This is a genomic window from Acidobacteriota bacterium (assembly GCA_029861955.1).
Taxonomy (GTDB): Bacteria; Acidobacteriota; Polarisedimenticolia; order Polarisedimenticolales; family Polarisedimenticolaceae; genus JAOTYK01.
This window is the reverse complement of record JAOTYK010000002.1, coordinates 173,015-230,685: the sequence shown is the minus strand read 5'-3', so window position 1 is coordinate 230,685 and position 57,671 is coordinate 173,015. Positions and strand designations below refer to the sequence as shown.

Sequence of the window (57,671 nt, the reverse complement as noted above, 5' to 3'; positions counted from 1 at the left end):
GCGAGAACGCGATTGCCGTCCTCGCCGACGGCGGCGTGCCGGAGCTTCGCGCACTTCGTCGTCACAATGGGACCATCTATCGCTGGAATCGTCCTTGTTACGGCGTCTCCGAAGGCAAGCCCCATCTCCGAATCGAGTGTCGATACATTCCGTCGGGACCGACCATCGTCGACGAGGTGGCCAACGCCGCGTTGTGGCTTGGGCTCATGCGTGGGATGTCCGACGAGGTCGGCGACCCGTCGGGTCGGCTCCCGTTCACCGAAGCGCGAGGTAACTTTCTCGCCGCCGCTCGAACGGGTCTCGGCGCACAGTTTCAGTGGATCGACGGCAATTCCTACTCGGCACAGAAGCTGTTGCTGGATCAGCTGATTCCGATCGCACGGCAGGGATTGGCCGCCGGTGGCTGCGATGGCGACGATGTGACGCGCTACATCGACATCATCGAAAAGCGGGTGGAGAATCGCAGGACCGGCTCGTGGTGGTTGACGCAGTCCCACGCGGCACTCGGGTCGGCGGAGACTCCCGCGTCGCGATCGGCCACCCTGGTTCGGGAGTTGCACCGTCAGCAGGTGGACGGTGACCCCGTACATACGTGGGACCCGGTGGGGGCCGGTAGTCGCTCGACCCGCTATTGCGCCACGGTCGAGCAGCTCATGAGCACGGATCTGTTTACCGTGCGGCCGGACGAGTTGATCCACCTCGCGGCTCATGTGATGGACTGGAAGCATGTACGACACGTGCCGGTCGAGGACGAGACCCATTGTCTGGTGGGTCTGATCTCGCATCGTGTGTTGATGCGGACGCTGGCGGCCCAGGCGACCGCCGGCGAGTCACCCAGGACTCGTGCCGATGACGTGATGAATGTCGACGTTCTGACCGTGACCCCCGACACACCGACACTCGAGGCGTTCGAGATCATGCAGACCCGCGGGGTCAGTTGCCTCCCCGTCGTGGGCGACGGCAATCGATTGGTGGGCATCCTGTCCGAGAGCGACCTCATCCGGCTCGCGGCTCCGTTGCTTCGAGACTACCTGAAGCAGGACGACTGAAAACAAAAACGGGAAGGCTTGGCCTTCCCGTTTCGTCGCGATAGGTGATGTCTTGTGACCGACTCGGCCTGGCGGGGGTTCTCAGGGAACCAACCTCACCTTATGGACACACCGTCTTTCGCACGTTAGCCGCCCTCGATCGTGCCGAGGGCTTGATGTGGTCCGGTGGAGTCATGAAGCCTCCTTGCACCTCTATTGTACCACCATCTATCTCGACGGACCGTAGTTTTCTTACGGATCGACCGACGCTTCACCGATCCCAAAAACGTGCCCCAACGTCCGGACGACCATCACGCCGTCGGAAATTGCCGGAGTTGCCATGCATATTTCATTCATCTCGTTGCGCGCCAGTTCGGTGTACGTGGAGCCCGCAGTTGCCACGACGATGTCGCCCTCTTCCGACGTGAAATAGAGCTTGCCGTCGGCGGCGATCGGCGAGGCGGTGAAGCTGCCTCCACCGATGCGTTGGCGGTAGACGCGTTCCCCATCGGTGGCGTTGTACGCCGTGAGGCGACCATCGTTGGCGCAGGTGTAGAGATGCCCGTCGTAGGCGATCGGAGTCGGCATGTAGGTGCCACCACTGTCATGACTCCATGCAATGGCGTCGCTGCTACTTATCTCGTCCGCCAACGAGATGTCTCCGTTACCTCCCGGCCGAATCGCATAGATCGGTCGAACCGGCGGGTAGCCGGCCGTGACATAGAACAGGTCGTTGGCAATGATCGGTGTTGCGACCGTGACCTCGGAGTTGGGTGCCAGAGTCCAGAGGATCTTTCCGCTGGCGGGGTCGTAACCTCGAATCGATGTGCCGTTCGTAATCAACTCATCGCGGTCCTTCCCACGGTAGATCGTCGGAGATCCCCAGGTGGGAAGTTCATCCCGCGATGTGCGCCACGCCGGTGAGCCGTCCTTGAGATTCCATGCGCCGATGAACGAGTCCTTGTAGACATCGGCCTGCACGATGATGAGGTTCTTGTAGATGACCGGCGAACTGGCATGCCCCCACTGGTAGGTCTTGTCATAGAACCAGCCGGCATCGAGGATTCCGACGTCTGCGCCCCAGAGCGACTTGCCCTTCATGTCGTAGCAGGCCAGCTTTCCGATCGTTCCGAAGAGTGCGCAGACCCGCTTCCCGTCCGTGACGGGGGTGGAATTGGCCTGGGTCGACTTGAGATGTCTTTTGGCACCGGGCACCCGGGTGGCGACGGTCCGTTCCCACTCGATCTTGCCGGTCGTTCGCTGCAACGCGTAGAGTTTGAACGTGTGTTCCGACTCATCGTCCACCGAATCGACATCGCCGTAGAGTCCCGTACGGAACGTATCGTCGTTGGCACCGCTGATCGCCGTCGTGATGAAGACCTGATCGCCCCAGACGATCGGGCTGGCGTTGGCCAGACCCGGGATCGGAGTCTTCCAGAGGATGTTCTCTCCCGACGTGACATCCCACGTTGTCGGTGCCCCCTGGCCGTCGGCGATGCCCGAGGCCTGGACGCCTCGGAAGGTCGGCCAGTTCTGTTGTGGACCGCGAGCGATGGGTTCCGGAGCCGCAGCTGTCTCGGTCTTGAGCTCTTCGGCGGCGGGTGCAGTCTCCTGGGCCTCGGGGGCTTCGGCGGTCTCGGTCACACGGGGGAAGGGGAGATCCTGTCCACCCTGATGCACGGTGGCGGATTCGATGAGTCCGCCTCGCCCGCTGAACGAGATGCTGAGGTTGGGCACCTCCGTCGCGTCGAATCTGGCATCGGAGACGGCGGTTAGCCCCAAGGACGGTTGCCCGGTCGCCTGCGCGACGAGGTTGCCGTCCTCGAGGCGGATCTCCAGGGCAAGCCCGATCTGTTCGTTGTTGTAGTTGCCGACGTAGCTGGCCAGCAGCTCGGGAGCGACCGCAACGGCGGTTGTCTCCGGGACTTCGATCTCGACCGCCTCCAGCATCGCCGCGATTTCGGCCGAGTCGTCCACCGACTTCACCTGCTGGCGAGCTTGCAGGACCGCGGCAGAATCGAGACCCTCGACCTTCAAGGCTGCGGCGACCATCCGCGAGTTGTTGTTCCTTACACCCATCGAGAGGACCAGGTCGGCGCCCTCCGCACCCTTCTCCAGCAGCAATTCGATGATCTCGACGTGCTCGTTGAACGAAGCCCACCCAATGGGGGTGAATTCATAGAAGCTGTCCTTGGGGTTCAGGTCGGCGCCGTTCTCCACCAGGTACTTAACGACCTCCAGGTGTCCTTTGTCGCAGGCGAAGGACAGGGCGGTCGCCTGGTAGCGGGTTGGCGCGTTGACATCGACGCCCTCGGTGACCAGTTGCTTCATCTTATCGAGGTCGCCCGCTCTGGCCGCATCCCAGAAAGCCTCTTCCGGAGGACCGGCGGCGACGATGGCGAGAGAAGCCAGTAAGACAACGATCGTGAGAACCAGCCGTATCCGTAAACGCATCATGAGCCTCCTGACCTCCGAGGATACTCGAAGTCGCTTACCCTACGGTGGCAGAGGGTGAGAGTTTCCCTCTAGAATCACGAGATCTGAGACCCAATCTGCGCAACGACGAGGGGGATCGAGATGGGCAGTCCGAGCGACACCAAGAGTGCCAAGAGAAGTTCCGGCCCGTCGGCGAGTGACTTCTACGACGTTCGCGGCCTTCTCAGCGAAGACGAGCAGCAGATCCAGGACCTGGTGGCGCGTTTTGTCGACGATCGGGTGCTCCCGATCATCGCAGACGCCTTCGACCAACACCGCTTTCCGTCCGAGTTGGTTGGCGAGATCGGTGAGATGGGTCTGCTCGGTTGTGGCCTCGAAGGCTACGGCTGCGCCGGACTCAACCAGGTCAGCTACGGCGTGGTCTGTCAGGAACTGGAGCGCGGCGACAGCGGTCTTCGCAGCTTCGTCTCCGTTCAGGGCAGCCTCTGTATGTGGCCCATCCACACGTACGGTAGTGAGGAGCAGAAGCAACGTTGGCTGCCGGGAATGGCCGAAGGAAAACTGATCGGTTGTTTCGGTCTCACCGAGCCCGACGGCGGATCCGATCCCGGGACGATGCGCACGCACGCCAAACGGGATGGCGACGACTGGATCATCGACGGCGCGAAGATGTGGATCACCAACGGTAGCATCGCCGACATTGCGATCGTCTGGGCGGAGACCGAAGAGGGAGTCCGAGGATTCCTTGTCGAGAAGGGGACGACCGGCTACACGACGCGGGACATCATGAAAAAGTACTCGCTGCGCGCCTCGATCACTTCGGAGCTGTTCTTCGACTCTGTTCGCGTTCCCGATTCCAATCGTCTCCCCGGTGCACAAGGACTGGCGGCGCCGCTCGGTTGTCTCACACAGGCCCGTTACGGCATTACCTGGGGTGCCATCGGCGCGGCGATCGCGTGCTTCGAAGAGGCCCAGGAGTTCGCCAGTACACGCAAGGTGTTCGGCCGAACGTTAGCCGAGACCCAGACGATCCAGCGTCGATTGGCGGACATGGCCCGTCGCATCACTCTGGCTCGCCTGCTTTCTCTACAGCTCGGTCGCTTGAAGGATCAGGGCACGATGCACCACACCCAGGTGTCGATGGCGAAGTGGAGCAACGTGCGCATGGCACTGGACGTCGCGAGAGACGCACGGGACATCCTCGGTGCCGGCGGGATCAGTGTGGAGTTTGGTGCGATTCGACACATGCTCAACCTCGAAAGTGTAATCACATACGAGGGGACCGAGACGATTCACGAACTCATCGTCGGTCGGCAGATCACCGGTCACCACGCCTTCTGACGGACCGGGACTGCGGGTCTTTCGGGAATTCTTCCGAATAAGTTTGTCCATAACCCCGGCAAGCCATAGATTGGTAGTTGAGAGGTCACCGGCAAAAGGGCGCCGGCCCCTCTCCCATAAAGGGTTCTCAAATGCGCTACATGATCCTCGCGGTGGCGGTTCTCGTCACTCTTCCCCTCCTGGCCGGCACCGACGAAGGGCTGGCCGCCATGAAGGATCGTCGTTATGACGACGCTTTTCGTGAATTGGTACCTGCGGCCGAGGGTGGCGATACGAGAGCCCAGAACGGCCTCGGAATTCTCTATATCAACGGACACGGCGTGGAGAAGGATTTCGAGACGGCGTTTAGCTGGTTCGAGCGTTCCGCCCGTGCCGGTTTTCACGACGCCCAGTTTCAGGTCGGAATTGCGTACCTGAATGGGATCGGCGTCGAGCAGGACTACGTCCAGTCACTGGCCTGGTTCCTGGTGGCGAAGAACAGCGGTTCCGAGACCGCCGGCGAGGGTGTCGGTGCGTGCCAGTCCGCCATGAAATCAAAACAGATCGACCGCGCCAACAAGTTGGCCGTAACCCTGACGACGGAAATCGCTGCGAACAAGCGCTGACGACTCCCGTGAGAATCTGTCTCCTGACAACTCAGGATCTCGAGGTGGATCCGTTCCCGGATGACGACTGGCCGTGCGACCCCCGTCCATTTCTCAAAGACGCGCACTGGGAAATCGAGACGCTGCACTACAAGTCGGCGGTTGAGCAGGTCAAGAAACGGATCTCCGAGGAGTTCGACCTCTACTTCAATCTCTGCGACGGGGCTGCCGATCAGGAGATTCCCGGTATCGAGGTCGTCCAGACCCTCGAGGAGGCCGGCGTTGCCTTCGTCGGCTCTACGTCCGTGTTTTATGAACCGACTCGCGAGAGGATGAAAGAGGTCTGTGGCGAGCAAGGGATCTCGACACCGAAACACGTCTTCGCGGAGAACGACGCCGACGTGACACGCGCGGAAGAGACATTGCGGTTTCCGATGTTCGTCAAACATCCCAGTAGCTACGCAAGCGTCGATCTCAGTCGCGCATCGAGGGTTCAGTCACCGGCAGGGCTGCGACGCCAGACGAACAAGATCATGCGGCGACACAACGCGGCGTTGATCGAGGAGTTCATTGAGGGAACGGAGTGCACCGTCCTGGTCGTCGAGAATGCCGATGACGCTCAGAACCCGTTCACGTATCAGCCGCTCCAATATCGTTTTCCCAAAGGCGAGAGTTTCAAGCACGAAAAAATGAAATGGGTCGACTACGATCGGCTCAACTCGTTTCCCGTCGAGGATCCGGATCTGGAAGCACGGCTCCGGGACGTTTCAGCGCGGTTCTTCGTTGCACTCGAAGGCGCCAGCTTCGGTCGTTGCGACATCCGCGTCGACGCCGAGGGAACGCCCTACATGCTTGAGATCAATGCGAATTGCGGCGTCTACTATCCGGAGGCGGATGCAGGTGGCGCCGATCTCTGTCTGCTTCGCGATCCCGAGGGACACGAAGGGTTCACTCGGCGTCTGGTCGATGCCGCATTGCATCGCGTGGCACGCCGGATATGATTTCCAGGAGCCTCGTGCCGTAGCGCTCAATTCGTTTGGCCCCCAGTCCCTTGATCTGTCCGAGGGCTGCCGGGGTTTCGGGGCGTGCAACGGCCAGGCCATTCAGGGCCTGATTCGGAAAGACGCAGTAGGCAGGGACGTTTCTGGATCGAGCCTCGTCGCGGCGCCAGTCGGTGAGTGTCTGCAACAGACCCGGATCCGCGTCGCCGACCGGCGTGATCTTCTTGACGGTGACGGTGGCCAGTTCCACACGCAGCTCTTCAGGATTGTCCGTCTCGTCCTTCGACAGTGCGGCATGGAGGCGGCGAAACTCGATCGTCCGTCCATCCTTGTCGAAGCTGTCGCGGGTTTCTCGGAGCCAGCCACCTCGCAGGAGAATGGCAAGGAGCTGCTCGAGTTCTCGACGCTCCTTACGGCCACCGAACAGCGCCTTCTGGAGTTGGCCGGGTGTCGATCCGTCCCGTCGCCGGACCGCCTCCATCACGGTCAGCAGGTCGGCCCGCTCTTCTTTGTCGGGAGACCGAAACTGCAGAACGGTGGTGTCATCGGGGGAGCAGATGTCACAGATTCCGCAGGCGCCCCCCGAATCCTCCTGATCGCCAAAATGCCGAATGAGAGTCAGCATCCGGCAGGATCGACCCTCGGCCAGACGGGTCATCTCGTCGAGTTGTCCGGCGCGATGCTCGCGCTGCATCTCGTAGTTGGGTCGCCAGTCCCTCTCGCCGCGGCGCACGGTACACTCGTGGACGTCGTCAAACGATGTGATGACTCCGCCGTGAGACCGCAGGATCGCAAGGCAACGCTGGATTCGGTCCGGGTCCAGCGAAAGGTCCTGGCCAAGTTCCTCGACGGCCTGATCGGTCGAGTTCAGGGCCTGGAAAACCTTCTGTACCTCTTGAGACGGTGGGTAGTCCCGCTCGAAGAAGAACTCGTGTTGCTTGCGGTCTCCCCAACCGTGCAGGAGGATCGCTCGCGAGGGCATGCCATCTCGACCGGCGCGCCCGATCTCCTGGTAGTAACCCTCGACGGTCGATGGCAAGGCAAGATGGATGACCGTTCGTACGTTTGATTTGTCGATGCCCATCCCGAACGCGATGGTCGCGACGATGACGTCGATGCGGCCCGAGATGAAGTCGGCCTGAACCCGGTCTCGGTCTTCCCCGTCCATCCCTGCGTGGTAGGCCGCTGCCCCACCGACATCGGTCAGCGACTGGGCCACCTGTTCCGCGCGTTTCCGGCTGGGTGCGTAGACGATGGCCGGTCGACGGGCTGGGTCGGACAGATTGCGGGCCACGACCGCTTGCCTTTCAGATGGCTTCATCGAGGCAAACTCGACGGCGATATTGTTCCGGCGGAACCCGTGGATGAACAGTCCGGGGTCTTTCAACGCGAGCTGCGTGACGATATCCCGCCGGACCCGCGGCGTGGCGGTCGCCGTCAGGGCCAGGACCGGCGCCTCGCGAAGGGGTTGGAGTCGATCGCCGAGGAGACGGTAGTCCGGTCGGAAGTCATGACCCCACTGGGAGATGCAGTGGGCCTCGTCTACGGCGACCAGGGCAAGCGGACGACGGGTCAGGCACTCGACGAAGCCGGGGACCGCCAGACGCTCGGGGGCGACGAACAGGAAGTCCAGCCGGTCTTCCAGGTGGGCCTTCAGTGTCGAGCGCGACGCGTCTCTTGTCCGGCCGGAGTGGATGCGATCGGCCCGGACGCCGATCCGGTTCAGTTTCTCAACCTGATCTTCTATGAGTGCGATGAGGGGACTGATGACGAGGGTCGTCCCCGATCGCATCAGGCCGGGCAGCTGGTAGCACAGGGACTTGCCGGCGCCGGTCGGCATGACGAGCACGGCGTCGTCGCCGTCGAGGACCCTCTGACAGACCGCCTCCTGGTACGGGCGAAAATCGGAATGGCCGAATCGGTCGTGAAGTTCCTTGCGTAGGTGGGTCGTCGTCGCGTCGGGCATCGTGGATCCTGACCGAGCATCCTACCCGATCATGATCCGAAAGGGGTGCCCATCTCTCAGGCCCGCCGTTGATCATACGAGACCCCTCGGGGGGCCGGTTGGAGGCTTCCGCTAGTCGTCGAGCTTCTCCAGGATCTCGAGGATCCGGTCCGTCTCCTCGGCGTCGGGGTCGAGCCGCAGGGCCCGTCTGGCCGCGATTCGAGCCTCGTCCGGTTGCTCGGACTCCAGCAGCGCGTTGGCCAGGCGCCGGTAGCTGCTGGCGCTATCCCGGAACAGACGCGTGTTGACCCGCAGCAGCTGGACCGCGGCGTCACCCTCGCCACGGGACAGCAGGACGGCCGCGACCGCGGCCAGCTCACCCTCGGACACCACCGCACTCCGAAGCTGGTTGGCAAGACCCGAAGGGCTGACGTTGGGGTCGGATAGCAACCCGTCGTCCAGCCACTCTCTAATCTGGGGGTACGACCCGTAGTTTGCGATGTAGTCATCGCCGTTCAGGATCGCCAGGAGATCCCGTTCAAGCGATAGGACCGGATGCTCGACGATCCGAGCGATTTCGTGGCCGTCACGCCGAATGATCACGGTCGGGACGCGATAGACCTCGAGGCCTCGCTCTTCGCCTCCCGGGGAACGCTTGATCGCCTCGTCGGTGTTGTCGACGGCGATGAGTGTTCGCGATTCTGCGGGGAAGCCCACCGAGTCCAGAATCTTGGCCAGCCGAGGTACCTCCCGCCGGCTGTCGCCACACCATGTACCGAAGAACACGGTGACATCGAGGTCCTCGAACCCACCGCCGGCGAGCGCCTTGACCGTCCCCGCGTGGGGCTCGTAGGTCTCGTAGGTGTCGCTGTACCACTCGGAATACGGAGCCTCGCCGAGTTGGGAGGCCTGACACTCTCCGAGGATCTTCGGTTCTTCCTCGGTCTGCCCCAACATGGGTGACCCGGTCAGGAAGATGAAGAGCATGAGACCGGCCCATGCATGGGGTTTTTGCTTCAACATCAACGGCTCCCTCCGAGGGGCATTCTATCTGCGGAATGACCCACTTTCATGCAACCTGGAGGTGGGGTCACCCGTCATCCTAATGACAACCGCCGTTCGGCGGACTGGGAGGGGATTCATGCGCCTTATCGCCCGGAACATTCTTCGCGGGGTCACACTCATGACGGTCGTCGTCATGACCTGGGGCCTGAACGCCCATGCGGACGCCCTGTCTTTCTCTTTTGGTGAGATCCAGTTCGTCGACACCGAGCTCGACGACATCGATGTGGATGGCGACGGGTTTGCGCTGAAACTATCCGGTGAGTTCAGTCAGAGGATCTTCGGCTTTGCGGAGTATGCGGAGATCGGCCTCGACGGTGGTGCCGATCTCGACACGCTGGAGTTCGGAGTCGGCTATGGGCAGGAGTTGAATCTCAATACGGACCTGTTCGGGACCGTGGCCCGGGTCAAGGTCGACGTGGACACCGGTCCGGCCTCGTCGGACGAGAGCAGCTACGCCCTGGGTTTCGGGATCCGGTCCCTGTTGCTGAAACAGCGACTCGAACTTGGAGCAAGACTCGACTATCGGGACCTGGATGACGGCGACACCCGTGTTGTGCTATCCGCGCTTTTCAACATGACCCGTCGCTGGAGTCTCGGCCTCGAGGCCGATGCCGGGAACGACGAGACGACGGTGGGCGTCGGGCTGCGCTACTACTTCAATCAGTAGGAGTGTCGTCGTCGTGGAGGACCCGTATCGCAGGACTGTCCAGGTCATCCATCTGTCCGGAGCGGGTCGCCCAGATGAATGCACCTACCGCGGCAGCCGCCACCAGTAGGGCCAGGGGCAGGACGATGTAGATCACGGACACGTCGTCGCCTCGAAGTACATCCGGCGGTAGGAGAGACCGACCACCGTCAACGAACTGATCGGCATCAGGATAGCCGCAATCCTCGGATCGATCACACCGGTAACGGCGAGACCCGCCGCGATCAGGTTGTAAAGCAAGGACACGATGACGTTGGTGCGCAGCGCCGTCATCGTGCGACGGGATCCATCGATCAGTCGCACCAGCGGCGCCAATCCAGGACTGGTCAGGAACACGTCCGATGCCGCCAGGCTCGCCTCGGCACCGCCACGCACCGCAACCCCGACAGAAGCGGCCGCCAACGCCGCGGCGTCATTGACGCCGTCTCCGACCATGACGACGGATTCCCCGTTCTCGACGTTCTGGCGCACGATCCGGGCCTTCTCTTCCGGGCCCAGCCCGCCCCGCGCGTTCTTCGCCGGGACGCCGACCTCTGCAGCCACCCGTGCAACGATTTCCGGGTGATCCCCGGAGAGAATGCCGATCTTGAAACCGGCGGCGCGCAGCAGGTCGAGGGACCGGATGGCCTCGGGGCGGACGACATCGCCAATGCCGAGAACAGCCGCGACGGCCGCGTCGACGGCGACCCAGACCGGCGTTAGCCCCGCGGCCAGCATCCTTCGTTGCGCTTGATGCGCCCAGAGGGGTGTCTCGCGCACGGCATGCCGCACGAACGACGGTGAGCCGACATGAACACGTTGGCCGGCGACCGTGCCGTGAACTCCGCCGCCGGGCGTGAGGACGCGCTGAGTGACATGCCGCTCGTCGTCGGGCTCTACGAATCTGTCGACCAGGGCCGTCGCGATCGGATGCGAGACGCCCCGCTCGACGATTGCGGCGAGCGCGCACGCCTGGCGGTCGCCCTCACAGTCGGCAACTTCCATGCGGCCCCGGGTCAGCGTGCCGGTCTTGTCCAGCCATACACGCCCGCGTCCCGCCAGTTGCTCCAGTGCATCCCCACCCTTTACGAGGATGCCCCGGTGAGCGGCCTGGCCGATAGCGCACTGCATGGCGAGGGGTGTCGCAAGCCCGAGGGCGCATGGGCAGGTCACGATCAGCAGGGTGATCGCATGCTCGAGCGCCACGCCGACATCCGACATCGCCCAGAGCAGAGCGGTCGCGGCGGCAACGGACAACACGACCACGACAAAATACTCGGCCACGCGATCGGCGAGGCGGACCACCGAGGGCCTATCCCGCGCGAACGTCTCGACCATCTGCATCAGCTGTCCGACACGCGTCTCGTGTCCGGTCCGCAGGACCCGAACATCCAGGAACCCGGTCATGTTCACCGTGCCGGCGTGAACCTTCGCACCTACATCGACCGAAGCGGGCAACGATTCGCCCGTGAGAAGGGAGACGTCGATCTGCGAGCGCCCGGACTCCACGACGCCATCGACCGGAACCGCATCCCCCGGTCCGAGGCGAACGACTTGATTTACCCGCAGAGACTCCACGGCGACCTGTTCCGGGTTGCCGTGTGGGTCGAGTCGCCATGCGGCGGAGGGCGTCAGACTGTAGAGCAACGCGACCGCATCCTGGGCGTTGTGTTGCTGGCGAAACTGGAGATAGCGTCCAATCAACAAGAGAAAGATGACGGCCGTCAGCGATTCGAAGTAGATCTCGCCCGCAGAGCGAAACGTATTCCAACCACCCCAGACGGTACCCGCGACAAGCGCGGTGGCCACCGGGAGGTCCATGTGGGCTCGCCGCGTTCGAATCGCCGCTGCGGCGCCGCGGAGGAAAACACGGCCCGGGCCCAACAGAGCGATCAACATCAGCAGCAGGCTGGCGAATCGAAAGACGGTCTCGAACTCCGGGGCCATGCCATTGAACATCCCGCCATAGAGTGCGAACGCGATCAGCATCGCGTTTCCGGCGCATGCCGCCGCAACACCGATGCGTATTAGATGGGTCCGACTCTCCTGTCGTCGGATCTCGTCGACAGCGGCACCGCGATAGACGTGGGGTGTGTATCCCAGGGAATCGAGAGTGCGGGCGATTCTTGCCAGCCCCAGCTGCCCCGGTCGCCACACGACAACGGCCACGTGTCGGCGGAAATCCAGCCGCGCCTCGAGGACGCCCGGCAACACCTCAGGAAGACGCTCGATAAGCCAGAGACATGCAGAACAGTGGACACCCTCGACGTACAGCTCGATTCGACGGCTTCCGTCGGGAAGCTCCTGACTCTCGCGGGCGACAAATGAATCGTCGTCCCAGGTGGCAAATGCGCCGCCGTCGACCCTGGCGGCAATCCGTGTGTCACCGGACACTCGAGCATGTTCGTAGAATCGCTCTAACCCATGGCGATGGATCGCCGTGTAGACAAGCTCGCAGCCGGAGCAACAGAACTCCACGTCATTCGACTCGGATCGTCGGTTCCGTGGGACGTCGAGGCCGCAGTGGGTGCAGAGCGTCGGGTCCGAGTGATCTACCTGTCGTGCTGACAACATGCCGGAGTGTGTTCTCCTATCGTTTCGATCGAGACGATCGGGGTTGTCTCCGATGTGGGGGGCTCAAGTGTCAATTGCCAGCGACCCACGATGCCGGTCAGTCCGACGATCACGATGGCGACGGCGGCGACCATCGCGACGCCCCGACGCGATCGCGTGAGCCACTGCTGGGTGACGCCGATCGCGGCGAGGATCGGAACGGTGCCGATCCAGAACACGGCCATGATGATGGCGCCCTTCAGGGCCGAGCCGCCGCCGGCGGACACGATGACAAACGCATAGAGCCATCCGCAGGGCAGGAGGGTCGACAACAGGCCGATCGCCAATGATCGGCGAACGGGGGGGATTCCGATCGTTCTTCCAAACAAATTCAGGTAGATGCGACGAAGAAACGCAGGTGAACGAACCGTCGGCACCCTCACGCCAAGCAGGCTCAGCAACGCGGACAGACCGAAGACCACCATGGCGATCGCCGCTAGCAGTAACGCGAGTCGCTGAAGCCCAAGAAGAGATCCGCCCAGGTCGATCGACGCGCCAATCGCGCCGACGACCGCGCCCATCGCAACGTAGGTGAGCAGCCGTCCTACGTGGTACGCGACCTGCGTTGGCCAGGTGGTTGTTCCCGTGACGACGAAGGCACCACACATTCCGGCGCAGTGTAGTGAGCCCGTTAGGCTTGCCATCAGGACGACGCTAACGAGTGGAATCATGCGACGCTCTTGCGGACGGTGCTCGTGAATCGTTGGTCTTCGTGGTCGACCTGGAACTGGAACTGCCAGACGCCGGCGCGGCGTCCGCCGATCGTGGCGATGTAGATGCCATCACCGACGTGAACCATCTCGCTACGTTGGATCTGACTTGCGCGTGCGTTGTGGAACGCCTCAAAGACGATATGGGCGTCACGGATCGGTTTTCCGTAGGTGCCGTGGATCTCGACCTCGACGTTCAGTTCAAATCGTTCGTTGCCCGGGCGGGTGCGCACGTCCAGAGTCCACCCCAGCTGGCGGTTGCGTTGCGCCTGAGCGTTCTTGAGATCCCAGTCGGCCGCCTTCTGCTCATAGTCCGGTACGACGGCGAACGACGGATCGGTCATCGAGCTGACAATCAATACGGTCTGTGTGGCGACCGAGAACAACAGCAGAGAGACGATGATTCCGACCCATATCAGTGTGTGTTTCATGGTGACTCGGTCTCCGCGGGAGTCGGCCGGTACAACGGCCCCAGGACGAGGGTGGAGACCTCACGGTTCACTCCCGCAGAGTCCACGACGGAGAGCGTTAGCGAGGCACGTCCACCGTCGAACGTGCCGAGGTCCGACGTCACGTGAAGCGTGATCGAGCCACTCTCGCCGCCGGCGAGCGAGAGGGGAAGGTCCGGAGATGCAAGCGTCGACTCGCCGGGCGTCCCGATCGTGTAGCTCTGAGCCTGCTCCGTACGGTTCTGGATCTTCAACTCGACGATATTCGTCACGTTCTGCCCGTGTACCTGATACGTCGTGTTCCTCGTGCGCAACAGCGTGATGTCGAATTCCGGTCGGTTGACAAGGCTGACGATCAATAGTGTCACCGTGGCGAGTAACACCAACGGGTAGATGATGACCCGGGGTCGCAGCCAACCGCGAGTTCCGTCTTCGATCGCCTGCTGTGAAGTAAGGCGGATCAGCCCGCGAGGCTTGCCGACCCGATCCATGATGCTGTTGCATGCGTCGATGCACTGCGTGCAATTGACGCACTCCATCTGGAGACCGTCGCGGATATCGATGCCGGTCGGGCAGGTCGTGACGCAAAAATCACAATCGACGCAATCGCCGAGGGACTCTCGATGCTTCTTCGAACCCTTCCCGCGAGGCTCGCCGCGCTTGGGGTCGTAACTGACGATCAGCGACTTTCGATCCAGGAGGACCGACTGGAGACGCCCGTAGGGGCACATCAGGATGCAGACCTGCTCTCGTTGGAATGCGAAATCGAGCATCATCAGCCCCGTGACCGATGCCATGACGAGAAAGGCCTTCGGGTGTTCCAGCGGCGAACTCCCGACCCAACGCACAAGCGTTTCGATTCCCACGAAGTAGGCCAGGAACGTATGTGCCAGGAACATCGAGATGAGAAGGAAGACCGCCTGCTTAGCGATGAGCCGTATCGGGTGGACGTCGGCTCGTCCGTCGGTGTCGTATCGACGCCCTTCGAACAACCGTTCGATGGGGCGATAGAGAAACTCCATGTAGACCGTCTGCGGGCAAGCCCAGCCACACCACACGCGACCGGCAACGGCGGTCAGTAGGAACACGGCGACGAAGATGGACAGCAGCAAGAGCGCCAACAGGACCGTGTCCGTGGCGAGGAGAACCTTACCGAAGAAGATGAACTCTCGGTCTGCGAGATTCAGCAACACGCTTGGGCGACCGCCGACCCGGATGTACGGCAACGCCGTGAACAGCAGGATCAGAACGTAGGCGACCGATCTGCGGGCCGTCAGAAGGGGACCCTCGGCAACTCGTGGACGAAGCCAGCGACGGCTGCCGTCACGGTTAAGCGTCGAGAGAACCCGCTGGCCCTGCTCGTCGCTCATGGCACTTCGGCTGGAATCTCATCCCAGGGAGGAATTGGATCGCCCTCAGGGTTCTTGCCGGCGACAGGTTGATCCCGCAGTCGAGCGACGTACGACGACAGCAAGACGATCTGGGTCTCCGTCAGTCGATCTCCCCACGCCGGCATGCCTTGCACGGGGAGCCCGTCACGAATGAGACCGGGGATGTCGGTGACCGTCGTCACGTTCTTCCAGTGATCGTCGGTGAGGTTCGGTCCAACGTTTCCGCTGCCGTCCGCCAGATGGCATTGCGCGCAGCGTCCTCGGAACAGACTGGACATCCCGGTCATCGCCGTCTCGTCCGTACGAAAACTGAGGATCGTCTTTCGATCGGGGGCCAGTTCTCCGTACGTCGCGAGCAACTGATTGGCATACGCCGCGATCTCTTTGTCCAGCTTGTCGTGAATCGACGGGCCACTGCCGAAGTGGTAGTGCAGGATATACGGGTACGCGAACAGGACCGGGAGGACGAACAACCAGATCCACCACGCAGGCATCGGGTTGTCGTATTCCTGAATACCATCGTAATTGTGGTCAAGCAGGCGGTCGCGTTGTTTGTCTTCGTTAGCCATGAGAAATGTCCCGCGGGGTAACGACGGTGTCGTCGTCTAGAGGAATCCGGGCAGCCTGATCATAGGTCGCTCGCCGTGTGAGCACGAGCCTGAGGAATACGACCAGGAACACAAGGAAGAAGAACAGTAAGGCTATCTTCTTGGCCAGAACGATCTGGTAAAGATCCATCACTCCGCTCCTGTCGCGACGGTCGGCGGTTCTTCCGCCGGAAGCGGTTTGGCGATATCCGTCCCAAGCCGCAGCATGTACGCGACCAACGCGATGACTTCCTTGTCCGCAAGTCCGCTATCGACGTAGGACGGATCCTCTGCGACGAGTTTCGCGAAGACCTCGTCGGCCTGCTGACGGGCCATCGCCTCGGATGTTGTCAGCTCTACGTCGTACGGGACCCCGAGTTTAGCCATGGTCTGGACCTTCGCGGGAACCCCGGCGAAGTCGAAACTGTTTTGTAGGAGCCACGGGTAGGCCGGCATGATCGAGCCGGGACTGGTGTCCGAGGGGCGATTGAAGTGACGCACGTGCCACGCGACACTGGTGTTGGTCTGTCCTATTCGATGTAGATCCGGTCCGATCCTGCGGGACCCCCACTGGAACGGTCGATCGTAGATGAACTCGCCGGCCTTCGAGTACTCGCCGTAGCGTTCGATCTCGTGCCTCATCGGACGAATCATCTGCGAGTGGCAGTTGTAACAGCCCTCGGAGACGTACATGTCGCGACCGGCCAACTCCAATGGGGTGTAGGGCGTGACGGTCGCGATCGTCTTGACGTTGGACTTGATCAGGAACGTCGGGATGATCTCGAACAGCGACGCGGAGACGACGGCGAGCACGACCATGATCGTGAACAGCAGCGGCAGGCGTTCCCATCGACGATGCCAGCGGGACTGCATGAAGACATCCAGACGGTGTCCGAACGCGGTGACGGACTTCAACCTTGACCTGGGCGGCTCCTGATCGGTGTAGTTCTTGGCGAGCGCGTGCGCCTGGATGACCGGTTCGTCATAGGTTGCCGGTCGCTTCATCCAGGTGAATACCAGGTTGGCAAAACACATCAAGGCACCGACGAGGAACAGCGTGCCGCCCAGAACTCTGATGTGGTAGAAGGTCATCAATTGATTGACGGTCTCGATGAAATCCGGGTACTTCAGCAGGCCACTTGAATCGAACGCGCGCCACATCAAACCCTGTGTCAGGCCGGCGGCATAGATCGGCACGATGTAGAGCAGGATCCCGACCGTCGCGAGCCAGAAGTGGCTGCTCATCCACTTGCGACTCCACAGCGGGGTCTGGAACAGACGCGGGATGAGCCAGTACGCCATCCCGAACGTCATCATCCCGTTCCATCCCAGCGCACCTGCGTGGACATGGGCGATGGTCCAGTCCGTGTAATGACTGAGGGCATTGACACTCTTGATCGAGAGCATCGGGCCTTCGAACGTCGACATTCCGTAGAACGTCACGCCGACCACGAAGAACTTCAGGACCGGATCCTCGGCGACCTTGTGCCAGGCGCCACGCAACGTCAGCAGACCATTGATCATCCCGCCCCAGGAGGGCATCCACAGCATCAAGGAAAACAGAGCGCCGAGTGTCGAGGCCCACGCTGGTAGCGCGGTGTAGTGCAGATGATGGGGTCCCGCCCAGATATAGATGAAGACGATGGACCAGAAGTGGAGGATCGAGAGCCGATAGCTGAAGACAGGTCGATTGGCCGCCTTGGGCAGGAAGTAATACATCAGGCCCAGGAACGGGGTGGTCAGAAAGAACGCGACCGCGTTGTGGCCGTACCACCACTGCATGAACGCGTCCTGGACACCCGCATAGATCGAGTAGCTCTTGGTCCAGGTGACGGGAAGCGTGAGGTTATTAAAGATGTGGAGGATGGCCACCGTGATGATGGTGCCGATGTAGAACCACAACGCGACGTAGAGGTGGCGTTCTCGTCGACGGGCCAGGGTGCCGAAGAAGTTGATCGCGAAGATGACCCACACCACCGCGATGGCGATATCCAGGGGCCACTCGAGTTCCGCATACTCCTTGCTCTGGGTGATGCCGAGAGGCAACGTCACGGCGGCGCCGACAATGATCAGTTGCCAGCCCCAGAAGTGGAGTTTCCCCAGCAGATCGCTATACAAGCGGGCCTTGCACAGCCGTTGGGTCGAGTAGTAGACCGCGGCAAAGATCGCGTTGCCCGCAAACGCAAATATGACGGCGTTTGTGTGGAGCGGTCGCAGGCGCCCGAACGAGAGCCAGGGAATCTCGAAATTAAGAACCGGGAACGCCAGTTGCAGGGCGACCACCACCCCGACCAACATCCCAACGATCCCCCAGAACAGAGAAACGACGACGAATTTCCGCACCAGGGCATCGTCGTAACGAAAGCTCTCAAGCGGGGTCGACTGCTCACCCATCCACGGTCCCTCCGGCCATCTCCTGGACGGCTGCGTTCGGAATTTGGCCTGGATTCGCCCTCGAACGCCACCGCATAATAGACCGCATTTGTCTCCAAACTGGATCGCAATCTCGCTGCGTCGGCACCGGGGGAACTCAGATGCTAATCTCGGCGCCAGGAGAGAGCTCGCCGTGAACCCACTGGAGTCGATGAAGTGCGCCGTCGTCGCCCTGGACTCCAGGGGCGATGTCACACGCATCAATGGGGCGGGGGCCGCCCTCCTCGGACGACCGGCCGACGAGATCGTCGGAACCAACTGGTTCGATGCCTACATTCCGGCGGACGTCCGCGAAGAGGTTCGGGAGGTCCATGCCTCGCTCCTCGCGGGGCAGACGGTCATCACCCATTTCGAGAATCAGATTATCGACGCCGCAGGCCACAAGCGTCAGGTTTCCTGGCAGAACATGCTCTTACGGGCCGCCGACGGGACGGTCGTCGGCAGCCTGAGTACCGGTGTCGATGTCGGCATCGACGCCTCGCCGGCGGCTTCGTCGCGTCGATCGGCTGGAAAGCTGGAGGATCTGCACTACGCGCTGGATCAGACGGCCATCATCGCCGAGACCGATCAGCGTGGGGTCATCCACTACGTCAATCGGCGGTTCTGCGAAATCAGCGGGTACGAGGCGGATGAATTGATCGGCCGCGATCATCGGGTCGTCAACTCGGGATACCACCCTCAGGCGTTCTTTCGCGAGATGTGGACGACGATCTCCGCCGGTCAGGTGTGGCGAGGGGAGATTAGAAACCGGCGCAAGCAGAGCGGATACTACTGGGTCGAGACCACGATCATCCCCTACGTCGACGAGCGAGGCAAGCCGGAGCGCTACCTCGCGATACGCTACGACATCACCGATCAGAAAAAGGCGGAAACCGAGATCCGAGAGCGTCAGGCATTGACCCAACTGGGCCAGATGGCGGCGGTGGTCGCCCACGAGGTTCGCAATCCGCTGGCGGGCATGGCCGGTGCCCTTCAGATCATCGGCAATCGATTACCGGATTCCAGCCCCGATCGCGAGGTGATCGGGTCGATTCTGGAGCGCATCGGACTGCTGGACGTCAAGGTCGAGGAGTTACTCCGGTACGCGCGACCCACCCCACCCAGTCGCCGACGAGTCTCGGCCGAATTTCTGATCGAGAACACCCTGACCCTGTTGAATGCCGATCCTCTGCTACAAAAGGTCGATGTCGTCTTCAAGACTGAAGACGCAGAGCTCTGGTGCGACCCCGATCGGGTCATCGAGTCGCTAACCAATATCGTCCTCAATTCGGCAGAGGCCATGAACGGCGCGGGTCGGATCCGGATCGACGGGTCCGGCGCCGATGACCGGTTCATGATCCGCATCCGCGACAACGGACCCGGAATCCCCGACGCCATCCGTGAGCGTGTCTTTGAACCGTTCTTCAGCAATCGGCCCAATGGCACCGGGCTGGGTCTCGCCATCGCACGTCAGGTCATCCGTGCGAACGACGGTGAGATCGATCTTGAGACCCATCCGGACGGCGGCGCGGTCTTCGTCCTGCATCTTCCCTTCGCCACCTAACGCGCTGGGCACGGCCCTTTTCTATTTTTCCCCCCTGGGTCAAAACCCCCAGGCCACCGCCGGGTTGGGTGATATGCCCCTGCGCCACAAGCCCTAAAGCCCAGGAGAGTCCAAAACTCCTTTGAAGCGGCGGCCCGCTCTTGGCACGACTCGTGCACTCCAGAAGGGTCCATTCAAGGAGGAATCGTCATGAGTTTGAGGGTGTCCACTGCTACGGATTACGGGATTCGCGCCATGCTGCATATCGCCTCTCTGCCCGACGGCAAGAGTGTCCGCCGTGTCGAGATCGCCGAGGCGGAGGGGATCCCCACCAACTTCATGGCCAAGGTCCTTCGGCGACTGGTGCGCTACGGATTGCTCCGTTCCGCCCGCGGTCTCCATGGCGGGTTCTGCCTGTCACGGCCGGCGACACAGATCAGTCTCCTGGAGCTGGTGGAGGCGATCGACGGTCCGATTCGAGTCTCGCCGGGACGCACCGACGATGCGCCGGTCGAGTGGATCTCCGCATGCCCGGCCTCCCTGGTCTGGCCGGAGGTCGAACGAGCTCTGCGCGACACGCTGAGTCAGTACTCTCTTGAGGTACTCGTATCTGCGCCACGAAAGAACGGACGCATTGCCTATCTTCCGATGGTGCAAACTCACGAGTCCACACCGCTGTCGAAGGCCGTCTAGTTATCGATCTTGAATTTCTTGATCCGATAGCGAAGCGTATCTCGAGACAGACCGAGGAGCCGCGCGGCCTGGACCTGATTGTGGTCGCATCGTCGTAGCGCCTCACGGATCGCCGAGCATTCGATCTGCTCGAGAGTCATCTTCCCGACCGGAAGCGTTGGATCATCCGTCGACGGGGACTGGTGGGACTCGATATCCCCCCGGACCTCCGCCGGCAAGTCGGCCAACGTGATCCACTCCTTGTCCTCGAGAATCAAGATGCGCTCGATGACGTTTCGCAGTTCTCGTACGTTGCCCGGCCATTCGTGGGCCATCATCCGGTCGAGGGCATCCTTCCGGATTCCCTTGCAGTTCGTTCGCAACTCCTCGTTGAACCCATCGATGAAATGCTGAGTCAGTAGGGAGATATCTTCCCGTCGTTCCCGAAGCGCGGGGATGCCGATCGGGATCACATTCAGGCGATAGAACAGGTCTTCCCGAAACTCGCCGTTCTTAACGGCCTCGGTCAGGTTGCGATTGGTGGCCGCGATGATTCGAACGTCCACCTCGATGTCTCGCGTGCCGCCCACGCGTTTGAACGTTCGGTCTTCCAGGAAGCGCAGTAGTTTGGCCTGCAGCGCAGGCGGCATCTCACCGATCTCGTCGAGGAACACCGTGCCGCCGTCCGCAACCTCGAGGAGCCCCTGCTTTCGTTCCTTCGCGTCCGTGAATGCGCCCTTCTCGTGGCCGAACAGCTCGCTCTCGAGTAGCGACGCGGTCAACGCCGAACACGTGATGTTGACGAAGGGCGCATCGACCCTCGGGCTGCCGTAATGGATGGCTCGTGCGACGACGTTCTTTCCCGTACCGCTCTCGCCCTGGAGTAGGATTATCGACGCGCGGCTGCCGCTGACACGGTCGACCCGCTCCAGAACCTGGCGCATGGCGGGGCTGGTTCCGATCAGTCGATGCGAGGCATGGGTTTCGCGGCGCTCGGATTGCAAACGCCGAAGCTGTCGCTTCAGTCGTGTCGTCTCCAGCGCCTTGTGGGCAACGGCCAGGAGATGCTCGAGATTCACAGGCTTGGTCAGGTACTCGTACGCGCCTAGCTTGATGGCCTCGACGGCCTTCTCGACCGAGCCGAAAGCGGTCATCATGATCACCGCCACCTCGTTCGATTGCGCACGAACGTCCCGAAGAATGTCGAGACCGGTGGTGTCCGGGAGACGATGATCGAGGACCAGCAGGTCAAATTCATCCTGCCGCAGGAGCTTGTTCGCTTTGGCCCCGTCCTCCGCTTCGGCGACGACGAACCCGTGCTCTTCGAGATGGGTTCGGATCGACCAACGGATCAGTTTCTCGTCTTCGACCAGCAGGACCCGCTCCCCGGACTGGGGCTCGCGATCAGGTGTCAGGTCGGCGGTCGACGAGGTTGGAACCATAGACAGATCGTAGCATCGGAGGCGGACGGCGAAGGGGTCAACGACAGTCCGTTGGCGCCCTCCGGGAAAAAGGACAAGATGGGTCCCAATCGCATCCTATCCGTCCATGCCCACGACATGAATCACGGGGTGAAGGATGTACGGGTGCTGCCCCCCGGTTTCGTTCACCTGGACCGATAGTTCGGCATCGAAGTCCAGCGTGACCTGAAAGTCTTCGCCGTTTCTCAGACTGAACGGGACGTTGACATCGATCTTTCGTGAGGGAGCGAAAATCGGTTCGACGATTTCCGGAGTGTCGGGATCGCCGTCGTCGTCGCGGACCAGCTCCGCCTCGAGAATGTGGAGACGGATTTTCGCGTAGTCTCCGTCGTCCAACTCACCCTCGGCAACCATCACGGTCGCACCGTTCTGGTAGTCCAGCAGGTTGACGACCAGCGGGCCGTCGGTCAGCAATCGCATCTTCTCCCCGTCTTCGCCCTCTTCGTCTCCGGCAGGTTTGATCGTGACGCCGTCGATTGTGACGTTGACCGCGCTCACGCCGGTGAAGTCGATGGGTGCATCGGTGAGCAACACGGTGATCCGGCTGCTGCCGGAAACGGTGCCGTGGGAGCACGCGCTCCAGGAGACGAGGGCGACGACCGCGGCGAGGACGAGGAACAGGGACTTTGACAGTTGGGACATGGCGATCTCCAGTTGGGGCTGAACCACTAAGAGGAGGGTACCGCTCGGATCGCGGGGCGCAACCGCCATGAGGCGCCCGGAAGAAAATCTGACCACTGTGCTAAAAAATCTGCATCGTCCGCGAAAACGACACCGACCCGCTGGACCCCAGGGAGCTGATTCAGACCGATCGCACGTTTTTCGCCAAGATCGGCTACGCCTGGGTTCCCTGACCGGGACAGATTCCCGCTGCCGACCCCGCGGGGTGCGAGTACCTTCCTATCTGGGTCCTTTCCAGGGAGACCTCCGTGTACCGTCGGGCAATCTGCGTCCTCCTCCTCCTGTTGGCTGTTCCCTCCACGGGTACACCTGCGGACGAGCGCCAGTCGCCTCAGGAGTTTCGCGAGGCCGCACCGGGGAATGCCAACGACTCTCAGTGCCGGCTGCCAGGTGTCGACGGGGATCGAATCGAATGGACCCGTTTCCCGACGCTGGAAAGATCCCGTACGGGAGCGTGGCGGAGAAACCTGAGGCTCCAGCCCGCTCAGCGTCGCGATCCGGGTGCGGATGCCGGTCGGTCGATCTCACCGGAGGGGCCGGTGAATCCAGGCGCGATCGCAAGTCGACGCTGGGTGCCCGGTTACAAACCTCAAACGGTCGAGCAGAAGGCGGCGTACGAGCGTTGGTTGGCGGAGACCCGGCAGGGGCAGAGCCGACTGGGTCGTTCACCCGCCGGCACCTTGCTCGATCACGCGGTCGGCAACCACACGTCCTTCGTGGATAGCGATCACGAGTTCTCTTACATCGTCCATCGTCCGCCGACCGACAGCGCCGTGATCGATCTGCGTCACGCGCCGATCAAGGCCGAGAGCCCCAAGCAGAAGGGGCCGTCCAAGTCGTACCACCGCTCGGGTCTTACCTGGGACGAGTACCGACTGTTGAAGGAACTCGCTCAGAGTGGCCCGGAGACGGAAGGTGCCCAACAGGCGGAGGACGAGAGCAGCCGGACTCCGGGCTTCAGCGACAATCTCGACGGACTGGAGAGCATCACGAACAGTGGGCCCCCGGACCCCGTGATCGCCGTCAGCTCCAACTTTCTCCTCGAGGCCGTGAACTCACGATTCCGTGTGTGGGACATCACGCAGGACCCACCGGTGCCGGCGGCAGCGGAGATCAACTTCAATACGCTCTTCCAGTCGGTACCGAACTGTAACGGGTCGTTCGATCCCTATGTTGACTACGACGAGGAGAACGAGCGTTGGGTGATGATCACCGAGACGATCAACTCCATGAACGGGAACTCGTATCTCTGCGTCGCAGGATCGCGCACAGCCGATCCATCCGCAGCATGGAACGTCTTCTCGTTCAGATCCGACACGGCGACGCCCGGTCAATACCTGGACTACCCGAAGATGGCCATCGGTCTCGACGGCATCTACATCACCGCCAACAATTTCCTGGATGGGTCCACGTCGTTCGCGGAGATACGCGTCTGGGCTCTCGACAAGACCGAGGTCTACGCGATCACTCCGCCGACGAGCCTGACCGTCGCGGAGGCGTCACTCGCGTCAAGTCCCTTCGTCACCGCGTTTCCTGCCCAGCTGAACGGATATCGCACCGGGCAGTGGCCGATGCCCGGAACACCGCAGTACTTCATCTCCAACTCGACCGGTACCAATCGGATCTGGGAGTGGAGCAATCCGTTCGGCCAGGCACCGGCGATCTATGGGTCCTTCGCAACGGCGTTTGGAGGGGCCCCACCCAACGCACCCGAAATGAACGGAGCCACGGGCAATCTCAACGACACCGGAGCCGCCGACTGGTCGGGCGCCGAAGTCCGCGGCGATTCCTTGTGGGCCAGTCGCTCGGTGTTCTGCAACATCGGACTGGCCAACAGCGAATCCTGTATCGACTGGATCGAGGTTGACGTCAGTGGTCCGGGGCCCGTCCTACTCCAGCAGCAACAGTCCGGCGCGTTCGGGTCGGCAGACGTCTACCGTTATTACCCCGATCTGGCGGTGGATCGCAGTGGCAACATGGCGATCGCCTACACCCGATCCAGTCAGACGACCTTTACCGAGATCTGGGCATCTGGCCGCGAGTTCTCGGATCCACCCGACACGCTCCAGGCGGAATCGTTGATCGTTGCGGGAAGCGGCGAGTACACGGACGGGGTGGGATGTGACGGAACTTGCGATCGATGGGGCGACTACAGTTCGATGGTGACCGACCCCGACGGTTGCCGTTTCTGGTATGTGGGGGAGTATTCCGACGGCGGCAACTTTGGTTGGAAGACACGCCTCACGAGCATGCAATACGCATCCTGTAGCGTCGATTCCGCCGTGAATCTCAACAAGGCGGTCTATGCCTGCGGTGACGAAGTCTTCATTACCGTGACCGATGCAACGGCGCTCTCCGCAGGAACGCTGGCTGCCTCGATGACAATCAGTACGGCTAATGGGGGACCGATCCTGGACATCGAAAACACGGTGGCTGGCGATTGGGTCGGTAGCGACTGCGTCGGCGGAACCTGCAAACTCTGGACTGCAAGTTTTTCAACAAGCGCGGCATCCGGTTTCGATGACGATGGCGAGATCAATCTCGTCGACGGTGGCACGATCGCGATCGACTACATCGATCCCCACGTCAGCCACGATCCCCAGAGTCGAGTCGTCAGCGTCGACTGCCGGTCGGCGTTCCTCGATGGCGGCTTCGTGATCGAGGGGGGCTGCGAGGCCGGATCCGGTGGCGAGCAATACCGCGACTATATCGACGCCGGGGAGTACATCGCGTATACGTTCGGCCTGTTCAATCCGGCGACCTCCCCGACGCTGTCGGACGTCCGAGCGACATTGAACCTGACCGGCCCTGCGGCGTCGGCCGGGCTCGTCACGGTCTTTAACCCGACCGTTCACATCGGTGCGGTGAGTCAGGGCAGCGTCACTTCGGCGGTATTCAACATCTTCGTCGATCCGGCTGTCGATAACGGCGCGTACCGGCTGTCGGATCTGAACTTCGAGGTCAGCGTCACGTCGATCGCCGATGGCTTCACCACGCCTCAGGTATTGACACAGCCGCAGATCCTGCAGGCAGACGACAACATCGTCCAACAATCGCAGTGTTGGAACTTCGAGACCGGTAACCAGGGTTGGATCCACGAGCGGCTTGTTGAAAGCTATGACGTCAATCCGGTCACCGTGAATACCGTCGAGGCGCCGTGGACACGCGGGAACGGCTGCGGGAGCGAGACGCGGAGCGACTACCCGGAAATGACATGCGACGTGAACGGATTGGTCGCCTGGATGTCCAACGCGGATGCGTCGACATGCGGGACGTTTACTCAATCGGCGACCGAGCTGACCGACGACATCCTCTATTCGCCAATCTTCGGCCCGACAAGCACCGGAAACGCAGGCAACGGGCAGCCGTGGCAGTACCGCTGGGTGCTGGCCGAGTGGTTCTACCGCTCGCAGATGGAGACGTCTCCGGGGTCGGATACCCCGACATCGGCGTGGGGACACTTCCTCTCGGATGACTACCAGGGCGTCGCGGATCCGGCCGAGAACGAGGTCGACACGGCGTACAGCCTGTCCAACGCCTATCGTTTCTATCCCGATCAGGATTGGGATAGCGGCACGCCGTGGGACCCCAACAACACGCCATCCAACTATGACGGTCTCGCATTTCCGCAGACCGTCTCCGGTCCGGCCACTCCTGGTCTTCAGTGGCGATGGGCGCTCGAGTTCCTCGACACGGATTTTGGGCTGTCACCGACGACCACGCCGGCCAGTGGCGGGTTGATCATCGACGACATGAACCTGATCTACGATCAGTATCACGCGGTCGAGCAGATCGGTGTCTGTGGTGCAGGGGCGGCGGCGGGTGTCGTCAGCTTCGATCAATCCACTCACGCGGATTGTCCGTCGGACCAGTTGACCATCAGTGTCGTCGACGGCAACGCCGGTTCAGTTACCGTCACGGTCACTTCATCGGGGACCGGAGACAGCGAGACGATCGATCTCCCCGGTGGCGGGTCGTTCTTCACGACGGACCTGACGTACTCGACGGAGGATGGAGCCTCGGCGGATGACGGGTCGCTGTTCGTGACTCCCACGGACACGATCACGGTTAGCTACGACGACGTCGATCCCATGGCGACCTCCACGGACGAGGTGCAGATCGCGTGTCTGGAGGGGGATGTGCGTGTCAACGGTCTCGTCAGCCTTACTGATAACGGCGACGGCGATGACTACGCAGACACCAACGAGGTCGCGTCGATCAGCATTCAATTACGCAACGATTCGGGTCGGGATCTGACCAACGTCGTCGCACGAATTGCGACGGACGATCCCGACATCGATTGCATCGTCAAGGACGTCGCCAGTTTCGGCGCGATCTCGGCCGGGGGCGTCGCGGTCAACGACATGACATTCGATCCGTTCCGTTTCAAGGTTGCCGACGCGGCGGAATGCGCGGGATCGCCACCCGTGCCACCGACGGTGACGTTCAACGTCTACATCGTGGCCGACAACTTCGATGGCGCCAGCACACCCCAGACGCTGACCCTGAGCCTGGACCTGGATGACCTGGCGGGAACCGTAACCGCCGTCGAGAACTTCGATGCTCAGCCGGCGACGTGGAGTCATGAGGTCGGTCCCGGTGACGACAACGGAGTGACCGACGGCGCAACCGTGCCTTCGTTGTCTTGCGCACCCTACGTCGATGACTGGTTCTGGCGCGCCACCGGTGGCAACTTGAACGGCGGGTTCTTCCTCTGGGAAGACGAAGGGGACAACTTCCCGAATGGAAGCTACCGCGATCTGAACGACGCCGTTCTGCTGTCGCCGGCCTATAAGATCGGTTCGACCAGCACGATTCTGAGTTTCGATCATGAATACAAGTTCGCGGACTCCGGTCCCGCGCCGACGGGGCTGCGAGCCGACGGAGTGCGCGTTGACTACAGTCGCAACGGTGGGACGTGGCAGAAGCTGACGACGTTGCCCTATGACGGGCCGTTGATCTGGAACACCTATTGCAACCCGCTCTGTAATGGTTCCGAGCTAGGCCCGGAGAGTTGCTTCTCCGAGAACCCCGGAAACGGAGAGCAGATCTTCAACAAGCTGGACAACGTCACGCAGAACTGGATTCGCGTCAACGGGGGGCTTACCGGCCTGGCCGAGGACGACACGATTCAATTCCGCTGGCGATTCGGCTCGATGAACAGCGTCGCCGGCTTCCCGGATCTGCTGTTCACGGACGGCGGTTACGGGTTGGATAACGTCGTCGTGACGAATGTTCGCGCACAGGCGTGCGATACGAACATCAACCCCGATACCGGATGTGGCGTAGCGTTCGATAGCGCTGGAAACCTCTTCGAGCGCTGCGGTGACGGCGATCTGGTCGTCGAGCCGACGGAAAACTGGGAGATCGACGTTACCTTGAAGAACGTCGGTCAGACCGATGCGACGGGGACCACCGCGGATCTGACGATCAACGGCGGCTCCGGCGTCATGGCGACGGTGTTCGGTAACCCCGCTGCGTTCGGGACGCTGGCAGGGGATGGAGGTACGGCAACTTCCTCCTTCCAGTTCACCGTGGACTCGGGTGCTGTCTGTGTGGACACGCTCCTCTTCGATATCACGAATATCCAGGATGACATGGGAAGTCACGACGACGCGCTGGGTGTGTTTGACGTTCAGATCGGCCAGATCTCTTCTCAGGAGTTCTCCGGTCAGGACACCGACCCCCTCGTCGCGGAGTCCGCGTTGCAGAGTTCGACGCTCTCTCCACCGTTGTCGTTCAGTGTGCCGGTGTCCGGTGCAATTCTCAGCTATGACTACCTCTACAGCAATCCGACACCGACGGTCACGTCAACCCAGCTGTTTAGTCCGATCAACACCCCGCAGGACGGATTCGCGGTGTCTCCGTTGTCGCCGAGTCTTACATTCGCAGCCGGTGCGGCAATCTCCGCAGAGTTGGAATGGGATTCTCTGACCTACACCGGGGGGAGTGGGAACGTGACGATCTGTACACAGATCGATCTGGTCACGCCCAACGCCACTGTCATTCCCATCAAGGCGTTTGACGCGGTCGATACAGAACCCTATGACGTCCTGGACATCTACAACGGTGCCGATGGTGGGCCGGGGTCGTATCAGATTCGCATAACCGAACGACAGGGCGCAGGCTGTACCGGTACGGGGACGTTGGAAACCACCAGGCTCTCGGTGGTTGGAACAACCGGAAGCGCCACCTGGACATCCAACGCGCAGGTCAGTCTCTTCGACGGCGGTACCTCAACCATCGTGAAGCCTTTCGGCGTGGTGGACGGTGGGACACACGACGTGAGCGCAATCTATGACGCCGGAGGGCCCGGCACCTACACGATTCGCGTCGAAGAAAACGGCGGAGGGGGGATGGCCGAGTTGACCAACGGCCTGCTGATCCTCGATGCCGTCGAATGTGATCTCGGTTGCAACTGCGCAGACCCCAACGACCCGCAAGACCTGACGCTCGGAAAAATGGGGACAGATTTATTATTGAACATCGCCGTCACCGGAACCCCCGGCGGCTCACTCAATGTCTATCGTGCCACCCAGCCGAATCCCTCGACATGGGGAGCACCGATCGCGACGGGCATCACCGATCAAGACGCGGGCACGCCGGGTGTCCAGTGGACCGATAGCGGTGCTGCGGCACCCGGAATCGACTATTTCTATCGCGTCACGGAGACGGCATGCGGCGGCGAGTCTTCCCTCTGCCCGGACGGGGGTGCGAAGGATCCGGAGAACCTGCGAGCCGGGAAATCCGCGAGCAACCTGACGTTGTCCTTCGACAAAACGGGGACGAGCGGCGCAACCTACAACGTTTATCGAGCAACCCAGCCCGATTCGGCGTCATGGGGCGCACCGATTCAGACGGGCGTGACCGACGAGGACCTCCAGACACCCGGAATCCAGTGGACCGACAACGGAGCAGCCGCGCCGGGTGTCGACTACTACTACCGGATCACCGAGACCGCGTGCGGATCCGAGTCGCCTCTCTGATCCGCTATGCGGAGGCCGCCTGTTCGTGCTCGATCTCGGCCACTTCGCGCCCAAGAAAGAAGCTGATCGCAGTTCGGATCGCGACCAGCGCCGAGACAAAGATCAGATCCTGCAATTCGCGTTTGACCACCGTGTGGATGATGTCCGAGGCGATCATGAATTCGATGCCCAGGAGGATGTAGGTTCCGAGATCAATCCGCAGTGTGCGAAGGCCACCGATTCCCGCGCGATAACGGAGTCGGCGAGCCTCGGTGATCACGAACCCGATGAGCGCCCGGACGAACCCCCACAGTACGATCGCGATGCCGATGAGGTCGATGGCACTTGCGATCCACTCAAGCGTGGACGATAGCGCCGTGACCAGTCCACCTGGGTCTCCCATCGCCTCGTGCATGCCTCACTCCTCTGTATGGTGGCCGTTTTAGGCGTCTCGATGATAGCGCCAACGGAAACCTCGAAGCCGAAATTCCCGTATCCAAGCGAGACACCTTGTCGGTTCTCGTGATTTCTTTAGAATATTGGTTGGAGGAAACCTCAGATGGATGTTCGAACCGCTCGATGGCGCACCGTGCTCGGAACGATGATCGTGGTCGCCGCGATCTCGCCCATCGTCGCCCAGCAAGAGAACGTCGGCGAGATGGTGCCGATCAAGGATGCCGCAGAGCACAGCAGCGACGACTCTCGCGTGTTGTACCTCGATGCGGTGGCGGCGTTTCGTCAGTTGGAGATGGCCGAGTCGGCACGGTTCTTCGACCTTCAGATCGCCGCCAAGCCGGATGACAAGCCGGAACTCTGGGAGCGCGGGATCGCCCTCTACTACGCGGAGCGCTGGGCCGACTGTGCGGACCAGTTCGAGAGTCACCACACGGTCAACCCGGGAGATGTTGAGAATGCCGTCTGGCACTATCTCTGCGTCGCGAAGACGGAGGGCCACGAAGTAGCCCGCGAGCGGATGTATCCCCAGGACGATTCGCGCGTTCCCATGCCCGAGGTCTGGGGGCTGTTCCGTGGCACGAAGTCGGTCGACGACGTGCTCGCCGCTGCAGAGAAGACCGGTGCACCCGATAGTGAGTTGCGCCAGCTAGGTCGTTTCCACGCGCACCTATATATCGCGTTGTGGCACGAGTCCAACGGTGACAGCGAGAACAGTCTGGCCCACCTACAACGTGGATTGCAGGGGTTGTCCAGCGGCCACTTCATGGAAATGGTCGCGCGGGCTCATCTGCAACTTCGCCGACGTCAGGCGCTGGCGCCGTAGCTATTTGATGAACAGCAGCTCGCGGTAGGACGGCAACGGCCAGTGCTCGGCACCGATCCGTAGTTCGAGCTCGTCGCCGATCACTCGCAGTCGGTCCATGGCCGGCCCGACATGTTCCTTAAGCGCTTTCGCATGGGCCTCGAGGTCGTCGGTCTCGTACTGTTCCGTCTCCGCAAGTTCCGTGAGTTGCTTGTCGAAACGGGTCAGGAGATCGATCAACTCCTGCAGATCCCGTTTCTGCGCAGGACACTCGACTCCGGCGGCCTGAGTCGCCTGAACCGCCTGGGCCAATTCCCGCTGATGTTTGGTGGCCGCCGGGATAATCAGTTGGCGTCCCATCAGCACCATCGTCTCGCTCTCGATCAGGAACTGCTTGCAGTACTTTCCGAGCGATGCGTTGACTCGGCTCTCGACCTCATTCTCTTGAAGGACGCTGTACTTCGAGAACAGGTCGATCGCCTTCTGGCTACCGAGAACCGGTAGGGCCTCGACGGAGTCGAGAAGATTGGGCAGTCCGCGACGCTCCGCCTCGGCGTGCCATTCGTCCGAATAGCCGTCCCCGTTGAAGATCACCCGTTTGTGGTTCTTGAGTGTCTCGCGAAGAACCGTCCGAACTGCGGTCTCGATGTCCGTTTTCTTGGTCTCTTCTTCCAACCGGCCGATGAGCAAGTCGATCGACTCCGCGACGATGGTGTTCATCACCGTGTTGGGCCACGCCGACGCGGCGGAGGAACCAACAGCGCGGAACTCGAACTTGTTGCCGGTGAACGCAAACGGCGATGTTCGATTGCGGTCACCGGAGTGACGGGGAATCTGCGGGAGCGTGGTGGCCCCGAGATCAAGCTCGCCCCCCTTGATTGTGCGATTGGGTGTGCCCTTTTCGAGCTGTTCCACGAGGTCGGTCAGCATGTCCCCGAGGAAGGTCGAGATGATCGCCGGCGGCGCCTCGTTGGCACCGAGCCGATGGTCGTTGCTCTGGGAGGCGATGGATGCTCGAAGAAGATCGGCGTGGACGTCGATGGCGCGGATCACGGCACAGAGGAAGAACATGAACTGCATGTTCGTGTGGGTTTCGTCCTGCGGGTCCAGGAGGTTGACGCCGGTGTCGGTGCTGATTGACCAGTTGTTGTGTTTGCCCGAGCCGTTTAGCTCTGCGAACGGTTTTTCGTGCAGAATCGCCTGCAACCCGAAGCGAGGAGCGACCCTCTTGATCGTCTCCATCATCAGCATCTGATGATCGCAGGCGATGTTGGAGGTCTCGAAAGTGGGAGCGATCTCGTACTGGCCGGGCGCAACCTCGTTGTGACGAGTCTTGACCGGAATGCCGATCCGATAGAGTTCGCGCTCCATCTCCGACATGAATGCCAGCACTCGCGGAGGGATCGACCCGAAGTAGTGGTCGTCCAGCTGTTGCCCCTTGGGGGGCTGAGCCCCGAAGAGCGTCCGATCACAGCTGACGAGGTCCGGTCGGGCAAAGAACAAGTTTCGGTCGATCAGGAAGTACTCCTGCTCGACCCCGACGGTCGTATTGATCCGAGTAACCCCGGCATCCGTGCCAAAAACGTTGAGGACACGCATCGCCTGTTTCTCAAGGGCCAGCATCGATCGCAGGAGCGGCGTCTTGAGATCCAGCGCGGCGCCGGTCCATGAGACGAAGGCCGTTGGGATACAGAGGGTGACGTTGTTGTCTCCCCTGAGAAGGAACGCCGGGCTGGTGGCGTCCCACGCGGTGTACCCGCGGGCTTCGAAGGTGGCCCGCAGTCCGCCGGACGGAAAACTGGAGGCATCGGGCTCGCCCTGGACCAGTTCGGAGCCTGACAAAGCGTAGACCATGCCGCCCTCGCCGTCGGGAGCGACGAACGAGTCGTGTTTCTCCGCCGTCAGTCCGGTGAGAGGCTGGAACCAATGGGTGTAGTGGGTGGCACCGTGTTCGATGGCCCAGTCCTTCATGGCTGCGGCGACCACGTCGGCGACGTGGGGATCCAGGGGTTCGCCCTGAGTGATCGTGCGCATCAGCCGACGATAGGTATCTTTTGGCAGGCGCTGTTTCATTCGCTGGAGGCTGAAGACATCCTGACCGAAAATCTGGTCGACCGGTGGCGTCTCGGCACGGGCCTCACCGTTTTGCCCGCGGGACTTCCGCCAGTGAGTTGCTTCAGTGACCGCGCGCTGCTGGATATCCCTGTTGGCCATCGTTTCCGTCTCCTCCAATCCACAACAACAATGCCTGAAACGACCGCCGATCAACTTGATTTGCGGGAGTCGGCCGCGTCGACATCTGTTGGGAGTTCGTGACCGGGAGAACCCCCGCCACGCAACCCAAGGGTATCAGTCGGGCGGGGCAGGAGCCAGAGCAAACTAGTCTAAATCGACTAGCCGGTAGGCTCCGCCACGAGCCCGATTCTCAGACCTGCCGACCCACCCTTGGCGAGGTCAACGATCCGCATCACGGCCTCGTAGTTCATCCTCTCGTGAGCCGAGAGGAACAGGACTCGGTCCGCCGCCGGCCTCGGATCGAAGATCTCGCGGACACGGCTCTGGAGCTTCCCCACCGGAATGCTCTCGTCGTTGAGTCGGACGGTGCAGACGGCGGGGAGTCCGCGAGTCTCCGGGGGTGCCGTCACGGGACATCCGTTAAGGTCGATGGTCATCACGTACTGTTCGAGCGGCTTTTCGGGCTCTGTCCGGGTGACGGCGACACTCTCCTCGGGAATATCCAGGTCGTACCCTTTCATCGTGAGGGGGATGACGACCATGAAGATGATCAGCAGGACGAGCACCACGTCGACCAGTGGGGTCACGTTGATCTCGGAATTCAGATCGCTTCCGCCTCCGATCATCTTCATCGCATCATCCTCCGCCGACCGAATCGTCGAGCTGCGCGGTGATCAATCCGACGTTTGCAAACCCCGCAGCCTCGACGGCCAGCATCGCCTGCTGGACCTCGCCGAACCGAAGACGTGCATCGCCTTTGATCACGACCTTCCAATCGCCGCGATCCAGGGCGATTTCCTGCATCGCGTCGCTGAACTCGACCGCCGAGAGGGCGCGGTCGTCGACCCAGATGACACCGGTGCGCTCGATGGCGACCAGAATCTGTCGGCCGTCATCGGGCTTTTCCGCCGGTTGCTCGGTTTGCGGCACCTGTAGATCCGGGCGGGCCTGAATCTGGGGCGCCACCACCATGAAGATGATCAGGAGCACCAGAACCACGTCCACCAGCGGTGTGACGTTGATCTGGGATTCGAGTTTTCCCGGCTTAGCTCCCTGCATGGACTGCGTTCATTCGTTTGGTAATGAAATCCACCAGCTCTGCCGACCGAGTGTGCATCTCGATCTGAACCCGTTCCAGGGAGCCCGTGAAGTAGTTGAACGCCATCACGGCCGGCGTCGCGACGAGGATGCCGAAGGCCGTCGCCACCAGCGCCTCGGAAATACCACCCGAAACAGCGGCAATCCCGCCGGAGCCGGATTCGGCGATGCCGTCGAAGGCGTGGATGATGCCGACAACCGTTCCGAACAGCCCGATAAATGGAGCGGTCGAACCGATGGTCGCGAGGGCACCGAGTCCCTTCTTCATGTCGGAAAGCGTCGTGATGGCCGAGCGATCGAGGGCCCGCGTGACCAACTCCAACTGCATCTCCGAGCCCTCGACGGAGTTGCGACTGGCGATCAGTTCCTGAACGCCGGCCGAGACGACCCTGGCCACCGGCGACTGTTCGTGTCGTTTGGCAGAGTTAGCCGCTTCCTGAAGTTTGCCGTCCTGCAGGTGCCGGTTGAATTCAGCGCTGAAGACGATGGACTGCCGCACGCCCGCGTTAAACCGGCGGTACTTGTCCAGGATCACGGCGAATGAGTAAAGCGAGAGCAACAACAGGCAACCCAGGACGAGAAGCCCCACGAAGCCGATGCTGCTGAACATGTCATTGAGGTTCATCAGGGTCTCCTTCTATTGTCCCGATCGGTTCTCGGCGATTTCGCCGGAGCCGTTCCCTTTGTAGCGGGTGAGGTACGGCATCAGTGGCGTGACCTGCAGGGGTAGTTTTTCGTGGGCGCCCAGAAGGGGGACCCGGTTGTTTTTCATCAACGAGACTTCTGCACTCCACGGATCCATCTTCACGCGACCGCCGAGGGGCAGGGCCGCGGTTTGCTCCATCGAGGCGTGATCCAGCGGAGGCGCCGCGTCGATCACTGCGTTCATCCGCATGACCTCGTTACGGTTTGCGATCCGACTCCCGAAATGCGGCCGAATCAGGGCCGGGAGATCGTTTGTGCTCGCCTCGAGCTGTCGAAGGAACAGGCCCGCCGTCGATAGGTCCTCGGCATACGGGGAGTTCTGTAGGAGGTTGACCGCGTGATTGTCGGCCTCCAGTTCTTCCTCGGGATCTCGCTGGAAGTTGAAGTACTCCATCGCCTGTTTGTCCCCGACGATCACCTGGTCGGTGAACGCGAAGCGCGTATCGATTTTGTGGCCGTTGAGGATATGACCCATCTCATGTCCCAGAACCATCGCAAGACTGGCCTCGTCGGGAAGCACGTCGATCAGGCCGCGGCTCAGGACGATGGTGTGTCCGACGGTGAACGATTCCAGGGGTGTCGTCAGCAGAACGCGACACCGTACCGGGGGTTGGATGTTCAGCTCGTTGGTGATCTCCAGATTCTGGACCACCGTCGCCAGAACCTTGTCGACCTCGCCGGGCGGCGCGACGAGGCCTGCTCGTTCGAGCCGTTGGATGACGTTGTCTTCGGCCTCGCTGACCCATGAGCGCACGGCCTCGACCGGGGAGATCTGTCCGGGGGACTCGCTGTCGTCCCGGGCCTTGACCGTCTCGACCATGACCTTCGTGAACGCGTCCTCGAGGCTGCTGCGTGCAATGTCATAGCCCCAGAGTCGGGTCTGGCCCTGGTGCGACAACCGCAACTGTCGCATCGAGCGGTCCGGCTCCTCCGTGTAGACGTAGGCCGGCAACCACATCCCGGGTGCCAGGTTCATTCTCCAACTGTCGAAATGGAAGTCGACCATCATCATCGATCCGTAGATGCCGTTGAATCGGACGATCTGATAGTCCTGGTCTTCCGCCCAGATACGGCCGGAGAACCGACCGAAGTGCGCCTTGTTGAGGGTCTTGCCGGCCTTGGGCGTGACATCGAACACGAGGGTTCGAACCTCACCGAGAAACTCCGTACGTACGAAGTCGAAGTCGTAGTTCTCTCGACGGAACGACCCTCGATCGACCAGAAGCATCTGTGCAAACCGCTCGGGCTTGAACGTGGCCGAGTGGTATTCGGTGAACATCTCGAGGGACTTGCCCTTGCCGGGCTTCTGCTTTCGCTTCTTGCCGGTGAGGGCCTCGTTACCTTCTGCACCCTTCGGTAGCACCAGCTTGCCGAAGAAGTAGTTGTCCTTGATCGGCACACGCCCGAGGACCGGGTCGGGTTTAACTGTCTGCAGATACGTTTCGACCAACGGCTGGTAATCCTGAATCTGGATCGCTAGCCGTTGTTCGTTTGCGATGATTCGATCCAGTACCTGGTCGACACGCGAGTCCTGCGCCACCGCCGGAAGCGCCAGTAGCAAGAGGCACGTGAGCGGGATGGCCCCCCATCCTCGGATCCGTCCGGTTACGCGCACAACGTTCTCCTTCCTTCTTTCCTAGGCCAACTGAAACACCACGCGTAGCGTGGCGGTCTCATCAACTGGAGCCCCATCCCGTGAGGCAGGTTTGAATTCGATGTTTCGTGCGGCGGCGATGGCCGCCTCGTCCAAGCCGTGGCCGAGACCGGAAACGACACGCAAGACGACGATCTTGCCGTTGGCGGCGAAGCGCACTTCCAGCACAACTTCGCCCTCGACTCGCTTCTCTCTCGCGACGTCGGTGTAGATCGGTTTCGGCTTGGAGAGAATGGAGACCGGAGTATCGGGGTTGGCGGGAGACGGTAGACGCCTTCTTGGCTCGGCGGCCGGTGCTTCCTCGTCGCCGAATCCGCCACGTTGGACCGTCGTCGTGGGTCGTGCCGTCGTTCGAGGAGCGTCCGCGGCTTCACCGCTGAACCCACCGGAGGCGACCGTCGTGTCTCTCTGGGGTGTCGGTGCCACACGAGGTTTTGCCTCCTCGGCGGCGAAATTGCCGGCGGCAACGGTTCGTCGCGGTTCCGTCTTGAGAGTCGTCGGCGACACCTCGCCGCTGAATCCCCTGGGTTTCAGCGAGCGAGCCCGAGGCTCGGGCTGACGGGTCGCGACCGTGGAGGTTCCGAACGAGCCGACCGAGGGTTTGGCACGCGGTTTGGGTCTGGGTTTCGGCCTGGGGACCGGAGTCGGTTCCGGTTCAGCCACCGGCCGAGCCTGGGCCACCACGACCGGTTCCGGGGCCGCCGGTTTCGGCGTCGTCTTCCGCCTGGGTTTTGGCTTAGGTTTGGGTTTTGGCTCCGGTTTCGGTTCAGGCTTCGGTTTCGGCGGAATGACCTTGGGCTGTGGCGGAGTAAATTCATCGACCGGCACCTGGTAGAAGACGATATCCACCGGCTTGGGTGGACGTTCACGCTTCGGCAGGCGACCCGGTAGGATCAACAGCCCCGCGACGAACAATGCGTGGATCGCGACACTTACGATCCAGGGTTTGAGACGAAGCCGCATCAGTTAGTCGCTCCCTGATCGATCCAGCTGGCTACGAGTTGCAGGTCTGTCGCCGACAGCGGCGTCTCGAAGAGAGGCATCGGGTCACCGAGGATCCTCGGGTCTGCGACGAGCTTCATGTACAGATAGGAGTCAACCGCGTTTCCGGGCTCGACACGCATCAGCGTCGGTACCTCGGAGCTATCGATGTTGACCACATTTCCGATGGTCGAACCGGCACTGAGGTCGAGTCCAAACGGCGCCCCTGCGCCCACATGGCAGCCGGCGGTAGCACAGCGAGGTGTGAACACCTGCGCCTGGACCTGAGCCAGAGTCGTCGGTGCGACCTGAGGCACGAACAGGCGATCCGGGCCGTTCTCGCAGCCCGCCGTCAAGGACAGCAGGCCGGCGAGCAGCGCGACGCGAGCCAGTCCTGGGACGCGTCGACTCACCAGGCAACTCCGGCGGAGAAGACGATTCGATCGAACTCGACGCTGCGGCGTGAGCCACCGGGGATGCCGATCGAGACCGGCGCGACGGCCGCCTCCTCGTTGACGAGCCAGGCGATGTCGAAGGTCACATTGGCCAGAACGCCTTCGATCCCGACGGCGTAGTCCGCGGAGGATCGACGAAAGTCGTCGACATTGGCGCTTGTGTCGAACGTTGTGGTGCGTTCGGCGTCGACCAGATCCGCACGTCCCGCGACGATGATACGCAGCTTGTCACGGAAGAACGGCTGACGAAGTCCAAGCGTCAACGCAAGGTGCGACTCGCTATCGTCAATCGCTTCATTGACGATGAACCCCGAGGCGTCGATCTGAGTCGAACCATCGACCATACCGAATGCCAATCGGGCGGATGCGAACATCTCGGTCTCGCCGGCCTGGAATATCGATTTCGCAGACGCGCTGATCAGCGTCGTTCCGATGGTGTCCTGGGCGAGCAACGTGTTGACCGGTGTAACGACACCGGAGTTGTCGACGAACGAAAGATCGGCGTTGTCCAGTTCGCGCTGAGATCGTTCGATACCCAGCCGATACTCCATCTCGCCCAGCGCACCGTCCTTCTGACGGTTGTAGCCTCCGAACACACCGACCTTCAGGTCGCTGACGTCGTAGTTGGTGATGGTGGTGCGATCGGTGATGACGCCAAGCCCATCGATGGTCTCGGCGATCTCCGTCTGATCGAAACCCTCGGTGCCGGCGACGAGTTGGATCTCCCAGCTCGAGCCGGGTGTCAGGAACGTTCGGAGCCCGACGTCGGCGAGGATGCCGCTCTGCTTGAACTGATTCTCACCGAAGAAGCCGCCCACACCGGATTCGAAGCTGCTGTCGGTAACCTCCGCGTTGGCGGAAGTCAGCCGGAGACCGAAACCAAGAACCCGTTTCTCGCCGAGCTGTTTGGCAGCGGCAGGCCGGAGGTCGAATCCGTTGAGATCGTCGGTGTCTCTAAACGTCGAGGCCCCGCTACTGTTTTCGTTTCCGTCGTTGCCGGCGAGGATCGCTGCGGACACGCCCCAGGACCAGGTGTCGGTCTGTCTCCGAACGATCGACCCTTGAATCGAGTCGGCTCCGTTGTCGACGTTGGCCGTGCCGTTGTTGCCGATCAGCGCATTGACGTAGCGGGTGTAGTTGCCTTCCTGACCGGGCCATGGGCTGAAGCTCGGGTAACGCCCGATGTTGCTGAACAACATGTTGTAGGGGCGGGTCTGGAGTTCATCGAACGGCTCTCGATACGTCCCGAAGGAGACATCATTGAGAATCGATTGGGAGAACGTGAGGCGGGCCGGCTGGAGATCGGCGATCTCGCGTGCCGCAGCCCGCACGGAAAAAGACGACAACGCAAACAATGTCGCCGCCGTGATAGTCATAATCCTGCGTCGCATACTTGTGACCCCTCCGAAGTGACTGGATCTGTTGTTGAACTAGCGACCCGAACGAAACCGCGGACGTCCGCGGGTTGCTCGCCCGGGGTCGGTTCCGCTCGATGAGCTCGCTGCTCCAATCGGGCGACTTCGACTTGACGTCGGCGCGCCGCTACTCATGAACCCGATGGGTGGCTGCACCGAGGCGGTGTTGTAGAACCGATTGATATTCGGCAGGACCAGTTCGAGGTCCGGCGACGGAATCCCGAACCACAGCGCCAAATCGGCGAAATACTCGTCGACGGCAAGCGTCGGAATCAATCGCCCGCGGCCGGTATCCAACGAGCTGCCGAGTGACATCGAGGGATAGCTTCCGTAGACGTCGCCGCCGGCGACGGCTCCACCCATCACGATGTGATTGCCGCCCCAGGCGTGATCCGAGCCGCGACCGTTGGAGGTTAACGTGCGTCCGAAGTCCGATGCCGTGAACGTCGTGACATCGTTCGCCACACCGATCTCGACCATCGCGGCCTGGAATTCGCTGAGCGCCGCCGCGATCTCGGGGAGCATCACCGCCTGGTTGGCGATGACCTCGTCGTGGTGATCCCATCCGCCGGCCTCGACGAAGAACGTCTGGCGACGCATCCCCAGTACTTCGCGGGCCTGAATCGTTTGCGCGATCATGCGAAACCGTTGAGAGAGACGCGTGTCTGAGAACTGGGTCATCAACGGCGGCAGTCCGGCGATCGCCGCCGAGAACTCCTCGTGAGCATCGATTGCACCGCGCATCCGCATCGCGAATGTCTTTTCGAAGACGTTTTGATAGTTCAGGCCCAGGATGCCGTCGATGGCGCTGGTCCGGATCTGACTCTCAGGGTCCGGTTGGTTGTAGTTCAGCAGGCCCACCGATCCGTTGGGACCGATGGTGTAATGGTTGGTGATGTGACCCGACTGGAAGATGTTGCTCCCCGAGAGGGAGATATTCATCGAGATGTTCTGGTTACAGTTAGAGGCCTGGAGAATGTCAGCCATCCGTCCCGCCCATCCTACCGGTGACCTCTGATCGGGGACCGACGACTGCCAGTGCATCTGCTGGTCGGAATGTGAGAACAGGCCGAGCGGCAGGTTCACGCTGCGATTCTCGTACTGGGCGAGCGTCGTGGGTTCAACCAGTGTTCCCACGTTGGCGACGAACGCCAGTTGATTCTGCTCGAACAGGGTCTGCAACGGTCCGAGGCCGGGGTGGAGGCCATAGCTCCGACCGTCGGGAGTCGCGGGCAGGATCGGCAGCAGATCGGTCTGGAGCAGGGCCAGATCGCCACGGGTCGCGGCGTACTCCGCGTACTCGGAATCGCCACTCGGAACCATCATGTTGAACGAATCCGCGCCACCGGACAGAAACAGACAGACCATTCCCTTGTAGTCGGCGGCACCGGCCGCCAGCGTGTTGAACATCCCCATGTTCAGCACGGTGTTGAACAACGCGGTCGTGCCGACTGCGGCGCAGCTGGCCTGACCCAGGAATCGGCGTCGACTCGGATCGACCGGCCTGTTGCTATCGATGATCTCCTTGCGAGGCTTCTTCATGACGACTCCGCTACCTTGCCACGCAGTATTCGGGAGAGATGGAGATCAGGTGGATTGCCATTCGCGCCCGTGTTTCCGTGTCGTTCTCTTGTGTGAGCGACGCGATCAGGAGTGACCGCATTGCAGGGCTCATGTCCCCGTAGAGCAGCAGGAGGTCCAGCCGATCCACCAGTGCGGTCGGGTTGGCGGCCAGCGCGATCTCATCGGCGAGATCCAGGCGAACCTCCTGGGCCGGGTCCGTTGCCGAATTCATCGCGCGATCGACCTGCGTCCGCAGCGAGTTGGCACTGCTGATGGCCGTCACCGCGGTGATGATCTGAAACTCCGGGCTGACGAGATTCGCTTCGGAGATCGGTCCGCTGGGTTGGTAGTCGGGCAGGAAGAAGTTGAACACCGACGGAGAGCTCAGCGGGCGTTGCGCAAACGAGTCGTCCGCGCCGCTGTCGTTGATCGGATAGTCAAACGTGAAGTTACGTGCGTCAAAAGCGCGCGCCAGGTGCACGCGCCGGAGGAACGACTCACGAAGCATGCCGCGATGGATTTCGGAGTTGGTCGGCCATGATCGGGCATCCGCATCGGTGAGGATCGCGCGAACAACCGCCTGGAGGTCCCCACGTGTGCCACTACCGTTGTCATCGAAGACCGCCGAGACCCTCGCGATGTACTCCGGGTCCGGATTCGAGGTCACAAGCCGCTGGATCAACCGTCGCGAGATGAAGGGGCCGGTGTTGGGGTGGTCGAACAGGCTGTCGACGGCGTCATGAACATCCTGCATGCCCGTTTGACCGGCGGGGATCTGAATACCGCGGAGGAGTTGTTTCGGACCGGGCTCGTGCCACGCTTCGTACATTCTCATCGGGGCGGTCCACATCGGCAGACCCTGACTGAAATCGTTGTCCGGCCCGTCGAAAGACAGGCCAGTGAAGACCTTGGCAAGTTCCGTAATGTCGTCGTTGTCGTAGGTTGGGATGGGTTGACCGGCGCCGTCCAATAGCAGCTCGCCGTCGGGACGCAACTCAAACAGCCCGATGGAGAACAACTGCATGATCTCTCGGGCAAAGTTCTCATCGGGGAAACGGCCGGGACTGGAGCGTGTGTTTCTCAGGTGGCTCAGGTAGGCGCCCATCAGCGGGTGGAGCGTGACGCCCCGCAAGAGATCTCGATAGTTGCCGAACGCGTGACCGAGCAGCATGTCGTAGTAGTTGGCCAACCCGAGCGGCGTGGCCTGGACCGTGCCGTTTGCGTCGGAGACGACGACGATCTCGCTGAGTGCCATCGCCACTCGCTGTCGAAGCGGATCCGATCCTTCCAGCACCTGCTTCCACCAGATCGCACGTCGGTCGTCGACGGTCAGTTCGACACCGGGTTGCGCCTGTAGTTCGAGGAGCGGCTGGTGAAACCCGATCGGTTGCTGAAACTGTTCATCGAGCCAGGCGTTCACACCCAGGTCCGCGGTTCGATGGATCTCTTCCCAGTTGGCTCCCAGCGTCGCCTGGGTCAGGAAGCGTGACGCCTCCGCCGGCGAGATCGCTCCCGAGAGCGTGTCCGATTCATCGACACCGCCGCTCACGGTGGAGACGAACGACAAAATCGTCAGTCCACAGACAAGAGCTGCGGGGCGAGGCAGTCGCAAGAGAGGCTCCCGTGGTCAGAGATCGTCTCCGCATCTGCAATCGACGTACCACGGGTAGATTCCCGCTCTTTCCGGTCACGCGAGCTTCATCTGGGGAACTTGCGTTGTCTTTGCGGCGGAATCCGTAAACGCAATTACTATTCGGGTAGCGAAGGATCGACGGCGAACATGACATCACGGAGCCACACAACCACGTGCTCGGCCATCTGAGTCTCGTGACCCGTAAATAGATGATCCGCGCCGTCCATCGAAACCTGTTTCACGATCGGAACCGCCGTCGCGATCTGCGACGATTCGTCATGGGGTACGACGGTGTCATCGGTGCCGTGTACCAGTAACCATGGGCAACGAAGGGAGCTCGCCCGGGGCAACACGCTGTCGATCTCTTGCATGACGTCGAGGAAGTCCCGGGACAGGGGACATTCGGGTTTGTCCCACATCAGATCCTTGCCCGGCGTGAGTCCCGCAAACTTCCGCTCGGCGAAGTCCGCCGTGTGAACCATCCCGGCCAGTGAAACGAGCGCCCGGATTCGCGGGTCGATGGCGGCGCGCAGCACACCCACCGCCCCTCCCATGCTATGACCGGCATAGGCCAGGAAACGAATCCCGGCCCGCTGCAGCTCGTCGAGGACCGATCCGAGGTCCGAGACCTCCTTGTGGATCGTCGAGTCCCGGAAGTCGCCCTCCGACGCGCCGTTCCCGCTGAACGAGAATCGAAACGCTCCGAATCCGGCCGCCTGCAGCGCGTCGTGCAGCGCAACGGCCCAGGCGCGGTCCTTGTTGGCGGTCACCCCATGTCCGATGATGACCGTCGCGTGACCGTCTTCGGCGGGGGAGTAGGTGAAGTCCAGCGACTCGCCCTGGACGTTTCGAATCGTATCGATCATCCGTCGAACGTAATGACCGAGCGGATTCCGTCCTGTCGTTCCATCAGCTCGAACGCGTGGTTCACGTCATCGAGGCCGACACGATGAGAGACGAATGGGCCCAGATCCAGTTTACCGTCGACCATCATCTGAACCAGCTGCGGAACATGCGTACGGCCACGCGCGCCACCGAAGCTGCCACCCTGTACACGACGACCGGTGATCAGGTTGCGCGGGACGATCTGCAGGGCCTCGCCCTTGCCGGCGACACCCAACACGGTGCAGATCCCCCACCCCATTCGTGCCGCCTCGACCGCCTGACCCATGACCGCGACGTTGCCGGTGGCTTCGAAGGTGTAGTCCGCACCGAATCCGTCGGTCATCTCCTGGATCGCCGCCACCGGATCATCGGTGTCCTCGCCGACGAGGATCGTGTCGGTAACGCCGAAGGGTCGTGCCGCCTCGAGACGATCACGAGAAAGATCGACAGCGATGATTCGGCCGGCGTTCTGCAGCCGCGCGCCGACGACCGCACCAAGTCCGACCATGCCCATACCGAAGACCGCCACCGTTGCACCGGCTTCGACTTCGGCCTTCCACATCGCGGCGGCGATCCCGGTCGTCGCGCCACATGCGAGTAGACAGATCTGTTCCATCGGCGCTTCCGGGTGAACCTTCGCCAGAGCGATCTCCGGCATCACGGTGTACTCGGCGAACGTCGACGTTCCCATGAAGTGTCGAATGGGTTCGCCATCTCTCGAGAGACGAGGCGTCCCGTCGGGCATGCAACCTCTTCCCTGTGTGTCGCGGATCGCCATGCAGATGTTGGTCTTGCCGGAACGGCAATGAACGCACTCACCACATTCAGGGGAGAAGAGAGTCACGACGTGATCGCCCGGTTTCACCGAGGTTACACCGTCGCCGACGGCATCCACCACGCCGGCACCCTCGTGACCGAGGACACACGGGGCATACCCGCTGGGGTCCGCACCGCTGGCGGTGTACAGATCCGTATGGCAAACACCGCAGGCCTCAATCTTGACGCGCACCTCACCGGACTGTGGGTCGCCCAACTCCAGACTCTGGATCTGCAGCGGTTGACCAAACTCCTCTAGAACCGCGGCTTGTATCTTCATGATTCCTCTCGGCGCATCCTGCGCCGACGGCGCTGACGCATCTCTTCGCGCTCTTCCTGCGTCATCCGGTCGTACTCTGCCAATTGCTCCCCGGTGAGGATCTCGGCAAGCTGCTTGCGTGTGTTCTGCTGCAGCGCGTCCATCTCGTCTCGCATCTTCTTGATGGATTCGGGTGACGAGCCGCTCCCTCGAGTGGATTCCCGCAACTTCGTCGAGTCGTTCCAGCTCTTCTCGATGATAGGTCGAACCTCATCCATCTGTTCCGCGGTCAACGTCAGACGGGTTTCCATCTTTTCAAGCCGGTTCTCGGGGAGACGAGGGTTTCGGCCACGTTCCTGCCCGACGACGACCGTCGTCGCTCCGATGAGTAACGCCACCAATAGCCATGCACTCTTCTTCATCTGTCTACTCCTTCGTCACCACCCGCGGACGGAGGCCAGGCAGGTGGATCGATCGCCTCGCGGCCCGGCAGGTCGCCGTACGCCACTCGAGGGTTGTCCGTCGCTTCCGGCGTCTCGGCGCCATGGGATGCAGCAAGAGCACTGGTCGGATACCAGAGTGCGACGTCCGAGCCGCGTGCGCCAATGGCCAACAACACGCTCGGGCCGTCTCCATCTCCGATGAAGACATGACTGACGCCGGCCGGGCAATGGAAGTAGTCCCACGCCTTCAGCGCATGTTCTTCCTCGTTGATCAATACCTTGCAGCGACCTGAGAGCACCAGGAACCCCTCCTGCCCGCTCTCGCGATGGTAACGGCAGTTGGGTTTGCCCGGCTCGAGTCGGAACAGGTTGACACCGAACTCTTCGAATCTTCCGCTCTCGGTCTCGAAGTTGCAGGCGCTACCAAATTTGGTCGCGCCGCCGAACCAGCGGGCGTCCTTGACGTTGACGATATGCCAACCGTCCTTCTCCTCGATCATGGGCTGCCTCCGTGAGTCTTGGCGGTTCGCCAAGTTGTCCAGTATATCCCGGTGATGTTGCCGGGCGACAACTCGGCGTCGGCGGAGGCCGTGGCCTCCGTGATGAAGCAGGTTAACGTCGTCGTTCGGGTCTCGACCTCCAGCGGGAGCGTCGGAATGGAAATTCAGCGTGTAAGACGGATCGGGCTCTGGGTGGCCAGTCTGCTCGTCTCGATCGTGTCGGCGTCGGCCGAAGAGAGCCAATTCAGGATGGAGAACGACCCGGACTGCTCCGGCGCGGGGATCCGCGGGCAGATCGACGGGCAACTGCAATTCACGGCCTGTGACGATGGCCGGATCCTCGTCGCGGCACTCTACGACGGTTCGTCCTTGCCGATCACGGAACTTCGCTACGATCGCGTGACTCAGCGTGGCACGTTTCGACTTGCGGGTCTCGACCCCGATCAGGGGCGTTCGCCGCAGAGCGAGAAGACCTTCCGCGACCTCATGACGGGGCCGGTGCCCGGGCATGTAGAGCAATTGACCCGACGAATCCGGCAAGAAGCCGATCGCTACGATCAGGTTCTCGTTCAGGCGATCGTCGTTCAGGGGCAGGCGTTCGAGACCGCGACCCGTCCGATCCGACCCCGTGTGGACTGTCAGACCTGCCGCGACCCCTCCAGCGGCTGTGGTGGTTGCTGTGGGCTCGGATGTCCGGGTTGCACGGTCTGCTCCGACGCCTGCCTGCAACACGACGAGTGCGTTCGGGAGCAGGGGCACTTGCCTTGCGTGCATCTTCTTGCGCCGGCCGTGATCTCTGCGCTGCGCTGCATCGTGACCTCCGGCGCGGGTGTCGGTTGTTGCCCAGTCAGCGTCTGGTAAAGCGGGGGAGGCACAAGAGCGTCCGCCTGTTACAATCCCCTCGCCATTTTGGAGGATTGGGTGGATGTTCTAGGCGTATCGGCGTTCTATCACGACAGTGCGGCCGCACTGGTACGCGACGGCGAGATCGTCGCCGCAGCCCAGGAGGAGCGGTTCAGTCGCAAGAAGCACGACGATCGCTTCCCCGTCAACGCCATCGAATACTGCCTCCGGGAAGCCGGGATAAGTGCCGAAGAACTGGACGCGGTGGCGTTCTATGACAAGCCACTCCTGAAGTTTGAAAGACTCCTCGAGACCTATTTCGGTTACGCACCGCTCGGCTTCCGCTCGTTCCTGAAGGCGATGCCTCTGTGGCTGAAACAGAAGCTACACCTCCCGCGAGAGATGGATCGCGGCCTGAATAAGGCCTACAAGGGCCGCTACATCTTCACCGAACACCACGAATCGCACGCCGCCAGCGCCTTCTTCCCTTCGCCGTTCGAAGAGGCAGCAATCTTGACGCTCGACGGTGTCGGCGAGTGGGCGACGGCGAGCTACGGGATCGGCCGTGGCAATCGCATCGAACTGACACACGAGCTCCAGTTCCCCCACTCTCTAGGGTTGCTCTACTCGGCGTTCACCTACTTCACCGGCTTCCGGGTCAACTCGGGCGAGTACAAGTTGATGGGGCTGGCGCCCTACGGCGTACCGCGCTACAAGGACCGGATCCTGGACAACCTGCTGGACCTCAAGGAGGACGGTTCGTTCCGGATGGACATGTCCTATTTCAACTACTGCCAGGGACTGACGATGACCGGCCCGAAGATGGATCAGTTGTTTGATGGGCCGCCGCGAAAACCCGAGAGCGAACTTACCCAGCGGGAGATGGACATCGGCGCGTCAATCCAGGCCGTCACCGAGGAGGTGATGTTGCGTAGCGCGCGTCATCTGCGCAAGACGACGGGGATGCGCAACCTGGTGATGGCGGGCGGCGTGGCACTCAACTGTGTAGGGAACGGCAAGATCCTGCGTGAGCGGATCTTCGACGACATCTGGATCCAGCCCGCCGCCGGTGATGCAGGGGGCGCGCTGGGCGCGGCACTGTTCGTCTGGCACCAGTTGACCGATGGAAAGCGAGACCCCGCCGGTCGTGCCGACTTCCAGCAGGGATCGTTGCTGGGTCCGCGTCACGAGGAAACATCGATCGTCCGATTTCTCGACAGCGTTGGCGCAAAGTACGAGCGTTACGACGGTGAAAATCGTGCACTCGATCGAGTGGCGGAATTGCTCGATCAACAGAAAATCGTCGGACACTTCGCCGGTCGGATGGAGTTCGGGCCGCGCGCGCTTGGCGCCCGTTCCATCCTGGGCGACGCCCGGTCAACCGAGATGCAGTCGACGATGAATCTAAAGATCAAGTTCCGCGAGTCTTTCCGCCCTTTCGCACCGGCCGTTCTCCGCGAACACGCGAGTGAATGGTTCGCCGTGCGCGACAACGAGGACAGCCCGTACATGTTGCTGGTCGCCGATGTGGCCGAAAAGCGACGAGTCGAGCCTACGGGCGAGAACAAGGACCTCACGGGATTCGACCGCCTGAAGGTACCGCGGTCGACCATCCCCGCCGTGACTCACGTCGATGATTCGGCCCGAGTCCAGACCATCGACGCCGATCGTCACCCTCGGTTCTATCAACTGTTGAAGAAGTTCCACGCTCGGACCGGCTGTCCGGTCCTTATCAATACCAGCTTCAACATCCGAGGGGAACCGATCGTCTGCACGCCGCAGGATGCGTATCGCTGTTTCATGGGCACTCATATGGATGTGCTTGTTCTCGAGAACATCATTCTTCTGAAGGATCAGCAACCCGAGGGCGAGGTGCCGGACGTGGATCGGTACAAGGCCCAGTTTGCACTGGACTGACGATGGCACTGATCGATATTGACTGGCGTCCCGATCGCAAGAAGCTCCGAGAGTTCGGTTTCGTCGGCGCCGGCGCATGTCTACTACTTGTCGGGCAGCTCCTCTGGAAGCAGAAGCTGTTGTTCTGGGGTATCGCGGCCGACAACGTATCGTCGGTCGCCATCGGGCTCGGACTCGGTTCGTTACTGTTCCTGTTGTTGGCGTTCGCCTTTCCGCCGATCCTGCGACCGATCTACCTGGTGTTGACGATCGTGACCCTCCCGATCGGATTCGTCATCTCTCACGTCGTGATGGCGCTGATCTTCTATCTGGTCTTCGGCGCCCTGGGCATCTTCTTCCGGGTGATACGCCGCGACTCGCTTCGTCGTGCCTACGACCCCGACGCCAAGAGCTACTGGATACCCCGCACACCCATCGAGAATCCCGAGCGCTATTTCCGGCAGTTCTGACCTGCGATTGACAGTCCCCGGCCTCTCGTTCAGCATGGGCAAGGTCACGCTTGATGAGGATCCGATGAGCAAAGACGAGAAGCAGCGCGAGTTTCTGGATCAAGTCGGATCCAAGCGGTCCGGCCTGGTCACAGAGTTCATCGACTTTCTCAAGCACAACAAGAAGTGGTGGTTGGCGCCGATCATCATCTTCATGCTGTTGATCGCGGCCCTGGCGTGGGTATCCGGTAGTGGCGGGGCGCCGTTCATCTACACGCTGTTCTAGTGGATGCCGCCACGGTCTCCCGACTCCTGCGAGGGTTCGGGATCGACGCGTCTCCGTCGGTCGTTGAGCCCCTGGGTCAGGGCCGGATTCATAAGACCTTTCGTTGCGCGACCGATGACGGGGTCTACCTGCTGCAGCGGGTAAACACCTCGGTCTTTCGCGATCCCTCCGCCCTGGCTCAGGCCGGTCGGCAGGTCCAGCGGCACTTGCTGGAAGCCCGAGCCACCGGTCGGTACCGGTTCGAGGTACCCGCAAACCTGGAGGCGGTCGGTGATCGCATCGATCCGACCCTGCCTGGGCTTCTGCGAGACGAAGACGGCTCGATCTGGCGGGCCATGGATTTCATCCACGACAGCCGAGGACTGGAGGTCGCCGAGACCCTAGATCAGGCAGCCGAGGCGGGGCGAGCCTACGGCCATTTCGCCGCCGTGATGGGCACGTTGTCGCCGGACGGGTTCCCGGTGCCGTTGCCCGGGTTCCACGACCCATCCCGGCGCTTCGCGGAGCTACAACAGGTCGCGGCGACGGGCGGGTCCGATCGCCTTGCCGGTCTTCAGGACGACCTCAATTACTGCGCCGCCTGTCGCGACGAGATCGAGGGGTTCGTGCAGGCGTCCAGGAGTTGGACACCGCGAATCTGTCACAACGACACGAAGATCGACAACCTGTTGTTCGACTCGCGCGGGGAGCGTGTCGTCGCCGTCGTCGATCTCGACACGACGATGCCCGGTTTCTGGGCCTACGACTTCGGCGACCTCGTTCGGAGCGTCGCGGCCAGCGGGGACGAGGATCAGGACGATGGCCCGACACTTCACCTTCGTGACGACTATGTCGAGGCAGTCGCCGAAGGATTCATCGACGGGTTGGGCCCTCTTGCCGACGGGTCGACCCGGGCGATGTTGTGGGCCGGAGTGAGGTTGATGCCGTTGATGTTGGGGATGCGATTCCTCGCCGACCATCTGGCAGGAGATCGCTACTTTCCGGTGGAACGAGAGGCGCAGAATCTCCAGCGCGCCCGCAGGCAGCTGGCGTTGCATCGCGATGGGGTCCGGCGAGAATCGTCCCTCAGTAGGAAAATTTTGGCTTCCGGTACCCGCTAGATCCAATATCGGGTTCCCTCAAACGGCACAGTTCAGTAGAATGTAGGAAGCACGGAGAGAAGGATCAGCCATGGACACGACGCCCCCGCAGCCGGGTCAGCTCTATGAACGCGGTTTGGAGCACTTGCGCGCCGATCGCCCGTCCGAGGCCGCTGAAGACTTGCGTCTTGCGGTTCGGCTCGAGCGCGAGAGCGGTGTCCCGCGTCCACGAATGCGTTTCCTCTCCTACTACGGTCTGGCACTCGCTCTCGGCGAGGGCGTCACACCCGAAGCCGTTCGTTGCTGTGAGGTGGCCGTGGAGAAGGATCGTTTCGACGCGATCCTCAAGGTCAACCTGGCCCGGGTCTACCGAATGTCCGGTCGTGTCGGAAAGGCGTTGCAGGTCCTCGATCGGGGGCGACGCATCCACCCCGATGAGCCGAAGATGGTATCGCTGATGTCTCGGTGGGATCGTCGCAAAGCGCCGTTGTTCTCGTCGCTGAGTCGTGACCACGCCATCAACCGAATCTGGGGCAAGTTGCGCAGAAACGGTTCGGGAAAGCACGTCTCCATCGACGCGGCGGGCTAGCCGATTGACTCTTCTGCGGCGGCAGCACGCCGCGCTCATACTCCTACTTATCTCGCTGTGCGTCTCTTGCAGCGCCTACAGCGTCGACCCGATCCAGAGTTCTGAACTTCGCATCGGTAGCTGGAACATTCAGAACCTGGGTTCGCGCCCCTGGGGTCAGGAACCCCAGGATCTTGCCGACCACATCCGGGCCAGCGGCGCGGATGTTCTTGCGCTCCAGGAGATCCACGACGACGACGGTCGGGACAAAACTCGAACCAACGCGAAACTCGACCAGATCGTGGAACTCCTGAACGAAGGCGGAAGCGCCTGGCAGTACCAGCTCTATCCGCGCCGCGAACCTCGGAACCCGGAGCAGTTGCTCGGGATCGCGTGGAACAGCCGGCGGGTCGAACCGAACGGAAAACCCCTGCGAATTTCGGTAAGTTACGAGAGCGGACGAAGCTGGCGTCGGCATCCGTATGCGGTTCCCTTTCGCCCCGTGGAGGGTGGGACCGATTTCGTCTTGATCCCGCTGCATTCGAAGTCCAATTCGGACGGGGAGGAGCTGGGCCGTCGCGTCCGACGGGGGGAGGCTCACGCACTGGTGGCGCAACTCGCCGCGGTTCGACGACACTTCAAGGACGACGACCTGATTATTCTCGGCGACTTCAACACGATCGACGCCGACGAGGAGGGGCTTCGGCTCTTCCGCGAGGCAGGCTTCATCGACCTGAACTCAGAGGACCGACCGACCTACAGCACCCGACGCTTCCCCAACAGTCCTCTGGATCGCATCCTGGTGCCGACCGAACAGCCGGAGTTTGCAGAGTCTCGCTTCGAGGTCATGACACCCAGGGATCCGGGACGTCACGTTCAGCGGTTGTCCGACCACCATCTGATCTACACCACGATCCAGGTCGTGGCCGACGACGACGGTTCCTAGGCCCCGAATAGGTGGTCGGTCTCGAAGGCGGTGTTGGCGAATCGGTGGACCTGCCCGTCGGGGTCCTCATAACGCACGGCGCGCTTGATGCAGAAGTCGAACAGCAGCGGATTGATCCTGGCCAACTTCTCACAAAAGTCACGGTCCTCCGCGGTCAGATAGCCATCGAACTCCAACTTGCGCGGGTTGATCGCGATGTGGATCGCAGGCACCGGATAGTCCGATGCGTTGACGAAACGGTGATGCCATTCGCGTGCGGAGAGGAGTGTCCTGAGGATCCGCGCGCTACGATTCAAGACCGTGATCGCAGAGAGATCCGCATAGAGCACGCCGTCATACTGGGGCTGGGCCATCATGCGCAGAAAGAGATCGAAGGTGGGTCGTCGCTTCGACGATTCCTGTCCGTCGTCGAGATCCCTCGCCGTGCCCGTACTGGCCGCATGGGCAACGACGACCTTGCAGCCGGCATCCAGCGCCCGACGTAGACGCAGCGGGTTGCCGAGTTCCTGATTCTTGGCACCCTCGACGGCGTACTCGGTGCCGGAGTGGGAGATCAGAGGAATGCCGGCATCCGCCAGCCGTCGGTAGAACGGTTCGCATCGTGGCGAGAGCGGGTCCATGCCCATGGCGTTGGGTAGCCACTTGATGGCCCGTGCGCCGCGGTCGATCACCTCATCCAGTCGATCGAGGGCGTCCACTCGGTACGGATGAACCGACGCACACGCGACAAACTCCGGGTATCGGTCGGCGATCGTCAGGGCGTATTCGTTGGGTGTATAGAACGCTGCATGGTCCCGCAGGACCTCACCCGTTTCGTCGACGTAGCTGTCAAACGCCATCACCACGAGCTTGCCGTCCGGGTTTGCGGCACGATGGACGCTGAGCAGACGATCGACGTAGTCCTGGTCGGCCGTGGATTCCGAACTCATCCCGGTGGCTTCTCTGAACAGCTCGTACTGAAACCGTCGTGCGGCGTACAGATGATTGCGCATCCGTGGGTTGAGCCAGCAGCCCGTATCGCCGGCGCCGAGTCCGAGGAGATGCACATGGCCATCCCACATCCGACTTCGTTCGATGCCACCGAAGCAACGGTCCACAAACATTTGGAGTCGACCGCGGATGACCGGATCGGCCGACGCCTGCATGAATCGCGGCAGAAGAAGACGGATCGCCCCGACGGTTGCCACTCCGACGGCGGCTCCACCTCCCAGCACCAGAAGCTTGCGACGTGACAGTTTCATCTTCCCGGGAATCGTACCCCGAATTGTCGCCCAATGCCGGGCTTACACGACGCGGCGCTTGACACAACGGCAAGGCCCGGAGAACCTAGGGCATGGCCCGCGTCAAGTTCACGCAGAATCTGCGCCGTCATCTGGATGTTCCCGAAGCGGTCGTCACGGCGACGACCGTTCGCGAGGCACTGGACGCCACCTTCGTCGATCACCCGCGACTGAAGAGTTACATCGTCGACGAGCAAGGCCGACTACGCAAACATGTCGTCGTCTTCGTGGATGGCGATCAGGTGAAGGATCGGGCCAGGCTAGGCGACTCGCTGCGGGACGATAGCGAGGTCTTTGTCATGCAGGCGCTCTCGGGAGGTTAGCATGGGAAACCCGGTCGATACGTTGTACGTCGCCACACGCAAGGGGCTCTTTCGTCTGGAGCGTCGCGACGGCTGGCAGATCACCGGCCGATCGTTCGTCGGCGACCCGGTCACGATGATCCTCGACGACGCGGCAGACGGGACCCTTTACGCCGCCCTCAACCTGGGTCACTTCGGCGTGAAGCTCCATCGGTCCGCCGATCGGGGCGAGACCTGGGAAGAGGTCACCGCACCGACGTTTCCGGGTAACGCCGATGACGACGACGCGCCGTCGGTCAAGCAGGTGTGGGAGTTGGTGTCGACGGGGAAAGGCCCCGGCAGCCTCTGGGCGGGGACGATTCCGGGCGCGCTCTTCCGCAGCGATGACGGAGGAAGCAGCTGGAGTCTCTGTCAGTCACTCTGGGATCGACCCGAGCGATCAAACTGGTTCGGCGGTGGTTACGACGACCCCGGCATCCATTCGATCTGTGTCCATCCGAACAATCCCGACAACATCGTTGTCGGCGTCTCCTGTGGGGGCGCGTGGGTGACCGACGACGGTGGGGCAACCTGGGAGACACGAACGGCGGGGATGTTCGCCGCCTACATGCCGCCCGAACGCAAGGACGACCCGTCGATCCAGGATCCCCATCGAATCGCGCGCTGTCCCGCCAACCCGGACATCCTCTGGTCCCAGCATCACAACGGCGTCTTCCACTCCACCGACGAGGGGCGGAGCTGGAAGCACATCGACACGGTCTTGCCGTCGGATTTCGGCTTCGGGGTCGTGGTACACCCCGACGACGGCGACCAGGCCTGGCTGGCCCCTGCGGTCAAGGACGAGTGTCGCGTTCCGGTCGATGGCAGGGTCGTGGTCGCCCACACACGGAATGGCGGCGCCAGTTTCGTCGTCCAGCGCGAGGGGCTGCCGCAGGAGGACGCCTACGATCTGGTCTTCCGCCACGCGTTGGACATCGACGCCAGCGGCTCGAGACTGGCGATGGGTTCGACGACCGGTAGCCTCTGGCTAACCGAGGACGGCGGCACGCGATGGCAGACCGTCTCCCGTCACTTGCCACCGATCTATCAGGTGCAGTTCGCCACAAGTTTGTGAGCCTTCGATCCGTGTGAGACAATTTCGGGGTTCGACCGCCTGGAGATCCAACGTTGCGAACCCCCCGCGTTTTTCGTCGTCCGCCTTTATGTCTGCTACTCATCGCGATCCTCGGCTGGGTCGTCGCCGTCGCTGAAGGTCCGGTCAGCATCGAGGTGACGGCGGACGCCGGTGCCGATGGCACCCGTCTGGTCCTTCGCCACAGCGAGTCAATCGGCTACGACATCCTCCAGGAAGGCACGACGGTCCGCATCGTCTACGATCAGCCGGTTCGCGTCGAGCCGTTCGCGGTCCCTGCCGGCGACACCATCCTGCGTCGATTCGATATCACCGCTACCGATACGTTGACGTTCCATACCGGCGACGACTATCGCGCCTTCGAGAACTTCGAACTCCGTCACCCGTTCCGTCTGGTGCTGGATCTTCGAGGGACACGGGGTCGTTCCAGTCGCGACGCCGGTCGCAAGTCCATCAAGACTCAGCTTCCGGGAAGCGGCAAGCGGTCCGGTACCGTGGTCGTGATCGATCCCGGGCATGGCGGCGTGGAGAACGGTGCCGTCGGTCCGACGGGACTGCGAGAGAAGGAAGTCACTCTCGACCTTGCACGACGTCTTCGGAGGGCGCTCCAGGACGAGCCCGGCATCTCGGTGGTCCTCACCCGCGACGACGATCGATTGGTGGGTCTGGATGAGCGGACGGCCATCGCCAATCACAATCGTGCCGATCTCTTTCTGTCGATCCATCTGAACGCGGCGCCAAGGAGCAGGGCCTCCGGAGCCGAGACCTATTTCCTCTCGACCGATGCCACCGATGACGACGCTCGCACCCTCGCCGCCCTCGAGAATCGCGCGTCCGGTGTGGATGCGGGGAAGCTTCCCAAGGGAAGCGACGGCGACGATCTCGATCTGATCCTGTGGGATCTGGCCCAGAACCAGTATCTGGCCGAGAGCAGTCTGTTGGCCGAGTCGGTCCAGACCCAGTTGAATCTTCTCACCGGCACACGGAACCGTGGAGTTCGCCAGGCTCCGTTCCGCGTCCTGATGGGGGCGACGATGCCGGCGATCCTGGTGGAGGTCGGTTTCATCTCGAACGCCGAGGAGGAGTCCCGCTTTCGTGACGGTGCCTATCGCGGCCGGACGGTCGAGGCATTGACCACGGCCGTCAAGCTTTACCTGAGCAACCTCCGCCGACTGTCGGTACAGGACTAGTCATCGTGATTCGACGTTGGCTCGTGGTCAGTCTGCTCCTGCTTGTTGCCCTGCATTGCAGTGGGAGTCCGGAGCCGACTCCCGTCGTCGAGGGCGAGGTCGATGAGGTCGAAGGCGTCGAAGGAGCCGAGGAGACGGTTCCGACCGAAGATGACCGTGCAGACGTCGACGACACATCGGTCGATCCACTTCGACGGGCCAACATCGAGCTCTACTTCCCATCGGCACTTCAGACCGGTCTTGTCGGGGAGTACCACGAGATCTTCAACACCGCGACGCCGACCGATCGCGTCAAGCAGATCGTTGCCGACCTGATCGGTGGGCCCAACTCCCGGAACGCGCTCCGTTCGTTGCCGTCGGGGACCCGTCTGCGTCAGGCGTTCGTCCTCAAGAACGGGACCGCCTATCTCGACTTCACCCCCGAGCTCAGCGAGAGTCTCGGTGGAGGCAGTCAGCGCGAGCTCCTGGCGGTCTATTCGATCGTCGACTCCGTGGCCCTGAATGTTCGCGAGGTTCGCCGTGTCGGAATCCTGATCAACGGCCAACCGGTCGATTCCCTGAACGGCCATCTCGATCTTCGTCGGCCGTTGCCACCGGATAACCAGTGGATCCTCGGCTCCGGCGGCGTGAAGAACTGATGGACTCACGACCGATCGGTGTCTTCGACTCCGGCGTCGGAGGGCTCACGGTCTTCCGCGCCCTGGAGCAAGCGGTTCCCGGGCAGTCCCTGGTCTATCTTGGCGACACCGCCCGGGTGCCCTACGGCACCAAGTCGGCGGAGACCGTGAGGCGTTACGCCACCGAGGCCGGACACTTCATGCGCGACCACGACGTCAAATTGATGGTCGTCGCGTGCAACACCGCCTCCGCCGTGGCCCTGGAGATCCTGTCCGAGCAGCTGAGTCGTCCGGTGATGGGCGTGATCGAGGCCGGTGCCCGACAGGCCGCCGCTTCCACGCGCAACGGGCGGATCGGCGTCATCGGAACACGGGCGACGATCGGCAGCGGCGCCTACAGCCGTGTCCTTGCGAAACTGAACGACGCCGAGGTCGTGGCGGCCGCATGCCCACTCTTCGTGCCGCTGGCCGAGGAGGGTTGGGTCGACGACGACATCGCCGAGGCGGTGGCCCGGCGCTACCTGGCACCGATCCAGGAGGCCGACGTCGACACGCTGGTCCTCGGCTGCACCCACTACCCGCTCCTGAAAACGGTGATCCGCCGAGTGATGGGCGAGGGAGTGACCCTGGTCGACTCCGCCGAGGCGGTGGCGACCCAGGTCGCAGAGCAGACGACGGCTGCGACCGCCGAGCCGATCCGTGAGTTCTACGTGACCGACGTGCCGGCGCCGTTCAAGACCGTCGCAGAGAGATTCCTCGGTCGGGAAATCGAGGCCTTGCATCAGACTCGAATCGAGGGAGAATAGCCGGATGGCACGACACGACGGACGATCGGACGAACAGTTGAGAAGTGTCGAGATGGTCCCGGGCTATCTCGAGAATCCCGCAGGCTCGGTCCTGATCTCGATGGGGCGTACGCGGGTGCTCTGCTCGGCCAGCGTCGAGGATCGGGTTCCGCCGTTCCTCGTCGGCTCCGGCGAAGGCTGGGTTACCGGCGAGTACGCCATGTTGCCGGCCGCCACCGATCGCCGCTCTCAGCGCGAGGTTAACCGCGGTCGCCCCTCGGGGCGAACGATGGAGATCCAACGACTGATCGGTCGCGCGCTGCGAAGTGTCGTCGATCGCAAGCAGCTGGGCGATCGCACTTTGTGGATCGATTGCGATGTCATCCAGGCCGACGGCGGCACACGCACGGCTTCGATCACCGGCGGCTTCGTCGCGATGTGTCTGGCGCTGGCGGGTCTACAGGAGAAGGGCGTGTTGAAACGTCCCGTCCTGACCGCGACGCTGGCCGCCATCTCCGTCGGTGTGGTGCAGGGCACCCCGGTCCTGGACCTGGACTACGTCGAAGACTCGGCCGCCGCCGTCGACATGAACATCGTCCGAAACGACGCAGGCGAGTACATCGAACTCCAGGGCACCGCCGAGACCACACCCTTCGATCGCAAACAGCTGGATCGGATGCTGGAGCTCGGGGACATGGGCATCGACGCTCTGAGCCAGAAACAGTCCGAGTTGCTGGGCCCGGCCCTGGACAAACTGCGCATCGGATGATCCGGACGCTTGTCGTTGCCACCGGCAACCTCGGGAAAGT

Annotated in this window: 52 protein-coding genes (2 of these 52 running past the window's edge); 23 read left to right on the top strand and 29 right to left on the bottom strand. The window is 62.0% G+C overall.

The features are described from left to right. A protein-coding gene (locus tag OES25_01965; GenBank protein ID MDH3626407.1) for a CBS domain-containing protein crosses the window boundary here: on the top strand, positions 1-1,049 show its 3' portion. The gene continues 853 nt to the left of window position 1, outside the view; only the last 1,049 of its 1,902 coding nucleotides appear in the window; its start codon lies off the left edge, out of view; the stop codon is at positions 1,047-1,049. Positions 1,050-1,280: 231 nt separating this feature from the next. Here the strand turns inward: OES25_01965 and OES25_01960 are convergent, their stop codons facing one another. After that, entirely contained in the window at positions 1,281-3,485 is a 2,205-nt protein-coding gene (locus OES25_01960; protein ID MDH3626406.1) for a PQQ-binding-like beta-propeller repeat protein, read from the bottom strand. Positions 3,486-3,605: 120 nt separating this feature from the next. On the opposite strand from OES25_01960, the gene OES25_01955 reads away from it, so the two are divergent. The 3 genes from OES25_01955 (at position 3,606) to OES25_01945 (ending at position 6,390) form a co-directional block, all read left to right on the top strand. Further along, a complete protein-coding gene (locus OES25_01955) occupies positions 3,606-4,805 on the top strand; it encodes an acyl-CoA dehydrogenase family protein (protein MDH3626405.1) in 1,200 nt (399 codons plus the stop codon). A gap of 131 nt (positions 4,806-4,936) precedes the next feature. Continuing rightward, positions 4,937-5,410 (top strand): sel1 repeat family protein, encoded by a 474-nt coding sequence (locus tag OES25_01950; GenBank protein ID MDH3626404.1) that lies wholly within the window; start codon positions 4,937-4,939, stop codon positions 5,408-5,410. An 8-nt stretch (positions 5,411-5,418) separates the two neighbouring features. After that, positions 5,419-6,390: a D-alanine--D-alanine ligase gene (locus OES25_01945; GenBank protein MDH3626403.1), complete on the top strand. Its 972-nt coding sequence runs from the start codon at positions 5,419-5,421 to the stop codon at positions 6,388-6,390. On the opposite strand, the gene OES25_01940 is transcribed toward OES25_01945, so the two are convergent. Both OES25_01940 and OES25_01935 read right to left on the bottom strand, forming a co-directional pair. After that, positions 6,338-8,356, bottom strand: a complete 2,019-nt coding sequence (locus OES25_01940) for an ATP-dependent DNA helicase (GenBank protein MDH3626402.1) — start codon at positions 8,354-8,356, stop codon at positions 6,338-6,340. The genes OES25_01945 and OES25_01940 overlap by 53 nt on opposite strands. Positions 8,357-8,467: 111 nt before the next feature. After that, positions 8,468-9,358: a thioredoxin family protein gene (locus OES25_01935; GenBank protein MDH3626401.1), complete on the bottom strand. Its 891-nt coding sequence runs from the start codon at positions 9,356-9,358 to the stop codon at positions 8,468-8,470. Positions 9,359-9,476: 118 nt separating this feature from the next. On the opposite strand from OES25_01935, the gene OES25_01930 reads away from it, so the two are divergent. Then, complete coding sequence (locus OES25_01930) at positions 9,477-10,067, top strand: hypothetical protein (GenBank protein ID MDH3626400.1); 591 nt, start codon at positions 9,477-9,479, stop codon at positions 10,065-10,067. Here OES25_01930 and ccoS read toward each other — a convergent pair. From ccoS to ccoN, 8 genes are read right to left on the bottom strand one after another with little or no spacing between them, the layout of a single operon-like run. Beyond that, positions 10,057-10,209: a cbb3-type cytochrome oxidase assembly protein CcoS gene (gene ccoS, locus OES25_01925; GenBank protein ID MDH3626399.1), complete on the bottom strand. Its 153-nt coding sequence runs from the start codon at positions 10,207-10,209 to the stop codon at positions 10,057-10,059. The two genes, OES25_01930 and ccoS, sit on opposite strands and share 11 nt — an antisense overlap. Continuing rightward, positions 10,200-12,659 (bottom strand): heavy metal translocating P-type ATPase, encoded by a 2,460-nt coding sequence (locus tag OES25_01920; protein MDH3626398.1) that lies wholly within the window; start codon positions 12,657-12,659, stop codon positions 10,200-10,202. Before OES25_01920 ends, ccoS begins: the two co-directional genes overlap by 10 nt. Then, positions 12,638-13,342: a sulfite exporter TauE/SafE family protein gene (locus OES25_01915; GenBank protein ID MDH3626397.1), complete on the bottom strand. Its 705-nt coding sequence runs from the start codon at positions 13,340-13,342 to the stop codon at positions 12,638-12,640. The genes OES25_01920 and OES25_01915 overlap by 22 nt, the downstream gene beginning before the upstream one ends. A gap of 23 nt (positions 13,343-13,365) precedes the next feature. After that, positions 13,366-13,839 (bottom strand): FixH family protein, encoded by a 474-nt coding sequence (locus tag OES25_01910; protein ID MDH3626396.1) that lies wholly within the window; start codon positions 13,837-13,839, stop codon positions 13,366-13,368. Continuing rightward, positions 13,836-15,227, bottom strand: a complete 1,392-nt coding sequence (gene ccoG / locus OES25_01905; GenBank protein MDH3626395.1) for a cytochrome c oxidase accessory protein CcoG — start codon at positions 15,225-15,227, stop codon at positions 13,836-13,838. The genes OES25_01910 and ccoG overlap by 4 nt, the downstream gene beginning before the upstream one ends. Continuing rightward, positions 15,224-15,817, bottom strand: coding sequence for a c-type cytochrome (locus tag OES25_01900; GenBank protein MDH3626394.1), 594 nt, complete (start codon positions 15,815-15,817; stop codon positions 15,224-15,226). Before OES25_01900 ends, ccoG begins: the two co-directional genes overlap by 4 nt. Next, complete coding sequence (locus OES25_01895; GenBank protein ID MDH3626393.1) at positions 15,810-15,986, bottom strand: CcoQ/FixQ family Cbb3-type cytochrome c oxidase assembly chaperone; 177 nt, start codon at positions 15,984-15,986, stop codon at positions 15,810-15,812. The genes OES25_01900 and OES25_01895 overlap by 8 nt, the downstream gene beginning before the upstream one ends. Then, positions 15,986-18,229, bottom strand: coding sequence for a cytochrome-c oxidase, cbb3-type subunit I (gene ccoN, locus OES25_01890; protein MDH3626392.1), 2,244 nt, complete (start codon positions 18,227-18,229; stop codon positions 15,986-15,988). The genes OES25_01895 and ccoN overlap by 1 nt, the downstream gene beginning before the upstream one ends. 172 nt (positions 18,230-18,401) lie before the next feature. Here ccoN and OES25_01885 point away from each other — a divergent pair, with 172 nt between their 5' ends. Beyond that, entirely contained in the window at positions 18,402-19,811 is a 1,410-nt protein-coding gene (locus OES25_01885) for a PAS domain S-box protein (protein ID MDH3626391.1), read from the top strand. A gap of 189 nt (positions 19,812-20,000) precedes the next feature. Continuing rightward, on the top strand, positions 20,001-20,483 hold the full coding sequence (locus OES25_01880) for an Rrf2 family transcriptional regulator (GenBank protein ID MDH3626390.1): 483 nt from the start codon (positions 20,001-20,003) through the stop codon (positions 20,481-20,483). Here OES25_01880 and OES25_01875 read toward each other — a convergent pair. Together OES25_01875 and OES25_01870 are read right to left on the bottom strand one after the other, a co-directional pair. Next, positions 20,480-21,904, bottom strand: a complete 1,425-nt coding sequence (locus OES25_01875) for a sigma-54 dependent transcriptional regulator (protein ID MDH3626389.1) — start codon at positions 21,902-21,904, stop codon at positions 20,480-20,482. The genes OES25_01880 and OES25_01875 overlap by 4 nt on opposite strands. 96 nt (positions 21,905-22,000) lie before the next feature. Further along, positions 22,001-22,585 (bottom strand): DUF4382 domain-containing protein, encoded by a 585-nt coding sequence (locus tag OES25_01870; GenBank protein ID MDH3626388.1) that lies wholly within the window; start codon positions 22,583-22,585, stop codon positions 22,001-22,003. Between the two features lie 287 nt (positions 22,586-22,872). Here OES25_01870 and OES25_01865 point away from each other — a divergent pair, with 287 nt between their 5' ends. After that, positions 22,873-29,610, top strand: coding sequence for a hypothetical protein (locus OES25_01865; protein ID MDH3626387.1), 6,738 nt, complete (start codon positions 22,873-22,875; stop codon positions 29,608-29,610). A gap of 4 nt (positions 29,611-29,614) precedes the next feature. Here the strand turns inward: OES25_01865 and OES25_01860 are convergent, their stop codons facing one another. Continuing rightward, on the bottom strand, positions 29,615-30,004 hold the full coding sequence (locus tag OES25_01860; protein MDH3626386.1) for a DUF1622 domain-containing protein: 390 nt from the start codon (positions 30,002-30,004) through the stop codon (positions 29,615-29,617). A 144-nt stretch (positions 30,005-30,148) separates the two neighbouring features. Between OES25_01860 and OES25_01855 the strand changes: the two genes are divergently transcribed. Further along, a complete protein-coding gene (locus OES25_01855; protein ID MDH3626385.1) occupies positions 30,149-30,868 on the top strand; it encodes a hypothetical protein in 720 nt (239 codons plus the stop codon). On the opposite strand, the gene OES25_01850 is transcribed toward OES25_01855, so the two are convergent. From OES25_01850 to OES25_01785, 14 genes are all read right to left on the bottom strand, one after another. Further along, complete coding sequence (locus OES25_01850; protein MDH3626384.1) at positions 30,869-33,061, bottom strand: glutamine synthetase III; 2,193 nt, start codon at positions 33,059-33,061, stop codon at positions 30,869-30,871. It abuts the gene before it with no gap. A 179-nt stretch (positions 33,062-33,240) separates the two neighbouring features. Further along, the gene (locus OES25_01845; protein ID MDH3626383.1) at positions 33,241-33,714 is read right to left on the bottom strand and encodes a biopolymer transporter ExbD; all 474 of its coding nucleotides are present in this window, start codon (positions 33,712-33,714) and stop codon (positions 33,241-33,243) included. 4 nt (positions 33,715-33,718) lie between these two features. Continuing rightward, positions 33,719-34,141, bottom strand: coding sequence for a biopolymer transporter ExbD (locus OES25_01840; protein ID MDH3626382.1), 423 nt, complete (start codon positions 34,139-34,141; stop codon positions 33,719-33,721). Continuing rightward, the gene (locus tag OES25_01835) at positions 34,128-34,805 is read right to left on the bottom strand and encodes a MotA/TolQ/ExbB proton channel family protein (GenBank protein MDH3626381.1); all 678 of its coding nucleotides are present in this window, start codon (positions 34,803-34,805) and stop codon (positions 34,128-34,130) included. The genes OES25_01840 and OES25_01835 overlap by 14 nt, the downstream gene beginning before the upstream one ends. A 12-nt stretch (positions 34,806-34,817) precedes the next feature. Further along, entirely contained in the window at positions 34,818-36,500 is a 1,683-nt protein-coding gene (locus OES25_01830) for a M48 family metalloprotease (GenBank protein MDH3626380.1), read from the bottom strand. A gap of 21 nt (positions 36,501-36,521) precedes the next feature. Continuing rightward, positions 36,522-37,502 (bottom strand): energy transducer TonB, encoded by a 981-nt coding sequence (locus tag OES25_01825; GenBank protein MDH3626379.1) that lies wholly within the window; start codon positions 37,500-37,502, stop codon positions 36,522-36,524. Beyond that, positions 37,502-37,933, bottom strand: coding sequence for a hypothetical protein (locus tag OES25_01820; protein MDH3626378.1), 432 nt, complete (start codon positions 37,931-37,933; stop codon positions 37,502-37,504). Before OES25_01820 ends, OES25_01825 begins: the two co-directional genes overlap by 1 nt. Beyond that, positions 37,930-39,366, bottom strand: a complete 1,437-nt coding sequence (locus tag OES25_01815; GenBank protein ID MDH3626377.1) for a hypothetical protein — start codon at positions 39,364-39,366, stop codon at positions 37,930-37,932. Before OES25_01815 ends, OES25_01820 begins: the two co-directional genes overlap by 4 nt. 39 nt (positions 39,367-39,405) lie before the next feature. Then, positions 39,406-40,932 (bottom strand): DUF1501 domain-containing protein, encoded by a 1,527-nt coding sequence (locus OES25_01810; protein ID MDH3626376.1) that lies wholly within the window; start codon positions 40,930-40,932, stop codon positions 39,406-39,408. 10 nt (positions 40,933-40,942) lie between these two features. Beyond that, entirely contained in the window at positions 40,943-42,565 is a 1,623-nt protein-coding gene (locus tag OES25_01805; GenBank protein MDH3626375.1) for a DUF1800 domain-containing protein, read from the bottom strand. Positions 42,566-42,702: 137 nt separating this feature from the next. After that, complete coding sequence (locus OES25_01800; GenBank protein MDH3626374.1) at positions 42,703-43,452, bottom strand: alpha/beta fold hydrolase; 750 nt, start codon at positions 43,450-43,452, stop codon at positions 42,703-42,705. After that, complete coding sequence (locus OES25_01795) at positions 43,449-44,567, bottom strand: alcohol dehydrogenase catalytic domain-containing protein (protein ID MDH3626373.1); 1,119 nt, start codon at positions 44,565-44,567, stop codon at positions 43,449-43,451. The genes OES25_01800 and OES25_01795 overlap by 4 nt, the downstream gene beginning before the upstream one ends. Further along, on the bottom strand, positions 44,564-44,968 hold the full coding sequence (locus OES25_01790; GenBank protein MDH3626372.1) for a hypothetical protein: 405 nt from the start codon (positions 44,966-44,968) through the stop codon (positions 44,564-44,566). Before OES25_01790 ends, OES25_01795 begins: the two co-directional genes overlap by 4 nt. Beyond that, positions 44,965-45,489 carry a cupin domain-containing protein gene (locus tag OES25_01785; protein MDH3626371.1) on the bottom strand — a complete coding sequence of 175 codons (525 nt, stop codon included), beginning with the start codon at positions 45,487-45,489 and terminating at the stop codon, positions 44,965-44,967. The genes OES25_01790 and OES25_01785 overlap by 4 nt, the downstream gene beginning before the upstream one ends. Positions 45,490-45,543: 54 nt before the next feature. Here OES25_01785 and OES25_01780 point away from each other — a divergent pair, with 54 nt between their 5' ends. The 7 genes from OES25_01780 to OES25_01750 all read left to right on the top strand — a co-directional run bounded on the left by OES25_01780 (position 45,544) and on the right by OES25_01750 (position 51,556). Further along, positions 45,544-46,350 (top strand): hypothetical protein, encoded by an 807-nt coding sequence (locus OES25_01780; GenBank protein MDH3626370.1) that lies wholly within the window; start codon positions 45,544-45,546, stop codon positions 46,348-46,350. A 60-nt stretch (positions 46,351-46,410) separates the two neighbouring features. Next, complete coding sequence (locus OES25_01775; protein MDH3626369.1) at positions 46,411-48,249, top strand: carbamoyltransferase; 1,839 nt, start codon at positions 46,411-46,413, stop codon at positions 48,247-48,249. Between the two features lie 2 nt (positions 48,250-48,251). Beyond that, the gene (locus OES25_01770; protein MDH3626368.1) at positions 48,252-48,698 is read left to right on the top strand and encodes a hypothetical protein; all 447 of its coding nucleotides are present in this window, start codon (positions 48,252-48,254) and stop codon (positions 48,696-48,698) included. A 7-nt stretch (positions 48,699-48,705) separates the two neighbouring features. Further along, entirely contained in the window at positions 48,706-48,963 is a 258-nt protein-coding gene (locus OES25_01765; GenBank protein MDH3626367.1) for a DUF5989 family protein, read from the top strand. After that, positions 48,963-50,063, top strand: coding sequence for an aminoglycoside phosphotransferase family protein (locus tag OES25_01760; protein ID MDH3626366.1), 1,101 nt, complete (start codon positions 48,963-48,965; stop codon positions 50,061-50,063). The genes OES25_01765 and OES25_01760 overlap by 1 nt, the downstream gene beginning before the upstream one ends. A gap of 70 nt (positions 50,064-50,133) precedes the next feature. Further along, positions 50,134-50,631, top strand: a complete 498-nt coding sequence (locus tag OES25_01755) for a hypothetical protein (protein MDH3626365.1) — start codon at positions 50,134-50,136, stop codon at positions 50,629-50,631. A gap of 4 nt (positions 50,632-50,635) precedes the next feature. Further along, on the top strand, positions 50,636-51,556 hold the full coding sequence (locus tag OES25_01750; protein ID MDH3626364.1) for an endonuclease/exonuclease/phosphatase family protein: 921 nt from the start codon (positions 50,636-50,638) through the stop codon (positions 51,554-51,556). Here the strand turns inward: OES25_01750 and OES25_01745 are convergent. Further along, on the bottom strand, positions 51,553-52,797 hold the full coding sequence (locus OES25_01745) for an amidohydrolase (GenBank protein MDH3626363.1): 1,245 nt from the start codon (positions 52,795-52,797) through the stop codon (positions 51,553-51,555). The genes OES25_01750 and OES25_01745 overlap by 4 nt on opposite strands. A 92-nt stretch (positions 52,798-52,889) precedes the next feature. Here OES25_01745 and OES25_01740 point away from each other — a divergent pair, with 92 nt between their 5' ends. The 7 genes in view from OES25_01740 to rdgB are tightly spaced (at most 53 nt apart) and all read left to right on the top strand, a layout consistent with a single transcriptional unit that may run on beyond the window. Beyond that, a complete protein-coding gene (locus OES25_01740) occupies positions 52,890-53,159 on the top strand; it encodes a MoaD/ThiS family protein (GenBank protein MDH3626362.1) in 270 nt (89 codons plus the stop codon). 1 nt (position 53,160) lies between these two features. Beyond that, positions 53,161-54,252 carry an exo-alpha-sialidase gene (locus tag OES25_01735; protein MDH3626361.1) on the top strand — a complete coding sequence of 364 codons (1,092 nt, stop codon included), beginning with the start codon at positions 53,161-53,163 and terminating at the stop codon, positions 54,250-54,252. Between the two features lie 53 nt (positions 54,253-54,305). Beyond that, on the top strand, positions 54,306-55,460 hold the full coding sequence (locus tag OES25_01730; GenBank protein ID MDH3626360.1) for an N-acetylmuramoyl-L-alanine amidase: 1,155 nt from the start codon (positions 54,306-54,308) through the stop codon (positions 55,458-55,460). A 5-nt stretch (positions 55,461-55,465) separates the two neighbouring features. Next, the gene (locus tag OES25_01725) at positions 55,466-56,098 is read left to right on the top strand and encodes a GerMN domain-containing protein (protein MDH3626359.1); all 633 of its coding nucleotides are present in this window, start codon (positions 55,466-55,468) and stop codon (positions 56,096-56,098) included. Next, on the top strand, positions 56,098-56,883 hold the full coding sequence (murI, locus tag OES25_01720; GenBank protein ID MDH3626358.1) for a glutamate racemase: 786 nt from the start codon (positions 56,098-56,100) through the stop codon (positions 56,881-56,883). Before OES25_01725 ends, murI begins: the two co-directional genes overlap by 1 nt. Before the next feature lie 4 nt (positions 56,884-56,887). Beyond that, positions 56,888-57,631 (top strand): ribonuclease PH, encoded by a 744-nt coding sequence (gene rph / locus OES25_01715; GenBank protein ID MDH3626357.1) that lies wholly within the window; start codon positions 56,888-56,890, stop codon positions 57,629-57,631. After that, positions 57,628-57,671, top strand: partial view of an RdgB/HAM1 family non-canonical purine NTP pyrophosphatase gene (rdgB, locus tag OES25_01710; GenBank protein MDH3626356.1) — the beginning only. The gene runs 559 nt beyond the window's last position; 44 of the gene's 603 nt are visible here — the first part of the coding sequence; its start codon is at positions 57,628-57,630; its stop codon lies beyond the right edge, outside the window. The genes rph and rdgB overlap by 4 nt, the downstream gene beginning before the upstream one ends.

Coding starts and splice junctions, on each gene's coding strand:
- OES25_01855 (MDH3626385.1), top strand. CDS start 30,149: ATGGATGTTCGAACCGCTCGATGGCGCACCGTGCTCGGAACGATGATC.
- murI (MDH3626358.1), top strand. CDS start 56,098: ATGGACTCACGACCGATCGGTGTCTTCGACTCCGGCGTCGGAGGGCTC.
- OES25_01860 (MDH3626386.1), bottom strand. CDS start 30,004: ATGCACGAGGCGATGGGAGACCCAGGTGGACTGGTCACGGCGCTATCG.
- OES25_01910 (MDH3626396.1), bottom strand. CDS start 13,839: ATGAAACACACACTGATATGGGTCGGAATCATCGTCTCTCTGCTGTTG.
- OES25_01940 (MDH3626402.1), bottom strand. CDS start 8,356: ATGCCCGACGCGACGACGACCCACCTACGCAAGGAACTTCACGACCGA.
- OES25_01810 (MDH3626376.1), bottom strand. CDS start 40,932: ATGAAGAAGCCTCGCAAGGAGATCATCGATAGCAACAGGCCGGTCGAT.
- OES25_01825 (MDH3626379.1), bottom strand. CDS start 37,502: ATGCGGCTTCGTCTCAAACCCTGGATCGTAAGTGTCGCGATCCACGCA.
- OES25_01850 (MDH3626384.1), bottom strand. CDS start 33,061: ATGGCCAACAGGGATATCCAGCAGCGCGCGGTCACTGAAGCAACTCAC.
- OES25_01800 (MDH3626374.1), bottom strand. CDS start 43,452: ATGATCGATACGATTCGAAACGTCCAGGGCGAGTCGCTGGACTTCACC.
- OES25_01755 (MDH3626365.1), top strand. CDS start 50,134: ATGGACACGACGCCCCCGCAGCCGGGTCAGCTCTATGAACGCGGTTTG.
- OES25_01845 (MDH3626383.1), bottom strand. CDS start 33,714: ATGAAGATGATCGGAGGCGGAAGCGATCTGAATTCCGAGATCAACGTG.
- OES25_01960 (MDH3626406.1), bottom strand. CDS start 3,485: ATGATGCGTTTACGGATACGGCTGGTTCTCACGATCGTTGTCTTACTG.
- OES25_01835 (MDH3626381.1), bottom strand. CDS start 34,805: ATGAACCTCAATGACATGTTCAGCAGCATCGGCTTCGTGGGGCTTCTC.
- OES25_01790 (MDH3626372.1), bottom strand. CDS start 44,968: ATGAAGAAGAGTGCATGGCTATTGGTGGCGTTACTCATCGGAGCGACG.
- OES25_01780 (MDH3626370.1), top strand. CDS start 45,544: ATGTTGCCGGGCGACAACTCGGCGTCGGCGGAGGCCGTGGCCTCCGTG.
- OES25_01740 (MDH3626362.1), top strand. CDS start 52,890: ATGGCCCGCGTCAAGTTCACGCAGAATCTGCGCCGTCATCTGGATGTT.
- OES25_01955 (MDH3626405.1), top strand. CDS start 3,606: ATGGGCAGTCCGAGCGACACCAAGAGTGCCAAGAGAAGTTCCGGCCCG.
- ccoN (MDH3626392.1), bottom strand. CDS start 18,229: ATGGGTGAGCAGTCGACCCCGCTTGAGAGCTTTCGTTACGACGATGCC.
- OES25_01870 (MDH3626388.1), bottom strand. CDS start 22,585: ATGTCCCAACTGTCAAAGTCCCTGTTCCTCGTCCTCGCCGCGGTCGTC.
- OES25_01875 (MDH3626389.1), bottom strand. CDS start 21,904: ATGGTTCCAACCTCGTCGACCGCCGACCTGACACCTGATCGCGAGCCC.
- OES25_01815 (MDH3626377.1), bottom strand. CDS start 39,366: ATGCGACGCAGGATTATGACTATCACGGCGGCGACATTGTTTGCGTTG.
- OES25_01880 (MDH3626390.1), top strand. CDS start 20,001: ATGAGTTTGAGGGTGTCCACTGCTACGGATTACGGGATTCGCGCCATG.
- OES25_01930 (MDH3626400.1), top strand. CDS start 9,477: ATGCGCCTTATCGCCCGGAACATTCTTCGCGGGGTCACACTCATGACG.
- OES25_01950 (MDH3626404.1), top strand. CDS start 4,937: ATGCGCTACATGATCCTCGCGGTGGCGGTTCTCGTCACTCTTCCCCTC.
- OES25_01795 (MDH3626373.1), bottom strand. CDS start 44,567: ATGAAGATACAAGCCGCGGTTCTAGAGGAGTTTGGTCAACCGCTGCAG.
- OES25_01770 (MDH3626368.1), top strand. CDS start 48,252: ATGGCACTGATCGATATTGACTGGCGTCCCGATCGCAAGAAGCTCCGA.
- ccoG (MDH3626395.1), bottom strand. CDS start 15,227: ATGAGCGACGAGCAGGGCCAGCGGGTTCTCTCGACGCTTAACCGTGAC.
- OES25_01895 (MDH3626393.1), bottom strand. CDS start 15,986: ATGGATCTTTACCAGATCGTTCTGGCCAAGAAGATAGCCTTACTGTTC.
- OES25_01920 (MDH3626398.1), bottom strand. CDS start 12,659: ATGTTGTCAGCACGACAGGTAGATCACTCGGACCCGACGCTCTGCACC.
- OES25_01745 (MDH3626363.1), bottom strand. CDS start 52,797: ATGAAACTGTCACGTCGCAAGCTTCTGGTGCTGGGAGGTGGAGCCGCC.
- OES25_01915 (MDH3626397.1), bottom strand. CDS start 13,342: ATGGCAAGCCTAACGGGCTCACTACACTGCGCCGGAATGTGTGGTGCC.
- OES25_01840 (MDH3626382.1), bottom strand. CDS start 34,141: ATGCAGGGAGCTAAGCCGGGAAAACTCGAATCCCAGATCAACGTCACA.
- OES25_01900 (MDH3626394.1), bottom strand. CDS start 15,817: ATGGCTAACGAAGACAAACAACGCGACCGCCTGCTTGACCACAATTAC.
- rph (MDH3626357.1), top strand. CDS start 56,888: ATGGCACGACACGACGGACGATCGGACGAACAGTTGAGAAGTGTCGAG.
- OES25_01735 (MDH3626361.1), top strand. CDS start 53,161: ATGGGAAACCCGGTCGATACGTTGTACGTCGCCACACGCAAGGGGCTC.
- OES25_01785 (MDH3626371.1), bottom strand. CDS start 45,489: ATGATCGAGGAGAAGGACGGTTGGCATATCGTCAACGTCAAGGACGCC.
- OES25_01935 (MDH3626401.1), bottom strand. CDS start 9,358: ATGTTGAAGCAAAAACCCCATGCATGGGCCGGTCTCATGCTCTTCATC.